Genomic DNA, 57,671 nt, shown 5'->3' on the forward strand with positions numbered 1-57,671 from the left:
GTCCCGCCCGCCGAGCTCGAGGCCAACCACTGGGCCGCAGTCAGGTCCGAGAACTACCCTCAGACACCCGTCCCGACCGGGGCTGGTTCCAAGTAACCGAGCCTCCACGAAACCCGGGGCGATTCAGTTGCTCATAGTGCGGCAGGGCAGGTCAGTGTCGTCAGCAATAGTGGCCGTTCCTTGACCTTCGACTACTACGCGTCGGGCCAGTTGCACACGATCACCGCCAACGACGGTGCGACCGTCACCTACGGGTATACCAACGGGCTGCTTACCTCGGTGACCGACCCCAACAACAAGACGACGACCTACGACTACTACGCCAGCAACCAGCTCCACGACGAACGCGACCCGCTCAATAAGACCGTGGTGCAGCTGGCGTATGACCCGACCAGCATGCGTGTCACGGACGAATGGGACGCGCGCAACAAGCACACGACCTTTGCCTGGAACTCGGTTGCGGAGAAGTCAACCGTGACGGCACCAAACGGCGGGAAGTGGATCGACGATTACGACGATGGCGTACTCGCCAGGCGCGTAGACCCCCTTCGCCGGGTCTGGTCCTACTCCTACGACGCCAAGCTGCAACTCCGCAGCGTGCGGGACCCCCGCGGCACCACGACTGAAATGGTCTACAGCCCAGACGGGGACATGATCGCGTCTACGGGCGTCAATGGCCGTGTCGAAACGGCCTACAACGCCGCGCACGACCCGGTCGAGACGACCGACGCCAACGGCGTGGTCACCGACTTCGGCTACGACACAGCGGGCAACCTGAAGACGCTTACCCGAACGCTGCCCGTCACCGGCAAGGTGCTCACCGAGACCTACGGTGTTGACGCTCGCGGCCTCCTGACGAGTTACAAGGACGGCAGAGGCAAACTCACGCTCTACGGGTACGACTCGTTCGGCGACTTGCGCAGCACCACGAGCCCCGAGGGCCGCATCAGCACGTACACCTACTTCCCGAACGGTGAGCTCAAGACCCAGGTGGACCCTGGCGGGAACGTAACCACCAGTCAGCTCGACAGCGACGCGACCAGCTACACGACGACCTACACCTACGATGCTGACGGCCGGCCGAAGGCGGTCTCCAACCCGATCATCGGTACCGCGAGCACCACGTACTACGACAACGGGTTGCTCCACGTTTACACCGACGCCAAGAACCGTGACACCACCTACGGCTACGACGACGCCGGTCACGTGACGTCGATCCAGGGCCCCGACTCGTCTCTGCCGGCAGCGACTGCAACCTACGACGATGACGGCAACCTGAAGACGACGACTGATACAGCCGGACGGACCATCACCTATGGCTATGACGTGGCCGACCAACCCACCACGGCTGTTGGCCCGACCGGGTCGTACGTCTACACCTACGACAAGGGCGGGAACCTCGCCACCGCGGCACTCTCCGGCACCAACCCGACCAAGTTCGACTACGACCCCCGTGGCGCTCTGAAATCGATCAATTACGACAGCGTTGGAACCGCGGACGTCACATACGCGTACGACATCCACGGGAATCGGAAGACGATGGTGGATGCCGCCGGGACGGTGAACTACGGATACACGCCGCTCGATCAACTCGCCTCGGTGAGTCGTGCCGGCGGGCCGACGTTCACCTACGGCTACGACGATGCCGGCAACCTGGCAACTGCAAACGGTCCGAACGGCAACCTCGGCTACACCTATACCGACGATGGACAGCTCGACACGGTCAGCACTACGCCGACGGGCGGTACCAAGAAGGTCTTGGCGGACTACGACTACAACCACGACCTTTCGACAACCACTGCAACGCTTGGCAACGGCGCAACCTGGAAGCGCGACTACGACGCGGCAGGCCGCCTGACAGGCATCATGCACATGCGCCCCGGCGGTCAGGTGATCCTGGACGAGGACTATGCGCTCGACGCGGCGGGCAACCCGTCCTCAATCACCCACGCCGAAGGCAGTACGGCAACGACCGACACGAACACCTACGACGTACTCGACCAGCTCACTGCTGTCTGTTACGGCGCCACTAGCTGCAGCACAGCGACCGACTACGTCAAGTGGACCTACGACGCCGGCGGAAACCGCAAGACCGAAACCAGGCCGGCAGGCACCACGACGTACACCTACAACCCGACAACGGCCCGACTGGACTCCTGGGCAGGGCCATCCGGGAGCGCGTCATACCTCTACGACGCGTACGGTCGCCCCAGGACGCAGACCAGCACGCCCACCGGCGGGTCCTCAACGACCACGACGTATGTCTACAACGAGGCCAACCAGCTTCAGAGTGCGACGACAGGTACCCCGGCGACCAGCTACGCCTACGACGGCGATGGCCGACGGTTGACCTCGACCAAGTCAGACGGAACGGTTACCTCGTTCGCCTGGGATCCCCTGAGCTACCAGCTCGCTGCGCAGACGACGACGCCGGCTGGTGGCGGTGCGGGCACGACGAAGAGCTATCAGTACGGTCTCGGCCTGATCGGCACCACGACCGACAACCCGGTGACGACGGCTGCGACCTACAAGTACGTCCACACCGATCCGCAGGGCAACATCCGAGCCGTCACCGACGCGTCGGGTGCGTTGGTCGGGCGCCGGAGCTGGGAACCGTTCGGCCTCTCGAGAGGGACCGATACCGATCCCGGAGGCACTGGATTCGGTTGGGGCGGCCAGGTCACAAACGGCGACGGCACGATGCACCTGCGTGCCCGGGCGTACGATCCAACGACCGGACGGTTCGCCATTCCTGACCCGGCGGCTTCCACCAGCGGTTCGTCGACCTACACCTACGCCGGCAACAACCCGATGGTCAACAGTGACCCGTACGGTCTCTTCGACCTCAACGGCTTCCTGGACACCGTCGGAAGCGTCGCGCCGACGGTCGCCACGGTCGCAGGCATCGGCGCCATGATCTTCCCGCCCGCTGCACCGATCCTCGGACCCATCGCGTTGGGCGCCGGGGCCCTAACAGCGGCATCGTCCGCATACAACGCCTACGAGGTCTGTACGAGCGACAAGGGCGGCTGCGGCGCAGCGATCGGCCAGGCGGCGTTTGACTTCGGATCGCTGCTGCCGCTCGGACGTCTCGCAGGTCCTCTCGAGCGATCGATGGGGCGAACAGGCGAAGAGCTTCTCGATGACGCAGCGCACGCGTGCTCGTTCGAGGGCGACACACTCGTTCTGATGGCCGACGGGTCGACGAAACCGATCAGCAAGATCAGAGTCGGCGACAAGGTACTTGCCACCGATCCGGGAACCGGCCAACAGCGGGCAGAACGAGTCGAGAAGGTCTTCGTCCACTGGGACACGATCACCGACCTCAAAATCGGCGGCGAAGTCATTAGCACAACCCGTGACCACCCATTCTGGTCGTCTACCGACGGCGAGTTTGAACGGGCGGACAATCTCTCTCGTGGCGAAACGGTTCTGGGGCTCGGTTTGGATCCGACGCCTGTGGTCGATGGATTCGACGGAACCAGCGCTAGGTGGAGTCTTGCATACAACCTGCAGGTCCACGGGATTCACACGTACCACGTGGGTGCCGCTGCCATTCTGGTGCACAACACGTGCGAACTTCCTGCACCGGGCAAGGGACCTGGGGCGGTGCCGCCCAGCGAACGCGACCCACGGCGTCTGTTCAGCCGACCGGAGGTGCAGGATCAGCTTGAGCAACAGGGCGGCACGTGCCTAAGTTGCGGAGACCCACTGGACCTTGCGGGAGCAAAGGGACACCACGGCGTTCGCCATGCTGACGGTGGCTCCACTACGTTGGACAACCTATTCGTCCTGTGTGGGCCCTGCCACACTCAGATTCACCGCTAAAGGGGGTGACCATGGCAGGCATTGAAGACAAAGTTCACGTGACCTACGTGAAACAAGGGCTAGTGCCGCAATACGCATACACCCACGACATTAGCGGATCCAGCCCGTTTGAGTTCGTGTGTGCTGGCGTGACAGGACTTGTTTACAGGCAGGTGGACGACCTTCTGCGGTACGCTTACGCGCAGACCCCAGATAATCTTGCATCGCTCGGTACGTTTGGAGACTTGGATCAACAGTTTACTTTGAATAGTGTCGACCAAAGCTGGCTGAGTGTGCTTGTTCCTCGAACGCGTCAAGGCGCGCATTACCTGCAGGTCGTTCCACGATGTGTCCCGAATACGGTGGATACTCCTGACTTGTCGCTGGCACGTGACCGATCTCGCGACGTTGCCTGGAGGTGGTTGGATGAGCCATGGGCGTACGACGTGCCGTCAGGAAGTTCTCTCGTCACCACTCTCGCGGTGATGAGTGGTACGCCTCCGATCAGTTTTTATCGCTGGGAGCCCGACCAGTGGGAGGCACTGGACAAGTCGGCAGCAGATGTGGTGCGCGAAGACGTCCGGGTCCTACCCATCGGCGTACTCCCATTGATCTCGCCTCATCACGACTCGATACGGGGGCTTCGCGTTGGAGCTGGGCTTAAACTGACCGGACAAGGTTTGGTGCCCGACTAGCTCTTCTTCGAGATTTCGGGCGGCACGGGCCACGTCTGCGCAGGCCCTGGGGCACTGGAGGGAGGTCGCGATGCTCGATCCGAGTTCGTTGACGACCTTCCAGAACGCCACTGCCAGCACCGTGTAGTCGGCTGAGACTTCTTGTAGTGTTCGACGATGTCCTCGCGGTCTGCTATCGAACTTCGATTTCAAACTCGTGTCGAACCTGTGGGCCAAACAATGGTGACCGGGATTGCGAGGCTCTTCGCGTAACCGACTACGTCGGCAGTTCCGCCTAAACCTCCAGCGGCCTGTCCGTTCCAAACCGCATACAACTGATCAGACTCTTCGACAACTGCTCTACCGGCCGCCCAGAAGGCCTCCTCGGACGCCTCGCTGAACTTCATATGGGTTACGCTGCTGGCCTGAGCCAGTAGAGACTGAAACTTGTCCCGATCGGCTTGAGTCGTAAACGTTTCAATGTAGTCATCACATGGAATGATGACGTGTAGCTTTCCGAGATGACTGAGAATCAGATCCGCGAAAATTTGATCCGCGCCTTCGGCAAGCGAACAGAAGCCCTCTGGAGCAGCAACATCTTGGCGTACCTTCAAGCGCCACGGTCGTCGCTAATCGGTCACTCTATGTACGCGGCCGGTTGACGCGCCGGATTCGCCGAAAAAAAGACACGGCATAGATTCAATCTCGCTCCGACATCTTCCAAGGGTCACTTGGAGCGTTGCTCCGCGAATCCCGACCAACCCGCACCGTCTCCGTGGCACTCATATCTCGTCAGTGCGATCGCGTCCGCCGCATAATATGCTCGGACCCCGCTCCCTTAGGGCGACGGCAGCACGGTGGTGATCAGATGAGTATCGAGGGAATTGTTCACCGCACTTATATTGATGGCGAATCCATCTGGACTGCAAAACCTGACCAGGTCGGGACTGCCCGGGCACGATGTGTATTCGTCAGTACGGATCTTAACGGCCATTCCGTTACTCTGGATTTGTCTATTGCTATTCGCCCAACTAAACACCGCTCCGCCGCTGTCGCCGTCGCCTAGAGCTGCATGCGCCTGCATACCATCCCGATTCCGATTCGAGAACCAGAACCCAGGTCCGACATTCGAGCCGTCATCGAGCGTGGTGAATTGGTCGACCGCCATTACCATCAGCGGGCCGTCACAGATCCGGCCTGAGAAAGCACCGTTTGAGCAGACCTCATCTCCCAGACCGGGGTCCGCCCCGGGCACAAGAGGATTGAAATCACTTGAGTTCCAGGCGCCCGTGAAGTCCTGCCACCCCACAATCTTTCCCTTGATGAACACTGAGTCGGTTGACACAACTCCGCCGCCCGCTGTGCCGACGTCGTTCCCGCCGAGGCCGTCATCGTAAGTTTCATATAGTTGATTCCTCCCGCAGTGGCGGGCTGCGATTAAACCCGTAGTCCCATCCGGTTTGCGCGCCGGCGCCAAGGTTGTACAGCTTCGTCCATCAGTCAAAGAAGTGACGGCGGCCCCGCCCCAAAAAGGCTCGGTGTCGTGACGTCGGTCGATGGAAGCCAACTTCGTCGTGTGCTCTTCGAATACGACAGTTACGGGTATGTCGCCAGCCGCGGCCTTGAGGGAATCTTCGATTGCGGCCCTGTTGCTAGACGCCGGGGAAGCGTTAACGACCGCTTTGATTCCGTCGCCGTCGCTATTCGGTCCGACCATGTAAAAATTGACGTCCTCGCTGCTCGTCAACTTCAGCATGACTTGTACCGCATCAAGGATCTCTTGACGGCTCCAAGGCACTTCAACGGGCCGGACGGTGACGCCACTCGTTTTAAGCTCGTCTAGGACCGGACCTAGAGCGCTAGGCAGCTGCCCTTTCCATCGCAGGTCCAGAGTATCCGGCCCTACGAACGCGATGCTGTTGAAGCCAGCTGTGACCGCAGGATTCTGCAGCACCCAGTTCTGCAGTCGACCGTTAGCATCAGCGAGCGCGCTCGAGCCCAGAGAGCCTTCTGGATGTGTCATCTGTCCTCCTTGAGCCTCGATGGCGGTGATTTTCTGAAGGTCCACCTGGTCGGGATCGGGAGCGGGTGAGCCCTCTGCTAGTCCAACTGTCGCAACGGTCAAGCAGCCGACTGCTCCAAGCGCAGCCGCTATCCTCTTCAACATCGCATGCCTCCCGAGATCAACGTTAGATTGGCACGGTAGGCACGACTTCCGCTTGAAAGCAACGATTTCTACATCCGGTAGTAGAGCCCTCGCACTGACGGCAAGTCGACTCACGGTGAGACACCCTGCGTTGCTCTCCGGCTTCGATCAAGACTTCGGCGCCGTGTGCGATCGATGAGGGCGTGCCGTGTGCCCGGAATCTGCTCAGGGGCAGTGGCGCTAGCCGATGGCAGGCCCGCAACCTTTTAGTCGGTTTCGGTGCAGATTGCCCTTCAGCGCAGCGCTCGTTAGGTCTGTCTGGCCAAGCCAGACCCTACGGCGGTGGCGAGGGCCCTACTGCTGGATGCCATCAAGGAGCCTCGGCCCAGGCCGATCATTCGGACTCCGCATCACTACCCCGCGCTTCTTGAGCTGGCGCCAGATCATGTTGTGGTCCCGCTGCAGTCGCTCCCCAACCTTCTTCAATGACAAGCCGCTCTCATACAGCTCCACAGCCTGGTCAATCTCGGCCGGCTTCATCCGCTTCGACCGTCGTTTGGGTACACCCTCCCGATGCAGCAGCTCCCCGATCGTTTGTCGACGCACGCCGTAGCGCTCAGCCAGGACTGCCATGGTGGTGCCAGCTCGGTAGGCCTCGAGCACTTCCTGTGTTTGCTCGGCACTGAACCGGAAGGCTCGAGCCGGTGCTGGTCGTGGCTCAGGTGGCGGAGCGACCGGAACAGATCCCAAGGTGTTGACGAGCGCCCACAAAGGTTTTGAAGTAGGTCCTGTTAGGACCACCAAACGTGCAGGTCAGCGGCAGACTCTGGAACCTCCTCTGAGGAGACAGAGTGAAAACTCGGCACAAACTCGGCACTTGGCCGATCGCTAGGGCCGTTCCTGGCAGCGTCTCGAAGGCTTCGCTCGCCACCTGGGAGCGTCTCGCGTACCTGTCCACCATGGACACCTCGCACGCACACCCGGACACTTTCGAGCCCGTCCTCTCCCTGTCAGAGCTCGCCGACCGGCTGCACGTCACCGTGCAGACCCTCTATGACCTGCGCAGCCGCGGGCGTGGACCGCGTGGGTTCCGGGTCGGCCGGGAGCTGCGGTTCCGCTCGAGCGAGATCGAGGCCTGGCTGACCCGGATGGAGGCCGACGACGCGGCCCGGCATCCTGACCGACCGTGACCGGCGGGCGACCCCGGACCGCGATCGGCACCTTCGGCACCATCCGCGTCGACCGACGCGGGGGCCGATGCGTCGCCGAGACCCGTTTCCGCGACCTCGACGGTCGGCTACGCAAGGTCACCGCCACGGCCAGCACTCCGGCAGCGGCGCGAAGCCTGGTCAAGGAACGGCTCCTGAACCGATCCGGCTACGGCAGCGGAGGGCAGTTGACACTGGCCAGCTCCTTCGGAGACCTGACCGCGCTCTGGCTGGCCGACCTCGATCTCCGAGACCTCACAGCCGGCACCAAGGAGAGCTACGGCGACATCGTGCGGCTGCATGTCCTGCCGGCCTTCGAGAGCTTCACGCTCGGCGAGATCACGACCGGTCGTGTCGAGTGGTTCCTGAAGTCCGAGGCCGCGGTATCGCACTCCCGTGCCATGCACGCACGCACCGTGCTCAATCTGATGTTCGGCTTCGCGCTGCGCCATGACGCGATCTCCCGCAACCCGGTCGAGGGGACCTCGCAGCGCCGCAAGCCGAAGCAGGTTCCGCAGGCGCTCACGCCGGACCAGATCACGGCGATCCGCCGCGCGGCCGCGAACTGGCGCACCGGCGACGGCCAGCCCGGCCCGAAGAGCGACGGCCAGGTGCGCGACCTGATCGAGGTGCTCCTCGGCACCGGGATGCGGCCCGGCGAGGCGCTCGCCCTGCGGCGCTGCGACATCACCGACGGACCAGGCGGCATGGTCGTCCGGGTCACCGGGACCGTCGTCCACCGCAAGAGCACCGGCCTCATCCGGCAACCCCACCCCAAGAGCGAGAGCTCGATCCGCAGCATCCCGGTCCCCGACTTCGCCGCCGCGGTGATCCGGCGTCGGCTGGCGGCCGTCAAGTCAGGCGACCCCGACCGGCTGATCTTCGCCAGTCGCAACGGCGGTCCACTAAACCCCTACAACGTGCGCCGCACCTTCCGCGACATGGTCATGGACGCAGGACTCGAAGACGCCGGTATCAGCCTGCGGTGGTACCGCCGTACGGCTGCGACCGTGATCGCACGGAGCATGGGCACCGATGCCGCAGCGACCTTCCTCGGCCACACCTCGACGGCCATCACCGAGGGTCACTACATCGAACCCGACCCCACCATCGACCACACGCCCGCGGCCTACCTGGAGCGAACGTTGAACCCGGGCGCCGAACAGGACCTACTGCTCTCAGCGCCGGCTAGCGCCGACGAGGAGGCCCAGCTCGCCGCTCTCATCGACGATGATGACGGCGATGGCGCCGTGCGCGCTGGCTCCGATTGAGCGGTTCTCTCGAACATCCTCGGAATCTGCTGAGCGATCTCGAGCCACCTCCAGGCGTGCCCGATGACCGATTGACACGCCACACCTGGCGGGCGCACGGTGGTGAGGTGACTCCTCGGATCGGATGTAACGAGTCGACGGCCGCGCAGCGGGCCCGGGAGGAGTTCGCGGTCGTGGGGACTCTCCGCTGCCTCGGAGACGGTTCCGGCGAGTCGCCGGGACCGCGGCTGCAGTCCTGGTGAGCCACCGGAACCGGAGGGAACGGTCCCGAGGACTCCGCGGCACCGTGGCCGCCAGGTAACGCCGGCCCGGTACCGAGTTCGGGACCGGCTCCGTACCGGGTACGGGGCCGGCGGCGCCGCCGGTCCCTCCCGGCTCGTGGCCCGCCGGCGGGTGACCGCACCTCCACCCTCGCCTCGACTCTCGCACGCTCCTTCAGCACCTTGTCACTCACTCCTCGGCCCTCCCCTTCCCGCCATGACCCCTCCGATCTGCGCTCCCTTGCTCCTTCCTGCGTTCCCCCCAACTTCTTTTCGTCACACGGTGTGCAGATCGAGGTGGACGGACCAGGCGGAGGGCTGGGAGCTCGGACGCACCTGACGAGCATGGAGCAGTCCGTCTCGACCTGTGCCCTCTGCGGCAACCCGTTGCCACCGAGCAAAGGCCGGGGCCGTCCGCGGATCTACTGCAGCGACCGGTGCCGGCAGCTCGCTCACGAGGAGCGAGTCGTGGAGAGGTTCCAGACCGAGCTCGAGGAGCCTCCGCCGCCGATGGCAGTTCCGGGCAGCCTGCTCGATCGGTGGGCTGTCGAGGGCGCGAAGTTCGACGAGATCGTCCAGGACCCGTACCTGCTCGGCCGATTCATGGATGACCTCATGTGCCGGATCGCCGTCGACCACATTCTCGAGGACCACCGCTACCAGCACGCCGTCAATCAGTTGATCGTGACCTTCTTCATGATCGGCCGGATGTCCGAGGGCAGTTATCAGCTGCCGGTGGTCCTGTCCTGACTGCGTCGGCAAACATCGCACGCCGTACGCGGCATGGCCGGGCGGAACCGCTGCGTCGGCATGGCAGCCTGCGGGAGTGAGCACCGATAGAGACCTAGTTGCGGCAGAAGGCGTTGCCCCGAACGGAGACAGCTGGGCGGTGCTCTATCGAGCCGAGACCTTCGGCGCGCGCCACTACGTAGCGCTTGTCGTGAACGGCGGTGTCCAAGAAGACGGGGCGGGTTGGGAGATAACGGGGAGGACCGAGATTGGGTTCGCTGGTGGGTTCACCCCAGGTGTGGGCAACCGCTACCTGTATGGCCTCGTCACCTCCCGCATCGCGACCGTGCGCGCCGAGTGTCGGAACGAGCGTGACCAGTCTGAGGTTGCGACGGAGCCCTTCCCCGCTGCCAAGGCAGACGACGGGAGGCCACTGCGGACGTTCGTATTGGTGCGACCGCCGATAGACGACGTGATTGCCCTCGTGGGATTGGACGGTGAGGGGCAGGTCGTGCAGCGAATCGCTCTCCCCGGAGTCCCGTAGAGCCACGACAGCGCCCGCCCGCTCTCGGCAGGAGCGAGTGACATCACGAAGCCGACCGGCCCAGATCGCGGCCAGGGGTCCCAGCCCCTTGCCGTGCATTCGACCTCGTGTGGCACACAGGATAGGACCGACCCAGCGCCACTCGCAGTCGCGGGCGGGCGGGCGCCACGGGAACCACCCCCGGATGAGCGTGGGGCGGGAACTTGTCGCGGCTGGGCACGGCTCCGGATGGCGACACCTGGACGCGTTACCGACCTGAGGACGAAATGGCCGTCAGTTCGAGGAGACTGGATGAGTCCGTCGGTCTGCGTTCAGCGACGCACGATCGAGCAGCCGAGGACGGCTGTGGCCAGTGCGACGGCCGCAGCACCAGTGAAGGCTGCCGTGAATCCGTTGCCGGCCGTCAAAGCGATCGCTGTGAACGCAGCGGTTCCGAGGGCGGCGCCGACCTGGGTCGCGGAACTCGCCAGACCGGACGCCAGGCCGGTGTGCGTCTCCGGGGCCACGGAGACGATGACCATGGTGGTGGGCGTGAAGCTCAGGGCAACCCCGGACGCGACCAGGAGTAGGCCGGGGAGGACCGCAACAGGGTAGCCGTGCGCCGTCGGCGCGTACGCGAGCCACAGGTGCCCTGCGGCGAGGATGAGGAGGCCCACGACCAGACTTCGTCGTGGACCGATGGCCCGCAGCGCTTTCGGGAGTAGCACCAGGTTGACGATGAACCCGGTGATCGAGGTCGGCACCATGGCCAGGCCGGCGTGCTCAGGTGACATGTTGAGCGCCTTCTGCAGGTACAGCGCGATCAGCACGAAGGTCGAGGCCCGGGCGGCTCCGCCGAGGGCCGCCAGGCCGACGCCGGTCGACAAGACTCTAGAGCGGAAGAGCTCGAGCGGGACGAGCGGATCGATGGTGTGGCGCTCGATCGCGATGAAGGCTCCCAGGAGCGCAGCAGAGGCAACGAGGGCGATGAGAACACTGGGTGAGCCCAGGCCGCGGTCGGCTGCGCCGAGGGCGCCGTCGACGAGCGCCAGAACGGCTGCGGTGATGGTGACCGCGCCGGGGGCATCGAAGCGGCGCCGGGCGCCGTGCGGGGTGTCGTCGAGGACGCGGCGGGCCAGCACGACGGCAGCAAGGGAGGCAGGCACGGTCACCAGGAACACCGAGGACCAGCCGAAGGTCCCGGTGAGCACACCACCGGCCAGGACACCGGTGGCCCCGCCGACAGCGGAGGCTGCGCCCCACAGGCTCATCGCTCGCGCTCGCCGATCGCCCGGAAAGTTGAGCATCAGCAGCGACATCGCGGCGGGACTGAGCGCGGCCGCGCCGGCGCCTTGGATGATGCGTCCGCCGACGAGCATCCACTCGTTGACCGCGGTCGCGGCCAGGAGCGTGCCGACGGTGAACAGCGCGGACCCGGCGATGAACATCCGGCGCCGCCCGAGGAGGTCGGCAACTCGACCGAACAGCAGCAGTAAGCCGCCGAAGGTCAGGACGTAGGCGTTGATGATCCAGCTCAGCCCGGCGGAGCTGAGGGCGAGGTCGGCCTGGATTGAGGGCAGAGCGACGTTCACGATCGAGGTGTCGAGCATGACGACGAACTGCGCGGAGACCAGCACACCGAGTCCGATCATGCGCCGACGGTGCTCACGGTTCGACGGAGCGGTCGTCGCCATGGCGGCCATTGGAATGGGGCGGGTGGTCTCGGGCTTGGTCGCGATGGTCATTGCTCCACCTAGGTCGTCGGGCTGGGAGTGCGAGGTGTGCTCACCGTCTCGCCGTGGGCTCCCGGCTCGCGCCGGGAAGATCGCCGGGTTTGTCCGCGGTTGCCTGGCCTACGCACGCGGGACGGCCGCCGCAGCGATGACACGCTCGGCCACCCACTTGGCGTCGTCCTTGACGAAACCGAGGAGCGCCGACCCGCGCGTGTGCTGCCACGGCAGCCCGATGAACGTCAGCCCCGGAACCGTGGTCATGCCGCGGTCGTGCTCGACCGTGTGGCGGCCTTCGTGGTCTGCAACGGATCCGGGGACGTCGATCCAGGAGTAGTCGGACCTGTACCCGGTTGCCCAGATGACCGTTGCTAGCTGGCAATGGGTCTGGTCGGCGAAGGTGAGCCCGTTGCGGTGCGCCGCGGTCAGACCGGGACGGATCTCGACTCCGGCGTTGCGAAGCTCGACCAGGGGGGTGCCGATGACTAGGTCACCCCGAGCGCGCATGCGACGCGCAACTCGGGAGTCGGCGGCCTTAGACAGGAGCCCGGACTTCGACAGCCACCAAAACAGGTCGCGGCCCAAGATGCGCTGCGGGAGCTGCATCGGCTCAGAGCCGACAGCGAGGATCACCTGGTGTGTCGCGGCAAGCTCGAGGGCGATCTGGCGTCCGGAGTTGCCGGCACCAACCACCACGACCGGACCGGCCCCAATCTGGGCCGGGTTTCGGTACTCAGCGCTGTGCAGCTGCCGGACGCCGTCGCCGAGGTCGGCGCTGATGGCCGGGACCACCGGGGTCTGGAACGGGCCGGTGGCGACGACGACCTGCCTGGCGTGCTGCGGGCCCTCACTGGTGTCGACGAGGTACCGGCCTCCGTCGCGGCGAAGGCGCGTGACACGCGTGTTGAGGACGATGGGCAGGTCGAACCGGAGGGCGTAGGCCTCCAAATAGTCGGCGACATCGGTGGCCGTCGGGTACGTGTCAGCGCGGGCGGGGAACGCCATGCCGGGCAGGGCGTCGTACTGCGCCGGGGTGAACAGCGTCAGGGAGTCCCACCGGCTCCGCCAGGCCGAACCGACCTCGGCGGCGCCGTCGACGACCAGGAACCGGAGACCGGCTTGGCGCAGGTGGTAAGCGACCGCGAGGCCGGCCTGACCGGCGCCGATGACGAGGACGTCGAGGGCATCGTCGCGGAGCGGGGCCGTCCGGATCGTGTCGGGGTGGGCGGTTTGAGTGGACATCGGCGTTGATCCTTCGGTTTGGGACGGATGGTGGGCGCGACGGGTGCTGCACTCGTGCCGCTCTGGTGCTGTTGAGAGTGCTGTCGGGCCGGTGAGGTGACGTTATGAATCGGGAGGGATGTTCGCGCCGGTGAATTCGCCGGGCCGTGCCTCCCGCGGCCCGGGCGGTCTGGGAGGAGCCGACCTGGCCCGATCCCTCGATGGGTGATCCCGCCTCCCTTTGTCAGCGCGGGCGTCGGAGTTCAGGCACGATGGGCGGGAGACTTGGCCAAGCGCCCGGAGGAATTCGTGGACGACCTGCGCTTCCGTCTGCTCGGGCCGATGGAGATTGCCCGTGGCGACGCGATGCTGCCGGTTCCGGGCGCCGCGGAACGAGCCCTGCTTGCGCAGCTGGTGCTGTCGCCTGGCCGAACGCTGCCGGCCTCCCTGCTGATCGATCGTCTCTGGGCGGAGTCGGACCTGCCGGTCGACCCGATGAACGCGTTGCAGATCCGGGTTTCGAAGCTCCGCCGGACCCTCAGGGCGCACGGCGCGCCCGACCTGGTCACGCGTGAGGGGGTCGGCTACCGCGCCGACATCGACGCCTCGGCGGTGGATGCCGTCGACTTCGCCGCCCGGGTCCGGGCGCTCCGCGCGGCGGCCGCCGAGTCGACCGGCGACCCGGATGCGCTCGAGAACCAGCTCGACGGTTATGACTCGGCGCTGGCGATGTGGCGGGGCGAACCGCTGGCCGACTTCGTGGGGGAGCCGTGGGCTAGCACCGAGGCCGCACGCCTCAACGAGCTGCGCCTGGCCGTATTGACCGAGCGAGCGCAGGCCGCCCTCGCTCTGGGCAGGCATCTGGAGGTCATTCAAGACCTCGAGCCGGTCGTCGCCCATGATCCGACCCTCGAGTCGCTCACGGGCCTGCTGATGGTTGCCCTGTACCGAGGCGGCCGCCAAGCAGATGCCTTGGATGCCTACGCCCGCACCCGGGCCCTCTTGGACGAGGAGCTCGGTCTCGAGCCGTCGGTGGTCCTGCGGTCGCTGCACGAGCGCGTGCTGCGACAAGACGAGGCCCTGGGCACCCAGCCGGAGGCGGCTGTCCATGTCCGGGCCCCGGTCCTGGGCCAAAGGCGCTCGCGGGAACGCGGAACCGCCGCACCCGCTGCCGCCAGTTCCGCGGCGCCCGTTGCCACGCCAACTGCCACTAGTGCTGCTGATGGTGCTCCCGCGCTCGGACCGACGAACTTGCCAACGGTCGTGCGGCCCCTCATCGGCCGCGACGAGACGCTGCAACAGCTCGGCGAGCTTCTCGGTGGCGTGCGGCTGCTGTCGCTGGTCGGGCCGGGAGGAGGCGGGAAGACGTCGCTTGCCCTGACCGTCGCCGTGTACGCGCGCTCGGAGTTCCCGGGTGGAGTCTTCGGCGTGCGGCTGGCGTCCGTCGAGACTGCCGACCAAGTGCCGGTCGCCGTTGCGGACGCTCTCGGAATGCCGATGGACGGCGCCGGCGCCGAACGCGACATCCGCGAGCGCCTGTACAGCTACCTCGCCAACCGCAACCTGCTGCTGGTGCTGGACAACTGCGAGCACGTCGTCGACCCCGTCGCCAGTCTCGTCGACGACATGTTGGGTCGGTGCGTCGGCGTGACCGTGCTGGCCACCAGCCGCGAGGCGCTCGCGGTGCCCGACGAGGTCCAGGTCAACATAGGCCCCCTCGAAACGCCGCCCGAGGACACTCATCCCGGCGACATCCTCAATTACCCGGCCGCCCAGCTGTTCGCCGAGCGCTGCCGAGCGGCGCGTCCCGGGACTGTGTTCGACGAGCCGAACCTGCTCGCCATCGGCCGCATCACCAGGGCACTGGACGGCATCCCGCTGGCCGTGGAGCTCGCGGCGGCCCGGGCAGAGGCGATGACGCCTGGCGAGATCGCCGACCGGATCTGCGACCGAGTCGACCACCGCTTCGTGCTGCTGACCTCCGGGTCGCGTACCGCTGAGGCGAGACAGCAGACCCTGCGCGCCACCGTCGACTGGAGCTACGCCCTGCTCAGCGAGGACGAGCAACAGCTGTTCAACCGGCTGTCGGTGTTCCAGGCGGGGTGGACCATGCCCGCGGCCGAAGCCATCGTCGCCGACGACTCCGCCGGCGCTGACCCAGCAGGTGGCGCCTCGGACGGGTTGGTCCTGGGAGTCGTCGCTCGTCTCGTGAAGCGCTCGATGGTCGTGGTCGAACCAGGCTCGCCGACGCGGTACCGGATGCTGGAGACCCTGAGGCAGTACGCCGCCGAACGGCTCCGCGAGGCCGGTAACCAGGCCACGGTGTCGGCCCGGCACGCGCGGTACTTCCGCGATCAGGTTGTCGCTGCTGAACTGGAACTGCGCGGCCACGGGCAACGTGAGGCGCTGAGGTGGTTGCGCCGCGAGCAGCCGAACGTGCGCGCTGCGCTCACCTGGCTCAGCGGCCCGCAGGGCGACCCGGACGACGCCCTGGAGATGGCGGGATCGCTGGCCCTGTTCTGGCACCTGGGTCGCCACATGGAGGGCCGCGATGTTCTGCAACGGGTCCTGGCGCTCGGCGGCAGCGACAACGCCCGCGCCCGCGCGCTCCAGGCGGTGTCCATCGTCGAGCGCCCCCGCGCCTGCCTTGTTCATCCCAGTCCGCTGTGCGCCGAGACAGCCGAGCAGAGCCTGAAGATCTTCAAGGCCCGGGAGGATCACCCTCGGGCCGCATTGTCGAAGGTGCTGCTGGCCGTCGAGGGCGTCACCGGCGCCGACCCGGACCGGTCGGAGGAGTTGCTCGCTGAAGCCGAGGAGCAGTTCCGCGGCGACGGGGACGAGTGGGGCCTGGGGGTGGTCGGCTTCGTCCGCATGGAGACCGCCCTGAAGACCGGGCATCTCGAGGATGCGGTCCGCGTCGGTCGCGCTGCCGCAGCGCGGTTCCGGCAACTCGAGGACTTCTGGGGCTTGTCGGCGATCTTGTACCACCTCGGGTGGGGGTTGCGGGAGTTCGGTCGCGACGAAGACGGGGCGCACGAGCTCGAGGAGGCGATCGACGTCGCCGCCGCGGCCGGTGTTTTCAACACCGTGCAGTGGGCGCTGGCCGACCTCGCGCTCGCTCACCTGAACCTCGGTCGACGCGAGACGGCTCGCGACCTTTTCGACCGCGCCGATGCCGCGTCCAGGCACGTTGGCGACGGGGCTGGCACGGTCCTGGCCGACTACGGCCACGGCCTGCTCGCCCTCGAGGGCGGCGACCTGGCTCAGGCCGAGCAGCGCCTGGTCCGCTGCCGCGACGGGTTCGCGGCCTTGCGGACCCCGGTCTGGGAGGGCTGGGCGCTGCTGGCCCATGGACGATGCGTCGAAGTCGGCGGTGACACCCCGGGCGCGCGCGAGCTCTACGAGGCCGCGCACGCCCTGGGCCGACTGTCCGGCGAACCGGGGCTCATCGCCTCCTCCCTCGAAGGGCTCGCACGCACCTGGAGCCACCACACCGACCGATCCCGGCAGCTCCAGCAGGAAGCCGACCAGGTCCGGGAGCGGCTGGGCCGCCCCCGTCCTCATCACCAGGACTCCTGGACGGTCGGCGGTATGGGTCAGGCACCCCTGTCGGCAAACTGACCCCGCCGATCCAGCAGGAGGCGCTGTAGCTCCTTCTGGGGTTGGGTGGAGCGAAACGCTGTCCGCGGATTCGCCTTCCCAGAGTTGCGGCTGCTGCACCTGGTCGCCGAACAGGTTCACCTGTGAGGGCATCGGGCTCTCCGTCCCGTGTGTGGCTGGTCAGTGCGTGGCGGTGGGTGTTCGCGGTGCCAGGTTCCGTCACCCGGCAACGGATTCGCCCGCGGTCTGGTCGGACGCCGCAGCCTGCGGGGTGCGCAGACACAGGACGGCGATAAGCGCGCCGACGGCGGCGATGCTTGCGGCACCGAGGAAGCCCGCGGAGAACCCGTCGGTGAGGCCGGACACCCCGGGTGCTCCCGCCGCGGCTGCGACTGCGGTCATCGCGGCCAGGCCGATGGCCGATCCGATCTGGTAGTTGGTGTTGACGATCCCTGCGGCCAGGCCCGCCTCCTGGGGAGGGACGGAGGAGAGCGCCAGCCCGAGAGAGGGGATGAACGCCATCGCCATACCGGCGGCCGTGACGAGCGTTGCCGGCAGGACGTCGACCCAGAACGTTCCGGTCGGGCGGAGGAACGAGAGCCAGACGAGGCCGCCGGCGAGCGTGGCCAGCCCGGCGACGGTCATGGTCTTGGGTCCGAACCGGGCGATGAGTCGGGGTGCGACCGAGACCATCCCGACCATGATCGTCAACGTCAGCGGCAGCAGCGCAGCACCGCTGGCGAACGCGCCCAGGCCGAGGACCTGCTGCAGGTACAGGTTGACGAAGAAGAACATCGGGATCCAGGCGGCGCCGAGGAAGAACTGTGCGGCGTTGGCGCCGGCCAGGTTCGGCGTCTTGAAGATGGCCAACCGCACCAGCGGCTGCTCCCGTCGCGCCTGGCCGGCCGCAAACAGACCGAGCAGGGCGATGCCGCCCAGGCCGGCGATCAGGGTGCCGGTTGAGGTCCAGCCTTGCTGTGGGGCGCGGACGATCGCGAAAACGATTGCGGCCAGTCCCGCGGTGACCGTGACGGCACCGGCTAGGTCGAGTGAGCCACGCCGGGTCGTGCCGGTCGGCATAACCGATGGGGTCACGGCGAGGACGACGGCGGCCAGCGGCAGGTTGATGAAGAACACCCACGGCCACGAGGCGTACTGAGTCAGTAGACCTCCGAGGAAGACGCCGGCGGTGCCGCCAGCGGGCGCCGCGGCGCCGTACAACGCGAGTGCCCTGGTGAGCTCCTTCGGGGTGCCCCCGAAGATGGTGAACAGCAGGGTGAGAGCGGCCGGAGCGATCAGCGCGGACCCGGCGCCCTGCAGCGCGCGGCCGACCAGCTCGACCGGCACGTTGTTCGCCAGTCCAGCAGCCAGTGAGCCAGCGGTCAAAATGGCCCAGCCGGTGGCGAAGATCCGTCGGGCGCCGAACAGGTCGGACAGCCGTCCACCGAGCAGCAGCAGGCCGCCGAAGGCGACGACGTAGGCGTTGAAGACCCAGCTCAGGCCTTCTGGGGTGAAGTCGAGGTCGTGCTGCATCTCGGGCAACGCGACGCCGATGATCGAGGTGTCCATGATGACCATGAACTGGGCTGCGGCGATGAGTCCGAGAGCCAGCCAACGTCGGCTGTCCCGACCCGTCACACCCGGTGAGGTGGAAGTCGTAGCGGAAGACATGGTGTGTGCCCTTCTGTGGTGACGCAGCCAGCCGGGCGGCTGCGCTGCGGGGTGGGCACGAGCGTCACCAGACGTCCTGTCCGGCCGCTGTCCCTCACCTGTTCTCCCGCGCGTTCTCGTTGGCGCTCTCGTGCACGAGCTCGGGGCGGTAGGTGGTCCCTTCGAGGGCGCGGGCCACGTCGAGGTAGGTCATCGTGCCGCTCAACCTGATCTGCGACGTGGCGGCGTCCGCGGCGACGGTCTGCACGCCGGGGACGTCGCGGAGCCGCGCGGTGACCTCTCGGACGCAGCGTCGGCAGGCCATGCCGGCGACGTAGAGGGTCAGCTCAAGCATCGGGTGCTCGCTCTCTGTCGGGTGCATCCGAGGACACGATCCGGTGGAGCGCTGTCCCGCCGCTGTCCGCGATCAAGAACTGCGCAGTGGCGGTGACACGGGCTGCGACCCTCCGTCGCCAGGTCTGGACAGCCCGCGGGACCGGACAGCGGGCCCGGACAGCGGGACAGCGCTGGACAGCCGGCGGACAGGCGCGGGCCAGTCCCCCGGTCGAGGCTCTCGCCATCAGACCAGCCGCCGAGGCTCTCGCCAGGCGAAACCAAGGGAAGTGATCCTCATGTCCGCCTCGCAGATCGTCATCGACGCAGAGTCCGGCACCTACACGGGTCGCTGGCATCACTCGCACAACGGCTACGCCGGGGACTTCTGGACCGAGTGGCCAACGCACAAGCCCGGCCATTCTGCCGTCGCAAGCAACGCCACACCCGACCACGCTCGGCAGTGACGACCACCCACCCCCGGCACAGCGAGAGCGAGACCCTCATGGACACCCACACCCAGACCAACGGCCTTCGGGGCGATCAGCAGGATGACACCGCCGAGCACGACCGAGCTCGAGCGTCGGGGCCGGTCGCGCGCCTCGTCGCCGCCTCCCTGGTGGCCGGACTGGTCGCGGCGGCTGTCCTCGTCCTGGTCGTGTTCCCGGGCGCCGCGGAGAGCACCATCACCGGGTCGTTCCTGGTCGCGTTCGGGTTCGGATGGGCGCTCCTGGGGTGGTTGACCGCCCGGTTCACCGATCGGTCGCTGCGGTGGACTGCCGTTCCGGCCGTGGCCATGGCGGCCACCGGCGCGGCGCTCCTCGCCTTCACGCCAGAGGACGCCGCGATGCGCGCGATGGGCTGGGTCTGGCCGGTCGCGACCGTGGCGCTCGCGGGCTACATCTGGGATCAGGCCCGCCGCACCGTGCCCCGACGTGGCCGTTGGATGCTCACTGGCGTCGCGGCGGTCCTCGCGGTCATCTCCATCGGTGGTGCCTACGAGGACGTCGCGGTGGTCCGCGAGCAGCCCGCATCCGTGGCGCCGGGCACGCTGTACGACGTCGACGGGCACCAGATGTACCTCGACTGCCGGGGACACGGCAGCCCAACCGTGGTGCTGTTCAACGGGCTCGGCGAGGTCACCGCGTCCTGGGTCCGCATCGTCGACCAGGTCGCATCCCACACCCGCGTCTGCGCCTACGACCGCGCCGGCCAGGGATGGAGCGAGAGCGCGAACCACCTGCAGGATGGCGTGGAGGTCGCTGCCGACCTGCACGCGCTGCTTCAAGCGGCCGGCGAGCACGGCCCGTACGTCCTGACCGGACACTCCACGGGCGGCACGTTCGCCCTCACGTACGCGGCGCAGTACCCCGACCAGGTCGCCGGGATGGTGCTGCTCGACAGCTCCAGTCCGCACCAGTTCGACCTGCCCGCCTACCCCGGCCAGTACGCGATGATGCGCCGAGGACTCGCGGTGCTCCCCACGCTGGACCGGTTTGGTCTCGGTCGCCTGCTCTGGGCGGCGTCGCCGGCCCGACTGCCCGACCCCGCAGCCGAAGAGGTTGCCGAGCTCAGCGCGAGCGCCCGCGCCGCCCGCAGTGGCCGGGACGAGATCTCGATGCTCCCCGAGGTGTTCGAGCAGGCCCAGGCGCTGACCACCCTGGGCGGCAGGCCGCTCGCCGTCCTGACCGCAAGCGAGAGCCAGGACGGGACCGACGGCTGGCCCGCGGCCCAGGACCAACTCGCCGCGCTCTCGACGAACTCCACCCACCGCACCGTCGACGCCTCCCATGCCGGGCTCCTCGAGGACGTGGGCCCGGCCCGCGAGTCCGCCGACGCGGTCACCGAGGTCGTTCGCGCCGCCCGGACGGCCAGCGCGACCGGTCGATGACGAGGGCGATGACCAGGGCGATGACCACTGTGATGGCAAGGATGTCCGGCGGCACGGAATGCCGATACCAGGCGGACCCCGGCGATCACCGGCCCGAAACCCGGCGATTTCGCCAGCGCGAGACACGCCCGATCGCGACGACGCTCGTGGACACCGCCGGCAACCCGTCCGCCGGCCCCACCCGCCCGAAGGAGAACCCGATGTCCACCGAGCTCCACCACACACCGCCCGCGCCCCCCGCCCACGACCCGGCTGGCAATACGGCGCCGCACCACGGTCAGGAGTCGAGCGCACCACGGCGGCCGTGGACCGTCCTGGCGTTGATGCTCGCGGCCCAGGTGATGGTCGTCCTCGACGTCAGCGTCGTGAACGTCGCCCTGCCCAGCATCGCCGCCGACCTGCAGCTGTCCTCCGGCGACTACCAGTGGACCGTCAGCGCGTACGTGCTGCTCAGCGGCGGGTTCCTGCTGCTCGGCGGCCGGATGGCCGACCTGTTCGACCGGCGCCGGATGTTCCTGACCGGACTGGCCGTGTTCACCCTCGGCTCGCTGTGCTCCGGACTCGCGGGCTCCGCGCTCATGCTGATCCTGTCTCGCGGCGCCCAGGGCGCCGGCGCCGCCATGCTCACCCCGGCGGCGATGTCGATCGTGATGACCAGCTACGCCGGCCGGCAGCGCGCGACCGCCCTGGCCATGTGGGGCACGGTCGCCAGCATGGGCATCGCCGCCGGTGTCCTCTTCGGCGGCATCCTGACCACCGTCTTCGACTGGCGCGCGGTCTTCTTCATCAACGTGCCCGTCGGCGCCGCGGTTCTCGCCGGCGTGCTGGCCAAGGTCCGCGCGATGCCCGGCACCACCACTCATGGCGCCCGCGGCGCCAAGCGTCTCGACGTGTCCGGCGCGCTGACCCTGGTCACCGGCCTCCTCGCCCTGGTGTACGCGGTCGGGTCGACCACCAGCCACGGCTGGACCGCCCCGCAGACACTCATCGCCGCCGCGGCCGCCGCCGTCCTGCTCGCCGCGTTCGTGGTCAACGAGCGCAAGGTCGCCGCCCCCATCGTCCCGCCGACCACCTGGCGGATCCGGTCCCTGGTCTCCGCCTCGATCGTGATGGCCGGGGTGACGGGTGCTGTGGTAGGTGCGATCTTCCTCAGCTCGCTGTACCTGCAGCAGGTCCTCGGCGCGTCCGCGCTCGTCGCTGGTCTGGAGTTCCTGCCGCTGGCCGCATTCATCACCGCCAGCGCCGCGATCGCTTCCAAGGCCCTGCCTCACCTCGGCGCGAAGAGGCTCATCCTCATCGGCCTGGTCATCGCCGCCGCCGGCGCCCTGGTGCTCGCCACCGTCGGCTCCGGCTCCAGCTACCTGACCGACGTGCTTCCCGGGTTCGCCCTCCTCGGCCTCGGCGTCGGGCCGATGTTCGTCGCCATCTCGGTCGCCGCGATGAGCGACGTACCGCAGGAGCAGTCCGGCATGGCGTCGGGCCTGCTGATGACCGGCCACGAGATCGGCGCGGCCCTGGGCGTCGCCGCCCTGACCGCGATCGCCGGCGACCTGACCACCCAGGCGGGCATCGTCCACGGAGCCCAGGACGCGTTCCTTGCCATCGCGATCGGCCTCGGAGCCCTCCTCCTGCCCACCTCCCTGCTACCCGCCCACGACCCCGGGGCCGCCGCGGCCGCCGGTCACGGCCACGGGCACGGGCACTGATCCCGGCGGTTTCCCCGGCGCGACCCGGCGCCGGGGAAACCGACTCTGGGTCCACCGCAACAACGCGCACCACCGCTCAACACCAACCGCACCTCTTCACCAACGAACAGGAGAACCCCATGTCCACCACCCCCGCCACCGCCGACAGCAGCCGGACCTACCGCGTCGTCGGCATGACCTGCGGCCACTGCGTCTCCGCCGTCGAGCGCGAGGTCGGCGCCATCGACGGCGTCACCAACGTGACCGTCGATCTGGCCAGCGGCGACGTCGTCGTCGCCAGCACCCGCACGGTCACCGACGACGAAATGACCGCCGCCATCGACGAGGCCGGCTACGAGCTCGCCTTCTGACCCCAATCCGACGAACCGACGCACCATCCCGGAGACCGAGATGACCACGACCACCCCCCAGACCCCGGCCCCGTCGCGCGGCCAGGACCAGCAGGACCAGACAGCCTCAGGCATCCACATCGACGACGTCGAGACCAGCTTCTCCATCGGAGGCATGACCTGCGCGTCCTGCGTCGGCCGGGTCACCAAGGCCCTGAACCGCGTCGACGGGGTGGTCGTGGCCTCGGTCAACCTCGCCACCGAGACGGCCACCGTCACCCACGACCCGTCGCTCGCCGCGGTCAGCGATCTGACCGCCGCCGTTGTCCGGGTCGGCTACACGGCCACCCCGAAGCCGACCCGGACGCCGGCACCCACCACCCCCGCCGGCCCCGGTGGCCCCGGTGGCCCCGTCGGCACGGCCCGGGCTGTCGACCGCCAGGCCGGTACGCCGGCCGACGATCTCGACGCCCGCCGCGACCACGAGATCGCCCGCCTGGCCCGCCGTTGGCGGATCGCCCTGGTGACCGGCCTCGCGCTCATGGGCGTCATGTACCTACCGCTGCACCTGGACACGATGGACTGGCTGATGCCGCTGCTGCTGGTCATCGCCACCGGTGTGCAGTTCTGGGCCGGCGGCGACATCTACCGGCACGCGTGGACCGCGACCCGCAACAAGGCCACCACCATGGACACCCTCGTCGCGCTTGGCACCGGCGTCGCGTACGGCTACAGCGCCTTCGTCACCCTGTGGCCAGGCCCGGCCCAGCGCTGGGGTCTGCCGCTGCACCTGTACTTCGAGACCGCGCTCATCGTGGTCGCGCTGGTCTTGATGGGCCGTTGGCTCGAGCTGAAGGCCAAGAAGCGCACTGCGGGCTCCATCAAGGCCCTCGTCGGGCTCGCACCAACCACCGCACGCGTCGTGCGCGGCGAGGTCGAGGTCGACGTCCCGGTCGACGAGGTCCGCGTCGACGACCTGGTGCGGGTCCGGCCCGGCGAGAAGCTGCCCGTCGACGGCGTCGTCGCCGACGGCACCTCGACCCTGGACGAGTCGATGCTGACCGGCGAGAGCGTCCCGGTCACCAAGACCACAGGCGACACCGTCATCGGTGCCACGATCAACCGCACCGGCACCCTCGTCATCAAGGTCACCGCCGCCGGCGCCGACAGCACCCTGGCCCAGATCATCCGCCTCGTCGAGGAGGCCCAGGGCGCCCAGGCGCCGATGCAGCGCCTCGCCGACCGGGTCTCGGCCTGGTTCGTGCCCGCCGTCCTGCTCACCGCGTTCGTGACCTTCCTCGGCTGGTACTTCTTCGGCCCAGACGACCAGGCACTTGTTCTGGCCATCGGCACCGCGGTCGCCGTGTTGATCATCGCCTGCCCCTGCGCGCTGGGCCTGGCCACCCCGACCGCGGTCATGGTCGGCACCGGCAAGGCCGCCGAGCTCGGCATCCTCATCGGCGACGGCCAGGCGCTGGAGACCGCCCGCCGGGTCACCGCCGTCATCCTCGACAAGACCGGCACCATGACCGCTGGCCGCCCGGACCTCGTCGGCGTCACGACGCTGCCCAGTCGGACGGAAGACGAACTCCTCGCCTTCGTCGCGGCCGCAGAGGTCGGCAGCGAGCACCCCGTCGGCGAAGCAATCGTCGCAGCCGCCCGCACCCGTGGCCTGACCTTGCCGTCCGCCACCGACTTCGAAGCCATCGCCGGGCACGGGATCAACGCCAAGGTCGGCGGGCGCTACCTCCTGGTCGGCAACGCAGCGCTGATGGCCCGCCACCGTGTCGACGTCAGCGCCCTGACCGACGCCGCCCGTCGGTCGGCCGAGCAGGCTCGCACGCCGATGTACGTCGCGGTCGACGGCACGGCCGCCGGGCTGGTAGAGGTCGCGGACCCGATCAAGCCCACGTCCGCCGACGCTATCGCGGCACTGCACGCCCTCGGCCTCGAGGTCTGGATGGTGACTGGCGACAACGCCGCCACCGCCCGCGCGGTCGCCGCGCAGGTCGGCGTCGACCACGTCCTGGCGGAGGTCCTGCCCGCAGACAAGGCCGACCGAGTCGCCGACCTCCAGGCCGCCGGCCACGTCGTCGCCATGGTGGGCGACGGAATCAACGACGCTCCGGCCCTGGCGCGTGCCGACCTGGGGGTCGCCATCGGCACCGGCACCGACGTCGCCATCGCCGCTTCCGACATCACCCTGGTCGGCGGTGACCTGCGCGGCATTGTCACCGCGATCGCCCTGTCCCGCGAGACCGTGACCACCATCAAACAGGGTTTGACGTGGGCGTTCGGCTACAACGTCCTGCTGATCCCGGTCGCCGCCGGGGTCCTGTACTGGTGGGACGGGCTTCTCCTGGACCCCGTGCTGGCCAGCGCCGCGATGGCGATGAGCTCAGTCAGCGTCGTCACCAACGCGCTGCGGCTGCGCCGCTTCGATCCCGCCAAGGCGGGGTCCCGTCCGACCCTGCTCGATCAGGTCGGCCGCTGGTCCTACCTGGCCGCGATCGCGGTGGTCGCCCTGTCGCTCGGTGCGGGGTTCACCTGGCTGTCGCGGACCGACCAGGCCGAGCGCGGCATGAACGGGGCCTTGGCGTGGTCCGAGGGCATGGGCATGCCCATGCGCCCGCTGATGAGCACTATGGAGGAGACCGACGTGCCGCCGGTCAGCCCGCACGACGCCGACCTGAACGTGGCGCTGCAGGTGCCTGCCGACATCGAGCCCGGCGAGCCCACCATGCTCACCGTCACCGTCCGCGACGCCGAAACGGGCGCGCTGGTCGACGACCTGGTCCGCACCCACCAGGTGTGGATGCACATGATCATCACCCGCACCGACCTCGGCACGTTCGCCCACGTCCACCCTGAACCGACCGAGGTTCCCGGCACCTACGCGGTCACCGCGAGCTTCCCGACCTCCGGGACGTACGCCGTGCACACCGAATTCCGCCGCCAGGGCCAGATGGCCGACGTTCTGGACGCCCACGAGGTCACGGTGGCCGGCACGGCCCCGCAGCCGGCGCCGATCCCCTCGACCGACGCGCGCACCTGGACCGGCGACGGCATACGCATCGTCCTGGACGGCGACGCCCACGTCGGTGAGACCAGCGACTTCGCGCTGCGGTTCACCGACACCACCGGCCGCCCGGTCGAAGATCTCCAGCCGTACCTCGGCGCCGCCGGGCACGTGGTCGTCATGCGGGCCGACGGGTCGAGCTTCGCCCACCAGCACGCCGAGACCTTCGACGACCAGGGTCGCCCGGTGTTCGCGCTGCCCGGGACGACGTTCGGGCCCGACCTGGACCTGCACGTCCGCTTCGACCGGCCCGGCAGCTACCGACTCTGGGCACAGTTCCAGCTCGGCGACGGCACCGTGGTCACCGCCCCGTTCGTCGTCCACGCCAGCGGCCGGCCGCCCCTTCAGCCTGCTGAGGTTGTCGCACGATGAATCCCTCGTCCGCCTGCGGCCTGCTCGCTCGTCACGTAGAAGGAGTGTGGTCATGACTGACGCCTTACGACTGCGACCGCTGACCCTCGGCGACCTGCCGGCCCTCCAGGACCTGCTCAAGGCCGACCGCCGCTACGCCCTACGCGTGACCGGCGCGCCGCCAGAACCCGGCGGCGCAGCCGATCTTCTTTCCGGCCGGCCCCCGGGCCTGAACCCCGACCAGAAGGTCGTGCTTGGAGCGTTCGACCAAGGCGGTCTGGCCGCAGTCATCGACGTCCTGCGCGGCTGGCCCGACCGTGCGACCGCCCACATCGGCCTGCTCCAGGTCCACCCGTCTCGCCAGCGGCAAGGCGTCGGCCGGCGTGCCCACGACCTGCTGCTCGCGGAGCTAGCTGGGTGGTCCGAGGTAACGACCCTGCGCGCCGCAATCGTCGGCACCAACGCCGCCGAGGCGGAGCCGTTCTGGACCGCACTCGGCTACCGACCGGCCGAGCCGCCCAGGCCGTACCGCGCTGGCTCCACGGACACCCACGTGACGGCGTGGACCCGACCCATACTCACCGCGGGTCCAGGCGACTCCCCGCACACCACTCCTCAGCCCCCTCGGAGACCTCGATGATGCGGAGCACCCCACGAACGTTCGTCGGCTCGGTCGTGTTCTCCCTCAACGGGCCGGTCTGCGCCCACATCACCGACGCGGTCCATGCCGAGGTCGGGCAGCTCCCGGGCGTCAGCCGCTGCGTCCTCGATCCCGCCGCCCGGACGTTGCTGGTGAGCGCACGGGAGCCGGTCGACCGGGCGGACGTGGTCGCTGTCCTCGACAGGGTCGGCTGCCCCGTCCATACCTGAGGCCGCTGGACTGCGCTCTAGTCGAGACGTGGGTCCCACCCGGCTCGCCAGCCATCCAACCGACCAGCCGGTCTGGCTGCTCTCGCCAATCTGGTGACCGTGCCGGTGATCAGCCCTCACGTGCCGCGACCCGTGGCTACCCTGTCGAGGGTGTTGCGGGGTAGGGGCCTGGAACAGGCGAAGTTGCGCGAGCTCCTTGACCGCGCCCGAGCCGGGCACGGTGCCGCGCTGCTGGTGCGAGGCCAGCCCGGGGTCGGCAAGTCCGTGCTCCTCGAGGACGCGGTGACGGCGACCGACGACCTGATCGTGCTGCGCACGCGCGGTGTGGAGTCCGAGGCGCCGCTGCCGTTCGCTGCCCTGCACCGGCTCCTACGCCCCGTGCTCGACCATCTCGACCGGCTTCCTGACCCGCAAGCGCGCTCGCTGCGGGCGGCGTTCGGTGAGTCCACCGACGATGTCAGCGACCGGCATCTGGTGTTCCTCGCCACGTTGAACCTGCTCTCCGAGGTTGCGGGTGAGCGGCCGGTGGTCGCGGTTGTCGACGATGCGCACTGGCTCGACGACGCATCGTCCGCGGCGCTGCTGTTCGCCGCTCGGCGCCTCGAGGGCGAGGCCGTGGCGCTGCTGTTTGCGGTCCGCGACGACGAGGTCGGAGCGTTCGACTCCCGCGACCTGTCCATGCTGACCGTGTCCGGCGTTGACGCGGACGCTGCCGAGGCGCTCATTGCCGACCAGCTGGGCGCCGCCGTCGCACCTGCGGTCCGCGCCGAGTTGCTCGACGTCACCGCCGGCAACCCGCTCGGCCTGCTGGAGCTGACGCGGGCCCTGAGCGCCGAGCAGCTGTCTGGTCGCGCACGGCTTCCGGACCGGCTTCCGCTGACCGAGGGCGTCGAGCGCACGTTCCTCGACCGGTACCGCCGCCTTCCGGCGCCCGCGCAGACACTGCTGCTGGTCGCGGCTGCCGACGACTCCGGCCGTGTCTCGACCATCGCGCGCGCCGCGCAGAGCCTGGGCGCAGGGGCCGACGCGATGGACGCAGCGGAGGAGTCGGGTCTGCTCACCGAGGTCGACGGCGTCCTAGCGCTGCGGCACCCGCTGGTGCGGTCCGCGATCTACGGTGCCGCCACCAGCTCCAAGCGGCGTCAAGCGCACCGCGCGCTAGCGGACGCGCTGGTCGGCACCCCGCAGGAGGACCGCCGCGCATGGCACTTGGCCGCGTCGGTCGACGGGCCCGACGAGGAGGTCGTCGCCGCTCTCGATGACGCCGCCGAACGCGCTCGCCGCCGCGGTGGGCACGAGGCCGCCGCCGCTGCGTGGACGCGCGCCGCAGAGCTCACCCTCGACGCGCACGCGCGCGCCCAGCGGCTGTTTGCCGCCGCGGGATCGAACATGGCCGCAGGCCACCCGGCCGAAAGCGACCGCCTCGCCCGCGCCGCGCTCCTCGATGCCACCGACCCGCTGCTGCGGGCCGACCTCATCGCGCTGCAGGGGCAGGTCGAGTGGAACACCGGGTCGCTCGACGACGGCTACCGGCTGGTGTGCGAGGCCGCGACGACCGCTGCCCCCCATGATCCGGCCCGTGCTCGCGTCTTGGCCATGCTTGCCGCTGCGCTCGCCTCGTTCGGCGCCCGGTCGGTCGGCGCACCCGATCCGACCACCGTTGCCCCACCACCCGGTCCTGACGCCCCGAATGAGGAGCTGGTCGCCGGATGGCTGCTCGACGGGTTCGCGGCCGTCCGCCGCAACGACTGGGCTGAGGCCGCCATCTCGCTGCGCCGCGCCTGGGAGACCCCTATCGCTCCTGACGCATCGCCGATGCTGCACCACAACCTTGCGATCGCGACGATGCATCTGGGCGACGACACCCGCGCCGCCCAGCTTCACGACCTTCAGCTTCAACACGCCCGCGAAGCCAGCGCCGTCAACATGGTCGAGCACGCGCTGACTCGCGGCGTCGTCTTCCGAATCGCGACCGGCGCATGGGCCCAGGCCACGTCGTACGCCGAGGAGGCCATGCTCCTGGACCGAAACCTCGGTCTGGACGAGCTCGTGACGTTCCCACTCGCCGAGCTGGCCGTCATTGCTGCGCTGCGTGGTGATCCGCAGGCACGGGCCCGCCTTCAGGAGCTGGAGCGCGCCATGGAGCAGCACCCGCCTCGGGGCACAATTTCCGGCTTGGTCGCAGGGTTCGCGCAATGGGCCGCAGCCCGGCAGCTCGACATCACGCCTGCGACCGCGCTGCACCACCTCGAGCAGATCGAGCTGCCCATCGCTCGGGGACTGACGGCGCTGGACCGGATCGAGACCGCCGTGCGTGCGGACCGGCGCGACCTGGCTCAGGCATGGCTCGACGAGATACGGGCGTTCGCCGAGGGCACCGACATGAGCTGGGCGTGGGCCACGGTCCACCATGGCCGGGCCATCCTCGGCGAGGGTGACGCCGAGGAGAACTTTCGCACGGCGCTTGAATGGCACGCGAAGTCTTCGCGGCTCCCCGCTCGAGCCCGCACTCAGCTCGCGCTCGGCGAGTTCTTGCGTCGGAATCGGCGACGCACCGACGCGCGCGTCCCACTACGGGAGGCGCTGGAGACCTTCGAGACGCTCGGCGCGAGTTTCTGGGCCGAACGCGCCAGCCAGGAGCTGCGAGCCTCCGGCGAGACAGCGCGCCGTGGTGCGGACCTCGTGGCGACCGAGCTGACCGCCCAGGAGTCCCAGGTCGCCGGACTGGTCCGACAAGGGCTGTCGAACAAAGACGTCGCCGGACGCCTGTTCATCAGCCCCCGCACCGTCGACTTCCACCTGCGCAACGTGTTCACCAAGCTAGGCATCAGCTCGCGCACGGAGCTCGCCGCGCTCGCTCTCGACCCTGCGTGAGCCAAACCCCGCCGCCCGCGCCCGCGGAAACCCGGCGATAACCCGGCGGAACCCCGGTGAAATCGCCGGCGCGACCCCATCTGGGGAGACCGACGATGGCACTCCAACGCACACCACGAACCCTCACGGAGATTCACCATGAACACCGCCTACCCCGCGCACGCTGACATCGTCCGCCTCCACATCGACCATCGGCTTCGCGAGGCCGACGACGCGCGCCGACGCCGGCTCGCCCGCTCCAGCGCGGCACCCAGCGCCCCGCTTCGTCACCTGTCCTGGCGTTGACCGCCGAGGACCCCATGTCGACCGGCCTGTCCCGCCGTCGTGCTACATCCCCGGCTACGAGATCCGCCCTATCGATCGACGATGCCCCGCGCTCCGCGGCGTAGGCCATCGACCGTAAGCACCTGGCCCCCGGGACGGCCGGAGTTCCTCGTTGAGGCCAAGCACGCAACGCCGTGGAAGCGAAGGTGACCAATGCCGAGGACGGCCAGCACAGCAGGACCCGTGGGTCATCTGGCGGGGCGACGACGTTGCCGGCAGGGTCAACCTGGCCAGTATGGCCTGCAGCGTGTTCCGGGACGCGTCCCCTGGGCTACTGGGCCAACCACCCGGACACCGGTTTCCAGCTGGGACCGCCGCCATCCAGTTCGCGGTCCAGCGCGCCGGCGACATCGAGCTGCACCGGATCGAGGCTCCGATCAGCCGCCTGGGCTGACGGCCCCGGCGATCGACCCGGCAATCCCGGCGATCGACCCGGCGATTTGCCTGGTCCGACCAGGTGCCCCTCCGCGGGAACGTGGCCGCATCACCCCAACCACCGCAGCAGCCAAGCGGACCAGGACCAGGAGATGAGCCAGATGTCGCACATCATCGAAGAAGAGACCGGCACCTACACCGGGACCCGCCACCACCCGCACAACGGCTACTACGCCGGCGACTTCAGCCGGACGCCGATCGCGAGCCGCGAGCAGCTCGCCGCCATCACGCGGATGTGGATGCCGACCTTTCGGAATTCGCGCTCGTGAGCGGCCTCCTCGCGTCGAGCAACCCTGTGACCTCGATCCCGAGCGCCACCCCAATCGACAACACGTCAGCAACAAGCCAGCAAGGAGAGCCCGCGATGACAACTGACACGACCTCCACCCGCGGAACGGTTGCGCAAACCTCGCTCCGTCTCGCGGCGACTCTGCTCCTGGCCGGCCAGGTGCTCTTCATCCTCATCACCCAGTTCCACACCGGCGGGGACGCCAACGACCACCATTCGATCTTCGCCGCGTACGCCCACAGCCGCGACTGGAAGGGCGTCCACGCCCTCCAATTCGCGACCGTCGCGGTCATCGTCGCCGGGCTCGTGATGCTGCACTCCGCCCTCGAGGCATTCACGGCCGGCCGGGCCTGGGCAGCGCGGGTCGGCGCGGCCCTCGCGGTGGTCTCTCTCGCTCTGTATGGGGTGCTGCAGGCCGTCGACGGCATCGGCAACAAGCAGGTCGACCACGCGTGGGCGACCGCATCCGGGGCGGACAAGTCCGCACGGTTCGCTAGCGCGGAGTCGATGCGCTGGCTGGAGTGGGGCATGAGCAGCTACCACGCGTACGCGATGGGTCTGGCGCTAGTCGCGTTCGCGGTGGCGATGGTGGCAGCAGGATCCGTTGTGCCACGGGCGCTTGCCTGCCTGGTCGCCCTGTCCGGACTCGCGTACCTCGCCGAGGGTTGGGTCGCTGGGGAACAGGGGTTCAACGCGACGCACTCGGTCCTCATCATCGCGTCGTGGGTGTTCAGCCTGGCTTGGATGACCTGGCTGGTCGTGGACAGCGGCCGAACCAGCGACCAGCGTTCGGTCCGCGCGGCGAGCCGGTAGCCCGGCTCGGCATGTCGGGGCACGATGACCACCGAAGCCAGGTGGTCACGATGAAGGCGCTCCTGCAGAAGCAGTAGGGCGGTCTGGAGGCCTCTCCTTCGGCGAGATCCCCATACCCGCCCCGGCAACGGCGCGGTGCTGGTCCGGGTGCGGACGGCCAGCATCGACCCCGCCACGCGTCACCTGATGACCGGCGTGTCGCTGGTCATGCGTCCTCGGCACCGCACTCCGCGGCCCCCGACAGCCGGTCCCTGGCAAGGTGTTCGCACGCTGGTCGAGACGGTAGGCGACAACGTCCCCCGGTTCGCTCGCGGCGACGAGGTCTACGGCACAGCCGCCGGCAGCCTCGCCGAGTCCGCACTGCTCGCTCCTCGGCGGGCGGTTCGGCCCGCCCCGAACGCGGCGAACTGGCGCCCCTTCATGTGCGGCGCTGCAGCGGGCACCGGGCCTCGTTCAACCGCGAGAGTGACTGGAAGAGCCGCCGCAGTGTGTCGGGCGCGAATCCTGCGCATCGCGCTGCTGCCGGGTCGGCGGTCAACCCTGCTATGTCGGCATAAACTCGGCACTTCAGCCTCTCCGAGGCCATGCGAGACCGATCGACGTTCGGGGCCGATGTCGCGTACTGTTGAACGCGGAAACCCCCATCAGTTCTGGGGTCTGACGCCAGCCGGCCGTTGTGAAGGCTAGTTTCGGCGAGTTGGTCCGAGGTCGAAATTCGGGTCCTACTCGTCGAGAAGGTCAGGGGTTCGAATCCCCTCAGCTCCACCGCTCAGGAAGCCGCTCTACGCAGCGGCTTCCTTTTGTTTCTGTAGCCAACCCATCGCGGGGAGGCGACCACGGGCCCGCGGGTGGCGTCTCGCCAGGCAGACTTGCCGAAATGGGATGCGCCGGGCCGCCGGATGCGGTCGGGTGGTCCCATGAGCGGTGTCCACGAACCCGGCCTGCCGACGCTGTACGAGTGGGCCGGCGGCACCGAGCCGCTGCGCCGGATGATCGATGCCTTCTACGACCGCGTCGAGGCCGACGAGGCACTGTCGGTCTTCTTCCCCGGGGGCGTGTCCGAGCGCCATCGGGCGCATGTGACCGACTGGTGGGCGGAGGTGCTCGGCGGACCGGTGACCTACACCGAGCGGCACGGCGGCTACGAGGCGATGCTCGGCCACCACCGCGACCTCGCGATCACGCCGGCCCAGCGGCACCGCTTCGCCGCGTTCATGAGCTTGGCCGCCGACGACGCGGAGCTGCCGGCGGACCCGGAGTTCCGGGCGGCGATCATCGGCTACCTCGAATGGGGGACGCGCCTGGCGGCCGAGAATTCACAGGTCGGCGCCACCCCCGTCGAGCACGCGCCCGTCCCGCGGTGGGGTTGGGGCGTCGCCCCTCCCTACCGGGGCTGACGCCGGTCACCGCAGCAGCGGCGCGACGGTTGCGATGCCTTCCTCGACGGCGCGCACGCCGGTGTTGCCGAAGCCGAAGACCAGGCGCGGCGGCGTCCCGGCGAGGGTCGAGCGGTAGCGCCCCATCCCGTAGAGCCGCACCCGCAGCTCGAGCGCCCGCTCGACCACGTCCTCCTCCTCCACACCGGCCGGAAGGTCGGTGACCGCGTGGAAGCCGGCGGCGAGGCCGGTGATCGTCCGGTCGGGCGCGTGCTCGGCGAGCGCGGCGACGAGCGCCTCCCGGCGCTGGGAGTACGTCGACCGCATCCGGCGCAGGTGCCGGTCGTAGCGGCCCGACTCGATCAAGGCCCCCAACGCCAGCTGGTCCAGCGTCGGGACCCCACGGTCCACGACCTGCTTGATCGCGGCGACCGGTCCGACCAGGGACTCGGGGACCAGCGTCCAGCCGAGCCGCAGCGCCGGAGCGAGCGACTTGCTGACCGTGCCGATCGACACGACCCGGTCGGGAGCGAGCCCCTGCAGCGACCCGATCGGCTCGCGGTCGTAGCGGAACTCGGCGTCGTAGTCGTCCTCGACGACGAGCGCGTCGCGTGCCCGAGCCCACGCGAGCAGCCGGTGCCGGCGTTCCGGCGACAGCACGACGCCCGTCGGCCACTGGTGAGCGGGGGCGACGACCGCGACCCGCGCGCCGCTCCGGTCCAGGGCGTCGACGTCGATCCCCTGCTCGTCGACCGGCACCGGCACGCCGTCCCCGCCGGCCGCCCGCGCGGCGGCGGTGACGGTCCCGATCGACCCGGGGTCCTCGACCGCGACGAGCGAGCGGCCCTCGGCGGCGAGCGCGCGCAGCACGATCGACAGCCCCTGCTGGTAGCCCGCGCACACCACGACCCGCGACGCGACGGCGTCGGCTGCCCGCACGCGGCGCAGGTAGGCCGCCAGCACCTCGCGCAGACCCGGGTCGCCGCACGGGTCGCCGTAGTCGAACGCCGTGTTCGGCGCGGTGCGGCAGGCGGTCCGCACCGCCCACGCCCAGTCCTCCCGCGGCGCGAGACCGAGGTCGGGCACCCCGGGGACGAAGTCGGCGACCAGCGGCGGGGCGGGAGCAGCCGACGGCCGCGGCGGCTCGTCCGCAGCCGGGGCGTGCACCGGCGCCACCCTCGTGCCCGAGCCGCGCCGGCTGACCAGGTAGCCCTCGGCGACGAGCTGCTCGTAGCACTCCTGGACCAGCCCCCGCGACAGCCCGAGGTCGGCGGCCAGGGTGCGCGAGGACGGGAGTCGCTCGTCGGTCGCGAGCCGCCCGCGCCGTACGGCGTCGCGCAGCTGGTCCTCGAGCTGGGCACGCAGCGGCGCCGCACTCTCGCGGTCCAGCGTGAGCAGCAGCTCCGGCGCGAAAGTGGACCACTCGGCGGCCATGCAAATGGACCTTAGCAGCAGTCCGCGTGCGGCCTAGCGTTCTCGGCATGACACCGCTGCTGACCCGGGCCCTCGTCCTCCGCCTCGTCTCCGTCGTCGCCGGCGCGATCGGCTTCTACCTGCCGCTCGCGGCCCTCCCGATGCTCGCCGCGGACCACGGGACGGCGGCGGCCGCGGGCCTGGCCAACGGCGCCCTGCTGGTCTTCACCGTCGCCGGCGAGCTGGTGACGCCTCGGCTGCTCGCGCGGCTCGGCTGCCGCTGGGTGCTCGCCGTCGGGCTGGTGCTGCTCGGCCTCCCCGCCCTGGTCCTGCTCACGCCCGCGGGCTCGTACGTCGTCGCGATCGTCGCGGTCAACGCGGTGCGGGGGATCGGCTTCGCGCTGTCGGTGGTGGCGGGCGGCGCCCTGACCGCGGCGCTCCTCCCGGCCGACCGCCGCGGCGAGGGGCTGGCGCTGGTCGGCCTGGTCGGCGGCGTGCCGACGCTGCTCGCCCTGCCGTTCGGGACCTGGGCCGCGGCGCACTGGGGCTACGGCGTGGTGCTGGTGCTCACCGCGGTGGTCCCGCTGGTGGCCGTCGCGACCGTGCCCGCCCTGCCGGCCCGCGACGGCGGCTCCGAGCCGTCGCACGGCCTGGTCGCCGGGCTGCGGAACGCGGCGCTGGTGCGGCCGGCCGCGATCTTCGCCAGCACCGCCGCCGCCGCCGGGGTCGTGGTGACCTACCTGCCGCTCGCGGTCGGCGACCACGCCGCCTGGGTGGCGCCCGCCGCGCTGCTGGCACAGCCGGCCACATCGACGGCCGGTCGCTGGTGCTCCGGGCGTCTGGGCGACCGCCGCGGCCAGACCAGGCTGCTGGTGCCCGGCGTGCTGATGTCCCTGGTCGGGATGGCGGCGATGGCTCTCACGGCCTCCGGACCTGTCGTCGTCGGCGGCGCCCTGCTGTTCGGCGCCGGGTTCGGCGTGCTGCAGAACGCGACGCTCGCGCTCATGTACGCCCGGGTCCCCGCGGCCGAGTACGGCACGGTGAGCGCGATCTGGAACGGCGCCTACGACCTCGGCATGGGCGCCGGCGCGCTCGCGGTCGGCGTGCTGGTCACCGCGACGGGCTTCAGCGCGGCCTTCCTCGTCGTGGCCGCCGCGATGCTGCCGGCGCTGGGCATGGCCCGCGGCGAGAGCGGACGGCGTTCCGCGGCCCGCGCCCAGCGGTCGCCGCAGCCCGCCTATGTCGTCAGCTCGTAGTCGAACCAGATGCGGTGGGTGCCGTCGTCCTCGACCACCAGGCCACCCGAGCCGGTGATCCCGCTCAGGTCGCCGGTCCCGCTCGCCGGCACGATCGTGAAGAACGGGTCGATCCGGTCGGATCCGGTCGTGGTCGCGGAGTGCGCGAAGTTGAAGGCGCCGGCCCGCCCGTCGAGCGCGCCCTCGAAGGACTCCATCGCCAGGTAGGTGCCGACGCCGGTGGCCTGGTCGAAAGCGGCGGTGAACAAGGTCGCGGCCCGCCCGGTGACGCCGCCGTCGAAGCGCTTCTCCATCCTGGCGAGGCCGACGGGCAGGCCGGTCGCGATCGCCGGCTCGGGCGCCACGTCGGTGGCAACGAACGAGGTGACCGTGAACGTGCCTTCGCTGTGCATGGCTCGGAGGCTAGGCGTCGCCTCCGACATGCACCATCGGCACCACGTCCGCGATGGAGTTGACCACCATGGTCGGCCGGTAGGGGAACCGCTCGACGTGGTCGGGATGGGTCGAGCCCGTCGAGACGAGGATCGTCCGCATGCCGGCCTCCAGACCGCTGATGATGTCGGTCTCCATCCGGTCGCCGATCATCACCGTGGTCTCCGAGTGCGCCTCGAGCCGGTTCAGCGCGCTGCGCATCATCAGCGGGTTCGGCTTGCCGATGAAGTACGGCGAGCGCCCGGTCGCCGTACTGATCAGGGCGGCGACGGAGCCGGTGGCCGGCAGCATGCCCTGCGGGCTGGGGCCGCTGGGGTCCGGGTTGGTGGCGATGAAGCGGGCGCCGTCGTTGATCAGCCTGATCGCCCGGGTGATCGACTCGAACGAGTAGGTCCGGGTCTCGCCGAGGACGACGTAGTCCGGGGCGTGCTCGGTCATCACGTACCCGACGTCGTGCAGCGCGGTGGTCAGCCCCGCCTCGCCGACGACGTACGCCGACCCGCCCGGACGCTGGTCGGAGAGGAACTGGGCGGTCGCGAGCGCCGAGGTCCAGATCGACTCCTCCGGCACGTCGATGCCGCTGCGCAGCAGTCGCACCCGCAGGTCCCGCGGCGTGTAGATCGAGTTGTTGGTCAGCACCAGGAACGGCACCGCCGCCTCCTGCAGCGCGGCGATGAACTCCGTCGCGCCGGCGATCGGGTCCTCCTCGCGCACCAGGACCCCGTCCATGTCGGTCAGCCAGGTCCGGATCGGTCGCACGTCGCTCACGTCGCCATTGTGGTGCAGGGACAGAGTCAGGCGCCGCCGTGCGGGAGGGAAGGCGCACCGAGGCCACGGCGACCGAGAGCCGTCACTGCCGCAGCCTCGGTGCGGGCGCGATTCATGACGAGGCCCGAGAGGTCTCGCCATCCTCCACCCTCGGTGGGGTAGCGATCCCCGGTGGCGTGTATGCCGTTGTCGCCGACCCGGAGACGCTCGAGGGGAACCGCGCCAGGTCGCAGGTCGGGGTGGATCGGGCGCCTCACCACAGCTCTGCTCCCTGGCATTCGGTGTGCAAGGCGAAGCGTCAGGTGCAGCGGGGAACGTCGGTGGACGGGCGAGATCCGAGAAGAAGAGAGCCCCGCCATGTCACCTGCGTCGCCAGCTGGCTTCGCCGAGTGCGACGGTCAGGGTCCGGGGCCGTCCGGCGTCCGATCGACGCCAGGGTCAGTGTGCGCTCTCGGGGCGGAAGAAGCAACACGCGGGCCCTCGTCGGTCAACCGCGGTAGTGCTCCACCGTGTCGACCGATCGGACCTCGGCCTCCGACGCGGGCCGGTCGAACTCGCGCTTGGCCCGGCGCTGGCGCAGCAGGTCCCAGCACTGGTCGAGCTGCTCCTCGACCTGACGCAGCCGGTCGAGGTCGGTCGCCTCTCCGTCGCGGAGCCGGTGCTCCTCTTCGATGAGGCCGTGGATCCGCGCGAAGATGTCGTCGTCGACCATGCCGTCACTCTGGCACGCAGGTGCACGATGCGCCACGGGCAGCCAGCATTCGTCGGGCCAGACGACTTGGTGCGGGCGGACTTGTCGTGAGCGACGAACACGGTGGTGCGGCCCACACCTAGCGTCGGGGGCGTGGGCACTCTCACCGACACCCAGAACCGGCTCCGGGCAGAGCTCCCGGCACTCCTCGAGAAGTACGACGTCCCCGCTGCGGCGTGGGCGGTCCTCAAGGACGGCGAGGTGGTCGAGGGGGCCGCCGGCGTGCTCCACCGGGGCACCGGCGTGGAGGCGACGACCGACTCCGTCTTCCAGATCGGGTCGATCACCAAGCTCTGGACCGCGACGCTGGTGATGCAGCTGGTCGACGAGGGCGAGGTCGACCTCGACGTCCCGTTCCGCACCTACCTGCCGGACTTTCGGATCGGTGACGAGGACGCAGCCGCCCGGATCACCACCCGGATGCTGCTCACCCACACCGCGGGGTTCGAGGGCGACATCTTCACCGACACCGGCGTGGGGGACGACTGCATCGAGAAGTTCGTCGGCGTCCTTCATGACGTGCCGCAGCTGTTCCTTCCCGGCGAGCTGTGGTCCTACAACAACGCCGGCTACAGCCTGCTCGGCCGGATGGTCGAGGTGCTGCGCGGCAAGTCCTACGACGAGTGCCTCCGCGACCACATCTTCACCCCGCTCGCGCTGACCCACGCGGCTCCGACGCCGTACGAGGCGATCATGTTCCGCGCCGCGATGGGACACGTCCAGCACGAGCCCGGCGGCCGCTACGAGCCCGCGCCCATCTGGGGGATGGTCCGGTCGAACGCGCCCGCAGGATCGCTGCTGTCGATGACCGCACGCGACCTCATCACGTTCGCGCGGATGCACCTCGAGGACGGCAAGGCCCAGGACGGTACCCAGGTGCTCGCGCCCGGCACCGCCGCGCGGATGCTCGAGGCGCAGGTCGAGCTGCCCTACCTCGGGGTGCTGGGAACCTCCTGGGGGCTGGGCTTCGAGCGCTACGACCTCGAGGAGGGTGTGCTCGCCGGCCACGACGGCAACACGATCGGGCAGAACGCCTACCTGCGGTTCGTGCCGGGCACCGGCGTCGCGGTGGCCCTGCTCACCAACGGCGGCGACGCGATCGAGCTCTACCACGACGTGGCCGGCAGCGTGCTCGCCGAGCTCACCGACGTCCGCATGCCGGCCCTGCCGGCGCCGCCCGCCGAGCCCGAGCGGATCGACGCGAGCCGGTTCGAGGGGACCTACTCCACGCAGAACGTCGACCTCACGGTCAGCCAGGACGAGGACGGCCGGATCTGGGCCGACCAGGTCCCGAAGAGCGAGCTCGCCGAGGAGCTCGGCGCCGAGGCGGAGCGGCGCGAGCTCGTCCACTTCGAGGGCGACAGCCTGATCAACCTGGAGCCCATCCAGGGCATGCACATCCCGCACGTGTTCCTCGGCGACGACGGCGACGGGCACGCGCAGTACCTCCACATCGGTCGCGCGGTCCGCCGCGTCTGACCCGCGCCACAGCTCCCCCGAAGCCTCGAGACAGGAATCGCATGAAGCAGCTCACGACGATCACGCTGGGACTCTGCGTCGCCGCGGCCGCCCTCGCCGGGTGCGGCGGCGGCAACGGCTCGAGCAGCGGCGACAAGGGGGAGGTCGTCGACGGCGGCACATTCACGATGGCCTTCACCGCCGACCCGGGCAACCTCGACCCGCAGATGTCGGTGTCGACGGCGCTCTTCAGCATCAGCCAGCTGTCCTACGACCACCTGCTCAACATGGACGCGGACGACGGCTCGATCCAGTCCGGGCTCGCCACCGACTGGAAGGTCGACGGCAAGACGGCCTCGTTCACGCTGGCGGACGGCATCACCTGCTCCGACGGCTCGGCGCTGACCGCCACCGACGTGGCCGACAACATCAACTTCGTCGCCGACCCCAAGAACAAGAGCCCCTTCCTGGGCGCCTTCCTGCCGCCGGGAGCGAAGGCCGAGGCCGACGACGACGCCGGGACGCTCACCATCACGCTCGCCGCGCCCGCGCCGTTCGTGCTGCAGGGTCTCGCCAACCTGCCGATCGTGTGCGCGAAGGGCCTGGCCGACCGGGACACGCTCGCCGACGGCACGGACGGCACCGGCCCCTACGAGCTCACCGACCTCGCGCCGGACGACCAGTACACCTATCAGATCCGCGACGGCTACACCTGGGGCCCCGACGGGGCATCGACCGACACCAAGGGCCTGCCCGACACCATCGTGGTGAAGATCGTCCAGAACGAGTCCACCGCCGCCAACCTGCTCCTGTCGGGCGACCTCAACGCCGCCATCGTCGATGGGCCCGACCGCAAGCGCCTCGACGCCGCCGGGCTGGACGCCTACGACATCACGGCCCTGATGGGCGAGCAGTGGTACAACCAGAACGAGGGGCACGCGACCAGCGACCCCGAGATCCGCAAGGCCCTCACCCAGGCCCTCGACCTGGAGCAGCTGCAGAAGGTCCTCACCTCCGGCAACGGTGGGCCCGCCACGACCCTGTCCGCCATCGACCCCGTGGCCTGTCCCGGGGACTCGGTCTCCGGTGCGCTGCCCGAGAGCGACCCCGCCGCCGCGAAGAGCGTCCTCGAGGCGGCCGACCTGCCCGACCTCACCCTGCTCTACAGCGCCGCCTCGAGCGCAGGCGCGACCGCCGCGGCCGAGCTCGCGGTCCAGGAATGGGCCGACGCAGGCGTCACGGTGAAGGCGACGTCACAGAGCGCCGCCTCCGTCCAGCAGGCCCTGTTCGGCAGCGGTGACTGGGACATCGCCTGGGTCGCGCTCAACGTCAACAGCCCCGACCAGCTGGTGCCGTTCCTTTCCGGACCCGGGGTCGCCGACGGAGGCACCAACTTCGCGGGCATCGACAACGACGCCTACAACAGCGGCGTCGCGCAGGCGACGGAGATGACCGGTCAGGACGGCTGCGACACCTGGCTCGACGCCGAGTCGAACCTGTTCAACGACGCCGACGTCGTGCCGTTCGCGAACAACGCCAGCAAGGTCTACGAGAAGGGCGCGTCGTTCGACTACCCCGGCCAGATGGCGCCGATGAGCATCCGGATGCTCGCCCAGTAGTCGTGACCGCGGCGACTCCAGCGGTCCCCGTCCCGGTCCGGGAGGGGCGGCGGCCGCACCCCTGGGTGCGCTTCGGCGTACGACGCCTCGGACGGCTGCTGGTCTCGATGTGGGTCCTCCTCACCGCGTCCTTCCTGATGCTGCACGCGATCCCGGGAGACCCGGTGCGCGCGGCGCTGGGGCCGACGGCACCGGCCGACCTGGTGGCGGCCAAGCGCGAGTCGCTGGGCCTCGACGACCCGCTGTGGCAGCAGTACCTCCACTTCGTCCACGGCTTCCTCACCGGCGATCTCGGGGAGTCGCTGCTGTCCCGGCTCCCGGTCTCGGACGTGATCGCGCAACGGCTGCCCGCCACCCTGTGGCTGGCGGTCCTCGGCTTCCTCTTCGCGGTCGCGATCGCGGTCCCGCTCGGCACGGCAGCCGGCGTCCTCACCCGCCGCGGCCACGGTCGCCGTACCGAGCTGGCGTTCACCACCAGCAGCGTCGTCCTCGGCACCGTCCCGGACTTCATGATCGGCGTCGGCCTGGTCTACGTCTTCGGCATCCGGCTCGCGTGGCTGCCCGTCGCCGGCAACGACACGCCCTCGGCCTACGTCCTCCCTGTCATCGCGCTCGGGATCGGGCCGGGCGTGATCCTCGCCCGGATCATCCGGGTCGAGCTGGTCTCGGTGCTGCAGGCCGACTTCGTCCGCACCGCGCGCGCCAAGCGGCTGCCGCGCCGGACCGTCTACCTCGGCCACGCCCTGCCGAACGCCCTCACCGCGGCCCTGACGCTGGGCGGCCTGCTGCTCGGCGCGATGGTCGCCGGCACCGTCCTCGTCGAGAACGTGTTCGCCTGGCCGGGCCTGGGCAGCACGATCGTGGGCTCGATCCTCAACAAGGACTACCCGGTCGTCCAGGGCATCGTGCTCGTGTACGGCGTCGCCGTGCTCGTGACGAACACCCTCGTCGACGTGGCGCTGGCCCTCCTCGACCCGCGCTCGCTGATCCGGGAGGACTAGGACGTGTCTTCCCTCTCGAGGATCTGGCGCAGCCCGCTGGGCGCGACCACCGCCGCGCTCTCCCTGGGCGTGTTGGTGCTCGCCGTGGTCGCGCCCGTGCTGTGGTCGGACCGGGCCTCGGCGATCGACACCGACCACCTGCTCGCCGGGCCCTCGGCCGACCACTGGGCGGGCACCGACAGCCTCGGCCGCGACATCGTCTTCCGGACGCTGGTCGCGACCCGGCTGTCGGTCGAGCTGGCGCTGCTGTCCACGGCGATCGGCGTGGTCGTCGGCCTCGTCCTGGGCACGGCGCCGCTCCTGCTCGGCAAGCACCTCGGCCGGCTGGTCTCGGCCGCGGTCAACATCGCGGTCGCCTTCCCGGGCCTGCTGCTCGCCCTGTTCTTCGCGGTGGTCTTCGGCGTGGGAGCGACCGGCGCCGTGCTGGCGATCGGCCTGGCGGGGGCACCGACCTTCGCGCGGCTCGCGCAGACCCTGGTCGCCGGGGTGGCCTCGCGTGAGTACGTCGCGGCGGCACGCATCGCCGGCGTCGGCAGGGTCCGGGTCCTGCTGCGGCACGTCCTCCCCAACATCGCCGAGCCGCTGGTGGTCAACGCGACCATCGGTGCGGGCGGCGCGCTGCTCGCGTTCGCCGGCCTGTCCTTCCTCGGGCTGGGCGTCCAGGCTCCTGCCTACGACTGGGGCCGGCTGCTCTACGAGGGCGTCGGCTCGCTCTACGTCAACGCCGGCGCGGCGCTCGCGCCCGGCGCCGCCGTTCTGCTGGCCGGCCTCGCGTTCAACCTGTTCGGCGAGTCGGTCGCGAAGCTGGTCGGGGTGAGCACCGTCGTCCGCCAGGTGCCGGTCGCCGTCGCGCGCCCGGGCGGAGCGGTCGACGTACCCGACACCGAGGAGGGGGACGGTGACGCGGCGCCGAGCGACGTCGTCCTCGACGTCCGTGAGCTCGAGGTCGCGTTCCCCGGCCCCGACGGCCGGCCGGTGCGCCCGGTGCGGGGAGTCAGCTTCGCGGTCGCGCGCGGGGAGGCGGTCGGCATCGTCGGCGAGTCCGGCTCCGGCAAGTCGCTCACCGCCCTCGCGGTCTCGCGGCTGGTGGACGACCCCGGCCGGGTGACGGCGGAGCGGATCGAGCTGCTCGGCGCCGACCTGCAGGCCCGGGACACCCGCGCGCAGCGGCAGCTGCTCGGCACCTCGCTCGCCATGGTCTTCCAGGACCCGATGAGCTCGTTCAACCCCACCCGGCGGATCGGCGGCCAGGTGGCCGAGGGTGCCCGGCACCACCAAGGCCTGGACCGCCGGGCCGCACGGGAGCGGGCGGTCGACCGGCTGCGCGCCGTACGGATCCCGGAGCCCGAGGAGCGGTCGCGCCAGTACCCCCACGAGTTCTCCGGCGGCATGCGCCAGCGGGCGATGATAGCGATGGGCCTGATGGGCTCCCCGGCCCTGATCGTCGCGGACGAGCCCACGACCGCGCTGGACGTGACCGTCCAGCAGCAGGTCCTCGACCTGCTGGCCGCCATCCGGGCGGCCGACGACGTCGCGCTCGTGCTGATCAGCCACGACGTCAGCGTGGTGCGCGACGTCTGCGACCGGGTCCTGGTGATGTACGCCGGCCGGATCGTCGAGGACCTGCCCGTCGCCCGGATCGACGAGGCGCTGCACCCCTACGCCCGGGCGCTGATCGCGGCGGTGCCCGACATGGACACCGACCTCGAGCAGCCGCTCGCCGTCATCCCCGGCCGGCCCGTCGCGCCGGCCGACGTCCCGCCGGGCTGCGCGTACGCCGACCGCTGCCCGCTCGCGTCGGCCCGCTGCCGCGCGGAGGACCCGCCGCTCCTCGCCGACGCCACCGGCCACCGGGTCGCCTGCTGGCACGCCGGCGAGCCGTCGAGCCGGCAGGAACTTGCTGAGATCGCGCCGAGTCGGCTCAAGCTTGAGCCGACTCGGCGAGAAGAGGACCAAGTTAGCGCCGACTCGACGGGCTCGACGGGGGGACGTCGATGACGGGCGGGATGCAGAGCGAGCTGCGGTTCGAGGACGTGACCGTCCGCTATGGCCACCACCTCGCCGTCGACGGCGTCAGCCTCGTGGTCCCGCCCGGTGAGGTCGTCGGCCTGGTGGGCGAGTCCGGCTCCGGCAAGTCGACGCTGGCGCGGGCCGCGGTCGGGCTGGTGGCCGTCGACGGCGGCCGGATCATGCTGGGTGAGGAGCCCGTGCCGGTACGCGGCCGACGGCGCCCGGTGCAGATGGTCTTCCAGGACCCCTACTCCTCGCTGGACCCCAGGATGAGCATCGGCGCGAGCATCGCCGAGGCCCTGCCGCGCGGGACGAGCCGCGCCGAGCGCCGCAGCGAGGTCGCGCGGCTCCTCGAGCTGGTGCACCTCGACGCCTCCCGGGCCGGGACCCGGCCGGCGGACCTCTCGGGCGGGCAGCGGCAACGAGTCGCTCTCGCGCGGGCCCTGGCGGCGCGACCGGCGGTCGTCGTCGCCGACGAGATCACCTCGGCCCTCGACGTCTCCATCCAGGGCGCGGTGCTGAACCTCGTGCGCGAGCTGCAGTCCGAGCTCGGCCTGTCCTTCCTCTTCATCTCCCACAACCTCGCGGTGGTGCGCTACGTCGCCTCGCACGTCGCCGTCATGCACCGCGGCCGGATCGTCGAGCAGGGCCCCACGGCCCGGGTCCTCGCCGAGCCGGCCGACGACTACACCCGCACCCTCCTGGCGGCCGTGCCCGGCCGCCGTACCGATCCGAGGAGCCCTCGATGACGCGACCCCTGACCCTGACCGACCTCCCGCGGCTCGCGGTCCCGTCGCAGCCCGCGCTGTCGCCCGACGGCACCCGCGTCGTCTACACGCTGCGCACCGTCGACGCCGACGCGGACGGGTACGTCGACCGGCTCTGGACCGTGTCGTCGGCCGGTGGCGACGCGCGCCCGCTGACCGAGGGCATCGCCGACACCGCGCCCGCGTGGTCCCCGGACGGCACCAGCGTCGCGTTCCTGCGCGACGGGCAGGTCCACGTGCTGCCGGCCGACGGGGGTGAGCCCCGACGGCTCACCGACCTGCCGCTCGGCGCGGGCGAGCCCGTCTGGAGCCCTGACGGCACCCGGATCGCCTTCTCGGCCCCCGTCGACCCCACCGGAGGCGGTGGGCCGCTGGTCGCGACCCGGGTCGACTACCAGGTCGACGGCGCCGGGATGTTCGGCGCGGTGCGCAACCAGGTCCATCTCCTCGACCTGGCGACGGGGGACTGCGACCAGCTGACCGACGGTGACGAGCACGCGGGCCGCCCGGCGTGGTCGCCGGACGGCAGCACCCTCGCCTTCACCCGTCGGGTGGGGGAGGACAGCGACCTCGACCTGCGCAGTGCGGTGCACCTGCTCGACGCAACCGACCGCAAGGCCGCACCCCGCGTGGTCGGACCGAGGACCGGGATCGTCTGGACCGTCTCGTTCACCCGCGACGGCGACGGCCTCCTCGCCGTCGCCCACCCGGGCGGGCTCCGCGGCCATCAGCACCTCCTCCGGGTGCCTCTCGACGGCGGGGAGCCGGTCGACCTCAGCGCCCACCTCGACCGCAACGTCATGCCGGGCGCGGTCGCCTACCCCGGCGGTCTGCCGCAGCAGGACGCCGACGGAAGGGTCCTGTTCTGCATCCGCGACCGCGGCTGCACCCACCTCTGGTCCGCCGACGACACCGAAGGGGGCGACACCCGGCCGGTGCTCGACGGCGCCGGCCGCGTCGTGTCCGGGCTCTCGGTCGTCGGCGGATCGGCGGTGGTGGCGCTCGCGACGTCCACCTCCTTCGGGGAGCTCGTCGCCGTGGACCTCACCGCCGGTGCCGAGAAGGTGCTCACCGACCACGGCTCCTCCTGCTCCGAGCTGAGCCTCTACACGCGGGAGGAGCGCACGTTCACCATCTCCGACGGCACCGAGGTGCAGGCGTGGTTGGTGCGCGACCCGGAGCGGAGCGGACCGCGACCCCTCCTGGTCGACGTGCACGGAGGTCCGCACAACGCCTGGAACGCGGCCGCCGACGAGATGCACCTCTACCACCAGGACCTGGTGTCGCGTGGCTGGGCGGTGCTGCTGGTCAACCCGCGCGGCAGCGACGGCTACGGCGAGGAGCTCTTCGACGGGGTCAACGGCGGGTGGGGTGTCGCCGACGCCGCCGACTTCCTCGAGCCGCTCGACGTGCTGGTCGCCGAGGGTGTCGCCGATCCCGACCGGCTGGCCGTCACCGGCTACAGCTACGGCGGCTTCATGACCTGCTGGCTCACCGCGCACGACGACCGGTTCCGCGCCGGCGTGGCCGGTGGCGTGGTCTGCGACCTGGTCTCGATGTGGGGCAGCTCCGACGACGGCGCCTTCATGGGCGACGTCGAGCTCGGCGGCACCCCCTGGGACGAGCCCGGGCGGTACGCCGCGATGTCGCCGATCACGAACGTGCACCGGGTCACCACTCCCACCCTGGTGCTGCACGGCAGGGACGACCTCACCTGCCCCGTCGGCCAGGCGCAGCAGTGGCACACGTCCCTGCGCAAGCTCGGCGTCCCCACCGAGCTCGTCCTCTACCCCGAGGCCTCGCACGGCTTCGTGCTCCTCGGGCCGCCGTCCCAGCGGACCGACTACGGCCGCCGGGTCGTCGACTGGGTCGAGCGCCACGCCCGGCAGCAGCACCGGCCGCGGATCGACCTCGGCCACTGGGAGCACCGGCTCGCGCGGCTCGCCGAGAAGCACGGGATCCCCGGCGCCCAGCTCGGGATCCTGCGGTACGACCCCGACGAGACCGACGGGACCGACGAGACCGATGGCGCCGACGAGCTCGTCGTGGCGACGTACGGCGTCCTCAACCGGGAGACCGCCGCGCCCGTCACCCCCGACTCGATCTTCCAGATCGGCTCCATCACGAAGGTCTGGACGGCCACCGTGGTGATGCAGCTGGTCGACGAGGGCCTCGTCGAGCTCGACGCACCGGTGATCGAGGTGCTGCCCGAGCTGCGGCTCGCCGACCCCGACGTGACCAAGCACGTCACGCTGCGGCACCTGCTCAACCACACCAGCGGCATCGACGGCGACGTGTTCACCGACACCGGCCGGGGCGACGACTGCCTGGAGAAGTACGTCGAGCTGCTGGCCGAGCAGACCCAGAACCACCCGCTCGGCGCGACCTGGTCCTACTGCAACGCCGGGTTCTCGGTCCTCGGCCGGATCATCGAGAAGCTCACCGGTACGACCTGGGACGAGGCGCTGCGCGAGCGGCTGTTCACCCCGCTCGGGCTGGACCGGACGATCACCCTCCCGGAGGAGGCGCTGCTGCACGCCGCCGCCGTCGGCCACGTCAGCCAGGACGGGCAGAAGCAGCTCGCCCCGGTGTGGCAGCTGCCGCGCTCGCTCGGCCCCGCCGGCCTGGTCACTGCGAACGCGGCGGACGTGCTCGCGTTCGCGCGGCTCCACCTCGCCGGCGGTGTCGCTCCCGACGGCACCCGCGTGCTCGGCGAGGAGTCGGCCGCGGCGATGGCCGCCCACCAGGCGGACCTGCCCGACAAGTACTCCCTCGGCGACTCCTGGGGCCTGGGGTGGATCCGGTTCGGCTGGGCCGGCCACCGCCTCTACGGCCACGACGGCAACACGATCGGCCAGGCTGCGTTCCTGCGGGTCCTGCCCGACGCCGGGCTCGCGGTCACCCTGCTGACCAACAACGACGGCAGCCGGGACCTCTACGAGGACCTCTACCGCGAGGTCTTCGCCGAGCTGGCCGGCATCGACATGCCGCGTCCGCTCACGCCGCCGGACCCGCCGCTGGAGGACGCGGAAGCCGCCGTCGCGCCGTACGTCGGTCGTTATGAGCGCGCCGGCGTCGAGATGGACGTCTACGTCGAGGAGGGCCGTCCGCGGCTGCGCACGACGATCGTCGGACCCATCGCGGAGATGGTCCCGGACCCCGTCGACGAGCACGACCTGGTGCCCTATGGCCCGGCGCTGTTCCTCACCAAGCCGGAGGAGGCCGAGACCTGGTTCCCGGTGACGTTCTTCGAGCTGCCGACCGGTGAGCGCTACCTGCACTTCGGCGCCCGTGCGACGCCCCGGGTGGACTGATGGACCTCACCGAGATCCTGCGCGACGCCACCGAGATGATCGGCTGCGAGTCGCCGTCGGCCGACCTCGCGGCCGTCGCGCGCTCGGCGGACGTGGTCGCCGCCGTCGGCGCCCGGCGGCTCGGCTCCGAGCCCGAGCGGATCGTCCTGGACGGGCGCACCCACCTGCGCTGGCGGGTCGGCGCCGGCCCCTCCCGGGTGCTGCTGCTCGGTCACCACGACACCGTGTGGCCGCTCGGGTCGCTGACGACGCATCCGTGCACGGTCGAGGGAGGCGTGCTCCGGGGGCCCGGGTGCTTCGACATGAAGGCCGGCCTGGCGATGGCCTTCCACGCGGCGGCGGGCCTCGACGGGGTCACCGTCCTCGTCACCGGCGACGAGGAGCTGGGCTCGCCGAGCTCGCGAGCGCTGATCGAGGACGAGGCTCGGGCAGCCGAGGCCGCGCTGGTCCTCGAGGCGTCCGCCGCCGGCGGCGCGCTCAAGACCGAGCGGAAGGGCGTCTCCCTCTACGAGGTCGCCGTCAAGGGCCGTGCCGCCCACGCGGGCCTCGAGCCCGAGCGCGGCGTCAACGCCACCCTCGAGCTGGCGCACCAGGCGCTCGTCGTCGCGCGCCTGGGGGACCCGGCCGCGGGCACGACCGTCACGCCGACGGCGGCGCGCGCCGGAACGACGTCCAACACCGTGCCGGCCGAGGGGGCGTGCGCGGTCGACGTGCGGGTTCGCACGGCCGCCGAGCAGGCGCGGGTCGACCGGGCGATGCGGGGGCTGGCGCCCGTCCTGGACGGCGCGCTGGTCGAGGTCACCGGCGGCCCGAACCGGCCACCGCTCGACGCCGCGTCCTCGGCCGACCTGTTCGCGCGGCTGTGCCGTTCGGCCGACCGGCTCGACCTGCCCGAGCCCACGTCGGCAGCGGTCGGCGGCGCATCGGACGGCAACTTCACCGCTGGTGTCGGCACGCCGACCCTCGACGGGCTCGGCGCGGTCGGCGGGGGCGCCCACGCCGACGACGAGCACGTCCTGGTCGAGGAGCTGCCGGACCGGACGGCACTGCTGCGCGCGCTCGTCGTCGACCTGCTGGCCGGACCGGGGGGACGACCATGACCGAGAACCTCAGCCGGATCGGCACACCCGCGGACGCGGACGTCGAGCGCGCCGCTCGCGTCGCCGCGACAGCCGCAGCGGCCGCGGGGGTGGAGATCCGCGAGCTGGCCACCCTCGCCGAGCTGCAGCTGGTGGTCGAGCTCTTCGCCACCGTGTGGGGCCGCACCGGCAACCCACCGGTGAGCCTCGAGCTGCTCCGGGCGTTCGGCAAGGCGGGCAACTACGTGGGCGGCGCGTTCGACGGCGAGAGCCTCGTGGGCGGCTGCGTCGGCTTCTTCCACGCGCCGGCCGACGACGCGCTGCACAGCCACATCGCCGGGGTGGTGCCCGGAACGGCCGGACGGCACGTCGGGTTCGCCCTCAAGCTGCACCAGCGTGCCTGGGCCCTGAAGCGGGGCGTCGCCGACATCGTCTGGACCTTCGACCCGCTCGTGAGCCGCAACGCCTACTTCAACCTGACCAAGCTGGGTGCGCTCGCCGTCGAGTACCTCCCCAACTTCTACGGCCCGATGGCCGACGCCTTCAACGACGGCGACGACTCCGACCGGCTGCTCGTCCGCTGGCGGCTGCGGGACCCGGCGGTCGTCCGGGCCTGCGAGGGGTCAGCGCCGCGCCCGACCTCCGGTGCCCCGGCCGTCGTCTCCCTCGGCGTCGGCGACGACGGATCGCCGGTCCGCGGTCCGCTCGACGGCGCGGTCTCGCTGGTGTCGGTGCCGAGCGACATCGCGGCGCTGCGGTTGAGCGATCCCCGGCTCGCCCAGCAGTGGCGGACCGCCGTCCGGGACGCGCTCACCGCGCTCGTCGCCGCCGGCGGCGAGATCACCGGCTTCGACCGAGCCGGCTTCTACGTCGTCAGGAGGAACCGATGAAGCTCCAGGGAGTCGAGCTCCGGCAGGTGTCGATGCCGCTGGTCGCGCCGTTCCGCACGTCGTTCGGGACGCAGACCACGAGAGACCTGCTCCTGCTCCGGGTCGTCACCGACCAGGCCGAGGGCTGGGGCGAGTGCGTCACCATGGCCGACCCGCTCTACTCCTCGGAGTACGTCGCCGGCGCGGTCGACGTGCTGCGGCGGTTCCTCGTCCCGACGCTCGCCGCGGCCGGTCCGCTCGATGCCGCGCGGGTGGCGCCGGCACTCGCTCCGATCAAGGGGCACCGGATGGCGAAGGGGGCGCTGGAGATGGCGGTCCTCGACGCCGAGCTGCGGACGCAGGGCCGGACCTTCGCGCGCGAGCTCGGCGCCGTCCACGACCGGGTGCCGTGCGGCGTCTCGGTGGGGATCATGGACAGCGTGCCGGCCCTGCTCGACGCGGTGGCCGGCTACCTCGACGAGGGCTACGTGCGGATCAAGCTCAAGATCGAGCCCGGCTGGGACGTCGAGCCGGTCCGTGCGGTCCGCGAGCGGTTCGGCGACGCGGTGCTGCTGCAGGTCGACGCCAACACCGCCTACACGCTCGCCGACGCGCGCCACCTGGCCCGGCTCGACCCGTTCGACCTGCTGCTGATGGAGCAGCCGCTGGAGGAGGAGGACGTCCTCGGGCACGCGGAGCTCGCCCGGCTGGTGAGCACCCCGATCTGCCTCGACGAGTCGATCACCTCCGCCCAGGCGGCGGCCGCGGCGATCCGGCTGGGCGCCTGCAGCGTCGTGAACATCAAGGCCGGCCGGGTCGGCGGCTATCTCGAGGCGCGGCGGATCCACGACGTGTGCGCCGCGAACGGCGTACCGGTGTGGTGCGGCGGCATGCTCGAGACCGGCCTCGGCCGGGCGGCCAACGTCGCACTGGCGGCGCTTCCGGGCTTCACGCTGCCCGGTGACACCTCGGCGTCGGGCCGCTACTACCTGGAGGACGTCACCGAGCCGTTCGTGCTCGACGACGGCCACCTCGCGGTGCCCGACGGCCCGGGTCTCGGCGTCGAGCCGCTGCCCGACCGGCTGGCCGCCGTCACGACGAGCACGGAGTGGGTGGCGGCCTGAGACCTGTCCGCCGCGACAAGATCTGGCCCGTGGCTTGGTCGGCTCCTACGACGTAGGCTGACGTCCCCGCGCCTACCGTCGAAGGGTGCCGCTCGCGATGAGTGCGATGAGTGCGATGAGCCAGGCTGCTCGGCCCCGCGCCAGCCTGGCGCGAGTGCTGGACGACCTGGGTGCGACGCTCCTGGACCTGGTCCACGGCGACGCGACCCGGGACGACGACATCGGCGGGGTCGTGATCCACGACCCGATGGACGAGCCGGTCCTGCCGGCGAACGCCCTCGTCCTCGGCGTCGGGGTCGACGACCCGGCCGCCGTCGTCTCGTTGCTCGCCGAGCTCGGTCGGCACCGCGCCGTCGGCCTGGTGCTGCGGGCGCCGGTGCCGGCGACCCCGGAGGTCCGGGCGGCCGCCGACGCCGCCCGCGTCGCCCTCCTCGGGCTGAGCCGCGGCGCCCCCTGGGCCCACCTCGCGGCGATGCTGCGCTCGGTCCTCGCCGAGGGCGATGTCGGCGGGGCTCCTGCGGAGTCCCTCGGCGGGCTGCCGTCGGGCGACCTGTTCGCCGTCGCGAACGCCATCGGGTCGTTGCTGGACGCGCCGATCACGATCGAGGACAACAGCTCGCGGGTGCTCGCGTTCTCCGGGCGCCAGGACGAGGCCGACCCTTCACGGGTGGAGACCATCCTCGGTCGTCAGGTGCCCGAGAAGTACGCGCGGATCCTCAGCGACCGCGGGGTGTTCCGCGAGCTGCACCGGTCCGACCGTCCGGTCTACATCGAGCCGGTGCCGGACGGCAACGATGCCTTCACGATGCCGCGGGTGGCGGTCGGCGTACGCGCGGGGGACGAGATCCTCGGCTCGATCTGGGCCGCCGTGCCCGGTCCGCTGAGCGAGGAGCGCTCCGAGGCGCTCCGCGACGCGGCGAAGCTGGTCGCCCTGCACCTGTTGCGGGTGCGGGCCGGCGCCGACGTCCAGCGACGGGTGCGCACCGACCTCGTCGACGCCGTCCTCGCCGGCGGTGCCGGTGCCCGGGAGGCGCTCGAGCGGCTCGGTCTCGCGGACGTTCCGCTGCTGGTCGTGGCCTTCACGCTCGCCGACACGGACCCGGGCGCCGACGAGCCGTCGGGGCCGTCGTCCACCCACGAGCGGGAACGGCTCGGCGACGCCTTCGCGATGCACCTCGGCGCCGTCGTCCCGCGGTCCGCGTCGGCGCTCGTCGGCGGCGTCGTCTACGGCCTGCTCGCGTTGGAGCCCGGCGCCGACGCCGAGGCCAGGGCCGCCCGCATCGCCACCGACTTCGTCGGTCGGTTGAGCGGACGGCTGCGACCGGTGGTCGCGATCGGGCCGGTCTCCACGAGCCTGGCCGAGATCGTGCAGGCCCGCGCCACGACCGATCGCGTCCTGCGCGTGCTCCGCGAGCGGGCCGGCGCGACGCCCGTGGCCGGGCTCGCGGATGTCCAGGCCGAGTCCCTGCTGATGGAGCTGCGGGACCTCACCCTCGCCCGGGGCGAGCAGGCGACGGGGGCGCTCGCGCGGCTGGTCGACTACGACGCTCGCCACCACGGCGACCTGGTCGCCACCCTGACGGCGTGGCTGCAGGCGTTCGGGGACGTGGTGCGGGCCGCGGAGTCGCAGTACGTCCACCCCAACACGTTCCGCTACCGGTTGCGCCGCGTCCGGGAGGTCGGGGCGGTGGATCTGGCCGATCCCGGCCAGCGGTTCGCGCTGATGCTGCAGCTCAGCCTGTGGCCGCCGCCACCACGTGAGTGCTGAGATGGCGCCATGTCCGACCGCATCGTCAGCTCCTCGCGTGAGATCGCTGCCCCGGCCCTGGCGATCTTCGACCTCATCGCCGACCCCGCCCGCCAGCCCGAGTGGGACGGCAACGACAACCTGTCACGGGCCGACGACGACCAGCGGGTGAACGGCGTGGGCGACACGTTCCTGATGCACAACACCAGCGGCCGGGTCCGGGAGAACCACGTCGTCGAGTTCCAGGAGGCCAGGGTGATCGCCTGGAAGCCGTCGGAGGAGGGCAAGCCCCCGCCGGGACACCTGTGGCGGTGGGAGCTCGAGCCGATCGACGACGGCCACACCCGGGTGACCCACACCTATGACTGGACCGACCTCGAGGACGAGAACCGCCTGGCCCGGGCGAGGGCGACGACGAGCGACAAGCTCGCGGCCTCGGTCGACCGCCTCGCCGCCCTCGCCGAGTCAGGTGGTCAGTGAGCGTTCGACGCGTGGTCTGACGCCGGCTGAGCGCGGTGGCTGCCCTGGCTGCTGGACTGTGCCGTGAGCGGCTCGGCGATGTCCTCCAGCGACCGGTTCTCGGCCTTGACGCCGAGGAACGCGGCCACGATGCCGCCGGCCACCATCAGCACAGCCCCGATGTAGTAGCCGATCGCGATCGCCGAGATGCCCTGGCCGCCGCTGACCGCGCTGTCGATCAGCTTGCCGAACAGCAGCGGTCCGGCGATGCCGCCCGCGGCCGTGCCGATCGCGTAGAAGAACGCGATGCACAGTGCGCGGGTCTCCATCGGGAAGACCTCGCTGGCGGTCAGGTACGCCGCGCTCGCGCCCGCCGACGCGACGAAGAAGATGATGCAGCCCATCAGGGTGAGCGTCGCAGCGCTGTAGCTGTCGAGGGTCAGCCCGGTGTAGCCGAGCAGCAGACCGGAGACGACGTACGTCGCCGTCAGCATCTTGACCCGCCCGATCCGGTCGAAGAGCGGCCCGAGAGCAAGGGCGCCGACGAAGTTGCTGACTGCGAAGACCGCGATGTAGTAGCCGGTCTGCGTCACGCCCAGGAAGGACGTGAGCGTGTCGCCGTAGGTGAAGAAGAAGGCGTTGTAGAGGAACGCCTGGCCGACGAACAGCGAGAAGCACAGGATCGTCCGCCGCGGGTACATCGTGAACACGGTCTTCGCGATCAGCGGCAGCGGGATCGTCTTGCGCTGGCGGATCGTGATCGTCTCGTGGACGTCGGCCAGCTCCTCGTTGTTCTCGCGCGCCACGCGGGTCTCGATGTCCTTGACGATCCGGTCGCCCTCCTCGTCGCGGCCGTGGATGAACAGCCAGCGCGGGCTCTCCGGGACGTTGCGACGGACGATCAGGATGCCGACGGCGAGGATCGCGCCCAGGCCGAACGCGAGCCGCCAGCCCCACGCCTGGTCGACGGTGTTCGGGTCGAGCAGCGGGATGGTCAGCAGCGCACCACCGGCGGCGCCGACCCAGAAGCTGCCGTTGATCGCGACATCGATCCGGCCGCGGTAGCGGGCCGGGATCAGCTCGTCGATGGCGGAGTTGATCGCGGCGTACTCACCGCCGATACCGGCGCCGGTGAAGAACCGGGCAGCGAAGTACCACAGCGGCGACATCGAGAATGCCGTCATCACCGTGGCCACCGTGTAGACGCCGAGCGTGACGAGGAAGAGCTTCTTCCGGCCGAAGCGGTCGGTCAGCTGTCCGAAGAACAGCGCACCGAGGCACGCGCCGGCGACGTACACCGCACCCGCGAGGCCGACGTCGAAGCTGCTCATGCCGAGCCCGGTCTTGGCGTCCTTGAGCGCATCCGACATCGATCCGACGATCGTCACCTCGAGCCCGTCGAGGATCCACACCGTTCCGAGGCCGATCACCACCAGCCAGTGCCACCTGCTCCAGTGGAGCCGGTCGAGCCGTGCCGGGATGTCGGTCGTGATCTGACCTGTCTCTACTCCGTTTGACATCGTTGTCGCCCTTCGCCGTTCTGCTGCCGGCTACCGGGTTGCCGACCGACAGGCGCAAGACCGCTCGCGCAGGAGTCCCGGTACCCCGAGGGGGGATCGGGCAGACGCCGGGTCGCGTACGCGGTTCGGGGTACTGGAAGGATCGGTCGGTCAGCACCGACCTTGTCGGCCGGTGCGCGTCACAGCAGACTGGCCGGCACACCCATCAGTCCAGGAGGAGACATGACCGAAGAGTCGCTCAGCGACGACGACATGACCACCACGCCCGCGGGCGACCCGGCACCTGGAGTCGGCGGGGACGCCGACGGGACCGACGGCGGCGACGCCGACGGCACCGACGGTGACGCGAACGACGGCGACGGCACGGACGGCGACGGCACCGACGGCGACGCCGGTGACAGCGACGGCACCGACGGCGGGGACGCCGACGGGACCGACGGCGGGGACGCCGACGGTACCGACGGGGACAGCACCGACAGCACCGACGGTGACGCGTCCTGAGTGAGCGCTCTCGACCTGCTCAGCGGTGACGCCCAGACCTTCCTCACGAAGGTCTGGGCGTCCCGCACGCACCTGCACCGCACCGACCCGGACCGGCTGGTCGGGCTGCTCTCGCTCGCCGACGCCGACCACCTGATCACCGGCTCCGCGATCCGCACACCCGCGGTCCGGCTGGCCAAGGACGGCAGCGTGCTGCCGGAGTCGTCCTACACGCGCAAGGGCGCGACGCTCGCCGGCAAGCCGCTGACCGGGCTGGTCGACCCGCGCCGCACGCTCGCCCTGTTCGAGGCCGGCGCGACCGTCGTGCTCCAGGGTCTGCACCGCTACCACCCGCCGCTGACGGACCTGGTCGCCGACCTCGAGCTCGAGCTCGGCCATCCCGTGCAGGCGAACGCCTACCTGACGCCCCCGGGCGCCCAGGGGTTCGCCGTGCACACCGACAGCCACGACGTGTTCGTCTTCCAGACCGCCGGCTCGAAGCGCTGGGAGGTCCACGGCACCGACGGCCCGGAGGAGATCCTGCTCGAGCCGGGCTGCTCCCTCTACCTCCCCGCCGGCACGCCCCACGCCGCGCGCACCGAGGACACCGTCTCGCTGCACGTCACCATCGGCATCAACCAGCTGACCTGGCGGGGCCTGGTCCGGCGCAGCGTCGAGCAGCTCCTCGAGCAGGTCCCCGACCGTCACCTGCCCGCGGGCTACCTCGACGACCCGGCCGAGCTGGTCGACGGCCTGGCCGACCAGTTGGCCGCGCTCGCGGACGACGTACGCCGGATCGACCCGGCCGCCGCTGCCGAGACCGAGATCCGCCGGTTCCTCTCGTCCCGCCCGACCCGGGTCGCCGGTGGCCTCGCCGACGCGCTGGCGGTCGCGAGCATCGCCGAGGACACCCGCCTGTCTCGCCGGCCGGGCCACCCGTTCGTGCTGCTGGACCGCGGCGACCAGGTCGTCGTGCTCCTCGGCGACCGCGAGCTGACCGTTCCCGGACGGGTCCGGCCCGCGCTCGAGGAGGTCCGCGTCCGCGGCTCCCTGACCCCCTCCGACCTCGCCGAGCACCTCGACCCCGCCGGCAGGCTGGTCCTCTGCCGCCGCCTCGTGCGCGAGGGCCTGCTCGCGGTCGAGGCCTGAGCCGGTGCCGACACCGACCGAGCGGTACCGCTGTGCCGTCGCGAGCCTCGAGCGCACCGAGCCGGTCGCCGGCTCCGCCACCCACGTCCGCACCTGGCTGCTGCTGGAGCACTCCGGTCCGTGGGGCAGCGACGCGCTGCTCGACGCACGACTGCCCGACGGGCTCGGCCCGCGGCTGAAGCAGGTGGCGAAGGACCACCGCGCCAAGGTGCTGCTGGCCCGGCGGGCGCGCGCGGCCCGCGACCCCGAGCGGCTCAACGTGTTCGCGGCCTACGCCGACCCGGCCCGGCCGCGTGTCGAGCACGGCACCGTCGGCGACCTGCGCGAGGTGCTCGACCTGGACCTCGCCGGCTTCCGGTCCGGCGGCACGACCGGGCTGCAGCCCCACGACGGGGCGCTCTTCGGCGTGTGCACCAACGGCCGTCACGACGCCTGCTGCGCCGAGTTCGGCAGGCCGGTGGCGATGGCGCTCTACGAGTCGCACCCCGAGCAGACCTGGGAGGTCTCGCACGTCGGCGGCGACCGGTTCGCGGCCAACATGGTGGTGCTGCCGGAAGGCCTCTACTACGGCCGCCTCGATCCCGTGGCGGCCCGCGGCGTCGCGGACGCTCACCTCGCGGGCCGGCTCGACCTCGACCACCTGCGCGGCCGGTCGTCGTACCCCATGGCTGCACAGGCTGCGGAGATCCGGCTCCGGCGTGATCTCGACGCGCTCGGCGTCGCCGACCTCGAGCTGCTCGGCACGCGGCGTGACGGCGACGTCCTCGTGTCGCGCTGGCGCGCGGCGGAGGCGAGCTATGCGGTCGCCGTGCGCACGGTCACCGACCGTGCGGCGACCGCCCGGCTGACCTGCAAGGCGCACCGGGACAACCCGGTCCCTCGCCACGAGGTCCTGGAGGTCAGCGAGATCGGCTGACCCTGTCGGCGACGGCGCCGCCGGCGACGGTGAGCACCGGGATCCAGACC

General features: G+C 70.5%; 44 protein-coding genes. 32 read left to right on the forward strand and 12 right to left on the reverse strand.

The annotated features are described in order from the left end of the window. Nucleotides 1-180: 180 nt before the first annotated feature. Both ABD709_RS00005 and ABD709_RS00010 read left to right on the forward strand, forming a co-directional pair. Entirely contained in the window at nucleotides 181-3,828 is a 3,648-nt protein-coding gene (locus ABD709_RS00005) for an RHS repeat-associated core domain-containing protein (protein WP_344771702.1), read from the forward strand. A gap of 11 nt (nucleotides 3,829-3,839) precedes the next feature. Further along, a complete protein-coding gene (locus ABD709_RS00010; protein WP_344771703.1) occupies nucleotides 3,840-4,502 on the forward strand; it encodes a hypothetical protein in 663 nt (220 codons plus the stop codon). A gap of 188 nt (nucleotides 4,503-4,690) precedes the next feature. Here the strand turns inward: ABD709_RS00010 and ABD709_RS00015 are convergent, their stop codons facing one another. Together ABD709_RS00015 and ABD709_RS00020 are read right to left on the reverse strand one after the other, a co-directional pair. Further along, entirely contained in the window at nucleotides 4,691-5,095 is a 405-nt protein-coding gene (locus ABD709_RS00015) for a hypothetical protein (RefSeq protein WP_344771704.1), read from the reverse strand. A 224-nt stretch (nucleotides 5,096-5,319) separates the two neighbouring features. After that, entirely contained in the window at nucleotides 5,320-6,606 is a 1,287-nt protein-coding gene (locus ABD709_RS00020) for a chymotrypsin family serine protease (RefSeq protein ID WP_344771705.1), read from the reverse strand. A gap of 980 nt (nucleotides 6,607-7,586) precedes the next feature. On the opposite strand from ABD709_RS00020, the gene ABD709_RS00025 reads away from it, so the two are divergent. The 4 genes from ABD709_RS00025 (at nucleotide 7,587) to ABD709_RS00040 (ending at nucleotide 10,639) form a co-directional block, all read left to right on the forward strand. Further along, nucleotides 7,587-7,817, forward strand: coding sequence for a helix-turn-helix transcriptional regulator (locus tag ABD709_RS00025; RefSeq protein ID WP_344771706.1), 231 nt, complete (start codon nucleotides 7,587-7,589; stop codon nucleotides 7,815-7,817). Nucleotides 7,818-8,023: 206 nt separating this feature from the next. Continuing rightward, complete coding sequence (locus ABD709_RS00030; protein ID WP_344771707.1) at nucleotides 8,024-9,106, forward strand: tyrosine-type recombinase/integrase; 1,083 nt, start codon at nucleotides 8,024-8,026, stop codon at nucleotides 9,104-9,106. Between the two features lie 728 nt (nucleotides 9,107-9,834). Then, complete coding sequence (locus ABD709_RS00035) at nucleotides 9,835-10,116, forward strand: hypothetical protein (protein ID WP_344771708.1); 282 nt, start codon at nucleotides 9,835-9,837, stop codon at nucleotides 10,114-10,116. 76 nt (nucleotides 10,117-10,192) lie between these two features. After that, nucleotides 10,193-10,639 (forward strand): hypothetical protein, encoded by a 447-nt coding sequence (locus ABD709_RS00040; protein WP_344771709.1) that lies wholly within the window; start codon nucleotides 10,193-10,195, stop codon nucleotides 10,637-10,639. A 311-nt stretch (nucleotides 10,640-10,950) separates the two neighbouring features. Here ABD709_RS00040 and ABD709_RS00045 read toward each other — a convergent pair whose 3' ends face one another. Together ABD709_RS00045 and ABD709_RS00050 are read right to left on the reverse strand one after the other, a co-directional pair. Next, nucleotides 10,951-12,270 carry an MFS transporter gene (locus ABD709_RS00045; protein WP_344771710.1) on the reverse strand — a complete coding sequence of 440 codons (1,320 nt, stop codon included), beginning with the start codon at nucleotides 12,268-12,270 and terminating at the stop codon, nucleotides 10,951-10,953. 201 nt (nucleotides 12,271-12,471) lie between these two features. Then, complete coding sequence (locus ABD709_RS00050) at nucleotides 12,472-13,590, reverse strand: flavin-containing monooxygenase (protein WP_344771711.1); 1,119 nt, start codon at nucleotides 13,588-13,590, stop codon at nucleotides 12,472-12,474. A gap of 288 nt (nucleotides 13,591-13,878) precedes the next feature. On the opposite strand from ABD709_RS00050, the gene ABD709_RS00055 reads away from it, so the two are divergent. Next, nucleotides 13,879-17,190, forward strand: coding sequence for an AfsR/SARP family transcriptional regulator (locus ABD709_RS00055; RefSeq protein WP_344771712.1), 3,312 nt, complete (start codon nucleotides 13,879-13,881; stop codon nucleotides 17,188-17,190). A 198-nt stretch (nucleotides 17,191-17,388) separates the two neighbouring features. Here ABD709_RS00055 and ABD709_RS00060 read toward each other — a convergent pair whose 3' ends face one another. Beyond that, nucleotides 17,389-18,840 carry an MFS transporter gene (locus ABD709_RS00060; RefSeq protein ID WP_344771713.1) on the reverse strand — a complete coding sequence of 484 codons (1,452 nt, stop codon included), beginning with the start codon at nucleotides 18,838-18,840 and terminating at the stop codon, nucleotides 17,389-17,391. A gap of 94 nt (nucleotides 18,841-18,934) precedes the next feature. Then, entirely contained in the window at nucleotides 18,935-19,174 is a 240-nt protein-coding gene (locus ABD709_RS00065) for a heavy-metal-associated domain-containing protein (protein WP_344771714.1), read from the reverse strand. A 441-nt stretch (nucleotides 19,175-19,615) separates the two neighbouring features. Between ABD709_RS00065 and ABD709_RS00070 the strand changes: the two genes are divergently transcribed. The 4 genes from ABD709_RS00070 (at nucleotide 19,616) to ABD709_RS00085 (ending at nucleotide 26,529) form a co-directional block, all read left to right on the forward strand. Beyond that, entirely contained in the window at nucleotides 19,616-21,043 is a 1,428-nt protein-coding gene (locus ABD709_RS00070) for an alpha/beta fold hydrolase (protein ID WP_344771715.1), read from the forward strand. Between the two features lie 200 nt (nucleotides 21,044-21,243). Continuing rightward, a complete protein-coding gene (locus ABD709_RS00075) occupies nucleotides 21,244-22,749 on the forward strand; it encodes an MFS transporter (RefSeq protein WP_344771716.1) in 1,506 nt (501 codons plus the stop codon). Nucleotides 22,750-22,868: 119 nt separating this feature from the next. Beyond that, entirely contained in the window at nucleotides 22,869-23,099 is a 231-nt protein-coding gene (locus ABD709_RS00080) for a copper ion binding protein (RefSeq protein WP_344771717.1), read from the forward strand. Between the two features lie 40 nt (nucleotides 23,100-23,139). Then, nucleotides 23,140-26,529 carry a heavy metal translocating P-type ATPase gene (locus ABD709_RS00085; protein WP_344771718.1) on the forward strand — a complete coding sequence of 1,130 codons (3,390 nt, stop codon included), beginning with the start codon at nucleotides 23,140-23,142 and terminating at the stop codon, nucleotides 26,527-26,529. Between the two features lie 139 nt (nucleotides 26,530-26,668). Here the strand turns inward: ABD709_RS00085 and ABD709_RS00090 are convergent, their stop codons facing one another. Beyond that, the gene (locus ABD709_RS00090) at nucleotides 26,669-26,899 is read right to left on the reverse strand and encodes a hypothetical protein (RefSeq protein ID WP_344771719.1); all 231 of its coding nucleotides are present in this window, start codon (nucleotides 26,897-26,899) and stop codon (nucleotides 26,669-26,671) included. Between ABD709_RS00090 and ABD709_RS21410 the strand changes: the two genes are divergently transcribed. The 6 genes from ABD709_RS21410 to ABD709_RS00115 all read left to right on the forward strand — a co-directional run bounded on the left by ABD709_RS21410 (nucleotide 26,798) and on the right by ABD709_RS00115 (nucleotide 33,510). Beyond that, nucleotides 26,798-27,148 carry a GNAT family N-acetyltransferase gene (locus tag ABD709_RS21410; protein WP_425575009.1) on the forward strand — a complete coding sequence of 117 codons (351 nt, stop codon included), beginning with the start codon at nucleotides 26,798-26,800 and terminating at the stop codon, nucleotides 27,146-27,148. The two genes, ABD709_RS00090 and ABD709_RS21410, sit on opposite strands and share 102 nt — an antisense overlap. Continuing rightward, nucleotides 27,145-27,378, forward strand: coding sequence for a hypothetical protein (locus ABD709_RS00095; RefSeq protein ID WP_344771720.1), 234 nt, complete (start codon nucleotides 27,145-27,147; stop codon nucleotides 27,376-27,378). Before ABD709_RS21410 ends, ABD709_RS00095 begins: the two co-directional genes overlap by 4 nt. 99 nt (nucleotides 27,379-27,477) lie before the next feature. Beyond that, nucleotides 27,478-30,252, forward strand: coding sequence for a helix-turn-helix transcriptional regulator (locus ABD709_RS00100; RefSeq protein WP_344771721.1), 2,775 nt, complete (start codon nucleotides 27,478-27,480; stop codon nucleotides 30,250-30,252). An 851-nt stretch (nucleotides 30,253-31,103) separates the two neighbouring features. Then, nucleotides 31,104-31,280 carry a hypothetical protein gene (locus ABD709_RS00105; RefSeq protein WP_344771722.1) on the forward strand — a complete coding sequence of 59 codons (177 nt, stop codon included), beginning with the start codon at nucleotides 31,104-31,106 and terminating at the stop codon, nucleotides 31,278-31,280. 95 nt (nucleotides 31,281-31,375) lie between these two features. Further along, the gene (locus ABD709_RS00110) at nucleotides 31,376-32,113 is read left to right on the forward strand and encodes a hypothetical protein (protein ID WP_344771723.1); all 738 of its coding nucleotides are present in this window, start codon (nucleotides 31,376-31,378) and stop codon (nucleotides 32,111-32,113) included. Nucleotides 32,114-33,030: 917 nt separating this feature from the next. Next, nucleotides 33,031-33,510 carry a group II truncated hemoglobin gene (locus ABD709_RS00115; RefSeq protein ID WP_344771724.1) on the forward strand — a complete coding sequence of 160 codons (480 nt, stop codon included), beginning with the start codon at nucleotides 33,031-33,033 and terminating at the stop codon, nucleotides 33,508-33,510. Between the two features lie 6 nt (nucleotides 33,511-33,516). Here ABD709_RS00115 and pdxR read toward each other — a convergent pair whose 3' ends face one another. After that, nucleotides 33,517-34,923 (reverse strand): MocR-like pyridoxine biosynthesis transcription factor PdxR, encoded by a 1,407-nt coding sequence (pdxR, locus tag ABD709_RS00120; protein WP_344771725.1) that lies wholly within the window; start codon nucleotides 34,921-34,923, stop codon nucleotides 33,517-33,519. 47 nt (nucleotides 34,924-34,970) lie between these two features. Here pdxR and ABD709_RS00125 point away from each other — a divergent pair, with 47 nt between their 5' ends. Continuing rightward, entirely contained in the window at nucleotides 34,971-36,158 is a 1,188-nt protein-coding gene (locus tag ABD709_RS00125; protein WP_344771726.1) for an MFS transporter, read from the forward strand. On the opposite strand, the gene ABD709_RS00130 is transcribed toward ABD709_RS00125, so the two are convergent. The 3 genes from ABD709_RS00130 to ABD709_RS00140 all read right to left on the reverse strand — a co-directional run bounded on the left by ABD709_RS00130 (nucleotide 36,140) and on the right by ABD709_RS00140 (nucleotide 38,070). After that, nucleotides 36,140-36,550, reverse strand: coding sequence for a DUF3224 domain-containing protein (locus tag ABD709_RS00130; RefSeq protein ID WP_344771727.1), 411 nt, complete (start codon nucleotides 36,548-36,550; stop codon nucleotides 36,140-36,142). The two genes, ABD709_RS00125 and ABD709_RS00130, sit on opposite strands and share 19 nt — an antisense overlap. Nucleotides 36,551-36,560: 10 nt before the next feature. Beyond that, entirely contained in the window at nucleotides 36,561-37,358 is a 798-nt protein-coding gene (locus ABD709_RS00135; protein ID WP_344771728.1) for an HAD-IIA family hydrolase, read from the reverse strand. A gap of 487 nt (nucleotides 37,359-37,845) precedes the next feature. Next, nucleotides 37,846-38,070 (reverse strand): DUF2630 family protein, encoded by a 225-nt coding sequence (locus tag ABD709_RS00140; RefSeq protein ID WP_344771729.1) that lies wholly within the window; start codon nucleotides 38,068-38,070, stop codon nucleotides 37,846-37,848. Nucleotides 38,071-38,202: 132 nt separating this feature from the next. Between ABD709_RS00140 and ABD709_RS00145 the strand changes: the two genes are divergently transcribed. The 11 genes from ABD709_RS00145 (at nucleotide 38,203) to ABD709_RS00195 (ending at nucleotide 53,577) form a co-directional block, all read left to right on the forward strand. Beyond that, nucleotides 38,203-39,588, forward strand: coding sequence for a serine hydrolase domain-containing protein (locus ABD709_RS00145; RefSeq protein WP_344771730.1), 1,386 nt, complete (start codon nucleotides 38,203-38,205; stop codon nucleotides 39,586-39,588). A 41-nt stretch (nucleotides 39,589-39,629) separates the two neighbouring features. Next, nucleotides 39,630-41,186, forward strand: a complete 1,557-nt coding sequence (locus ABD709_RS00150) for an ABC transporter substrate-binding protein (RefSeq protein ID WP_344771731.1) — start codon at nucleotides 39,630-39,632, stop codon at nucleotides 41,184-41,186. A gap of 2 nt (nucleotides 41,187-41,188) precedes the next feature. After that, complete coding sequence (locus tag ABD709_RS00155) at nucleotides 41,189-42,187, forward strand: ABC transporter permease (RefSeq protein WP_344771732.1); 999 nt, start codon at nucleotides 41,189-41,191, stop codon at nucleotides 42,185-42,187. 3 nt (nucleotides 42,188-42,190) lie between these two features. Beyond that, entirely contained in the window at nucleotides 42,191-44,185 is a 1,995-nt protein-coding gene (locus ABD709_RS00160; RefSeq protein ID WP_344771733.1) for a dipeptide/oligopeptide/nickel ABC transporter permease/ATP-binding protein, read from the forward strand. Then, nucleotides 44,182-44,946 (forward strand): ABC transporter ATP-binding protein, encoded by a 765-nt coding sequence (locus ABD709_RS00165; protein WP_344771735.1) that lies wholly within the window; start codon nucleotides 44,182-44,184, stop codon nucleotides 44,944-44,946. The genes ABD709_RS00160 and ABD709_RS00165 overlap by 4 nt, the downstream gene beginning before the upstream one ends. Then, entirely contained in the window at nucleotides 44,943-48,278 is a 3,336-nt protein-coding gene (locus ABD709_RS00170; protein WP_344771736.1) for a serine hydrolase, read from the forward strand. The genes ABD709_RS00165 and ABD709_RS00170 overlap by 4 nt, the downstream gene beginning before the upstream one ends. Next, on the forward strand, nucleotides 48,278-49,378 hold the full coding sequence (locus ABD709_RS00175; protein ID WP_344771737.1) for a M20/M25/M40 family metallo-hydrolase: 1,101 nt from the start codon (nucleotides 48,278-48,280) through the stop codon (nucleotides 49,376-49,378). The genes ABD709_RS00170 and ABD709_RS00175 overlap by 1 nt, the downstream gene beginning before the upstream one ends. Further along, nucleotides 49,375-50,247, forward strand: coding sequence for a GNAT family N-acetyltransferase (locus ABD709_RS00180; RefSeq protein WP_344771738.1), 873 nt, complete (start codon nucleotides 49,375-49,377; stop codon nucleotides 50,245-50,247). Before ABD709_RS00175 ends, ABD709_RS00180 begins: the two co-directional genes overlap by 4 nt. Beyond that, nucleotides 50,244-51,350 carry an o-succinylbenzoate synthase gene (gene menC / locus ABD709_RS00185; protein WP_344771739.1) on the forward strand — a complete coding sequence of 369 codons (1,107 nt, stop codon included), beginning with the start codon at nucleotides 50,244-50,246 and terminating at the stop codon, nucleotides 51,348-51,350. The genes ABD709_RS00180 and menC overlap by 4 nt, the downstream gene beginning before the upstream one ends. A 115-nt stretch (nucleotides 51,351-51,465) precedes the next feature. Continuing rightward, a complete protein-coding gene (locus tag ABD709_RS00190) occupies nucleotides 51,466-53,118 on the forward strand; it encodes a PucR family transcriptional regulator (protein ID WP_344771740.1) in 1,653 nt (550 codons plus the stop codon). 9 nt (nucleotides 53,119-53,127) lie between these two features. Then, nucleotides 53,128-53,577 (forward strand): SRPBCC family protein, encoded by a 450-nt coding sequence (locus tag ABD709_RS00195; protein ID WP_344771741.1) that lies wholly within the window; start codon nucleotides 53,128-53,130, stop codon nucleotides 53,575-53,577. Here the strand turns inward: ABD709_RS00195 and ABD709_RS00200 are convergent. Continuing rightward, complete coding sequence (locus tag ABD709_RS00200) at nucleotides 53,571-55,076, reverse strand: MFS transporter (RefSeq protein ID WP_344771742.1); 1,506 nt, start codon at nucleotides 55,074-55,076, stop codon at nucleotides 53,571-53,573. The two genes, ABD709_RS00195 and ABD709_RS00200, sit on opposite strands and share 7 nt — an antisense overlap. Nucleotides 55,077-55,298: 222 nt before the next feature. Between ABD709_RS00200 and ABD709_RS00205 the strand changes: the two genes are divergently transcribed. Genes ABD709_RS00205 through ABD709_RS00215 form a run of 3 tightly spaced genes read left to right on the forward strand, consistent with a single transcriptional unit; the run spans nucleotide 55,299 to nucleotide 57,621 of the window. Next, on the forward strand, nucleotides 55,299-55,577 hold the full coding sequence (locus ABD709_RS00205) for a hypothetical protein (protein ID WP_344771743.1): 279 nt from the start codon (nucleotides 55,299-55,301) through the stop codon (nucleotides 55,575-55,577). Beyond that, nucleotides 55,578-56,705, forward strand: coding sequence for a cupin domain-containing protein (locus ABD709_RS00210; RefSeq protein ID WP_344771744.1), 1,128 nt, complete (start codon nucleotides 55,578-55,580; stop codon nucleotides 56,703-56,705). 4 nt (nucleotides 56,706-56,709) lie between these two features. Continuing rightward, on the forward strand, nucleotides 56,710-57,621 hold the full coding sequence (locus ABD709_RS00215) for a ferredoxin family protein (protein ID WP_344771745.1): 912 nt from the start codon (nucleotides 56,710-56,712) through the stop codon (nucleotides 57,619-57,621). Nucleotides 57,622-57,671 lie beyond the last annotated feature (50 nt).

It is taken from the genome of Nocardioides panacisoli (assembly GCF_039537325.1).
GTDB lineage: Bacteria > Actinomycetota > Actinomycetes > Propionibacteriales > Nocardioidaceae > Nocardioides > Nocardioides panacisoli.

Excerpts from the sequence above, each read along its gene's own strand:
- ABD709_RS00010 (WP_344771703.1), top strand. The coding sequence starts at position 3,840 with ATGGCAGGCATTGAAGACAAAGTTCACGTGACCTACGTGAAACAAGGG.
- ABD709_RS00025 (WP_344771706.1), top strand. The coding sequence starts at position 7,587 with ATGGACACCTCGCACGCACACCCGGACACTTTCGAGCCCGTCCTCTCC.
- ABD709_RS00045 (WP_344771710.1), bottom strand. The coding sequence starts at position 12,270 with ATGATCGGACTCGGTGTGCTGGTCTCCGCGCAGTTCGTCGTCATGCTC.
- ABD709_RS00050 (WP_344771711.1), bottom strand. The coding sequence starts at position 13,590 with ATGTCCACTCAAACCGCCCACCCCGACACGATCCGGACGGCCCCGCTC.
- ABD709_RS00060 (WP_344771713.1), bottom strand. The coding sequence starts at position 18,840 with ATGTCTTCCGCTACGACTTCCACCTCACCGGGTGTGACGGGTCGGGAC.
- ABD709_RS00065 (WP_344771714.1), bottom strand. The coding sequence starts at position 19,174 with ATGCTTGAGCTGACCCTCTACGTCGCCGGCATGGCCTGCCGACGCTGC.
- ABD709_RS00075 (WP_344771716.1), top strand. The coding sequence starts at position 21,244 with ATGTCCACCGAGCTCCACCACACACCGCCCGCGCCCCCCGCCCACGAC.
- ABD709_RS00080 (WP_344771717.1), top strand. The coding sequence starts at position 22,869 with ATGTCCACCACCCCCGCCACCGCCGACAGCAGCCGGACCTACCGCGTC.
- ABD709_RS00085 (WP_344771718.1), top strand. The coding sequence starts at position 23,140 with ATGACCACGACCACCCCCCAGACCCCGGCCCCGTCGCGCGGCCAGGAC.
- ABD709_RS00095 (WP_344771720.1), top strand. The coding sequence starts at position 27,145 with ATGATGCGGAGCACCCCACGAACGTTCGTCGGCTCGGTCGTGTTCTCC.
- ABD709_RS00105 (WP_344771722.1), top strand. The coding sequence starts at position 31,104 with ATGAGCCAGATGTCGCACATCATCGAAGAAGAGACCGGCACCTACACC.
- ABD709_RS00110 (WP_344771723.1), top strand. The coding sequence starts at position 31,376 with ATGACAACTGACACGACCTCCACCCGCGGAACGGTTGCGCAAACCTCG.
- ABD709_RS00115 (WP_344771724.1), top strand. The coding sequence starts at position 33,031 with ATGAGCGGTGTCCACGAACCCGGCCTGCCGACGCTGTACGAGTGGGCC.
- pdxR (WP_344771725.1), bottom strand. The coding sequence starts at position 34,923 with ATGGCCGCCGAGTGGTCCACTTTCGCGCCGGAGCTGCTGCTCACGCTG.
- ABD709_RS00125 (WP_344771726.1), top strand. The coding sequence starts at position 34,971 with ATGACACCGCTGCTGACCCGGGCCCTCGTCCTCCGCCTCGTCTCCGTC.
- ABD709_RS00130 (WP_344771727.1), bottom strand. The coding sequence starts at position 36,550 with ATGCACAGCGAAGGCACGTTCACGGTCACCTCGTTCGTTGCCACCGAC.
- ABD709_RS00140 (WP_344771729.1), bottom strand. The coding sequence starts at position 38,070 with ATGGTCGACGACGACATCTTCGCGCGGATCCACGGCCTCATCGAAGAG.
- ABD709_RS00150 (WP_344771731.1), top strand. The coding sequence starts at position 39,630 with ATGAAGCAGCTCACGACGATCACGCTGGGACTCTGCGTCGCCGCGGCC.
- ABD709_RS00165 (WP_344771735.1), top strand. The coding sequence starts at position 44,182 with ATGACGGGCGGGATGCAGAGCGAGCTGCGGTTCGAGGACGTGACCGTC.
- ABD709_RS00170 (WP_344771736.1), top strand. The coding sequence starts at position 44,943 with ATGACGCGACCCCTGACCCTGACCGACCTCCCGCGGCTCGCGGTCCCG.
- ABD709_RS00175 (WP_344771737.1), top strand. The coding sequence starts at position 48,278 with ATGGACCTCACCGAGATCCTGCGCGACGCCACCGAGATGATCGGCTGC.
- ABD709_RS00180 (WP_344771738.1), top strand. The coding sequence starts at position 49,375 with ATGACCGAGAACCTCAGCCGGATCGGCACACCCGCGGACGCGGACGTC.
- menC (WP_344771739.1), top strand. The coding sequence starts at position 50,244 with ATGAAGCTCCAGGGAGTCGAGCTCCGGCAGGTGTCGATGCCGCTGGTC.
- ABD709_RS00190 (WP_344771740.1), top strand. The coding sequence starts at position 51,466 with ATGAGCCAGGCTGCTCGGCCCCGCGCCAGCCTGGCGCGAGTGCTGGAC.
- ABD709_RS00195 (WP_344771741.1), top strand. The coding sequence starts at position 53,128 with ATGTCCGACCGCATCGTCAGCTCCTCGCGTGAGATCGCTGCCCCGGCC.
- ABD709_RS00200 (WP_344771742.1), bottom strand. The coding sequence starts at position 55,076 with ATGTCAAACGGAGTAGAGACAGGTCAGATCACGACCGACATCCCGGCA.
- ABD709_RS00205 (WP_344771743.1), top strand. The coding sequence starts at position 55,299 with ATGACCGAAGAGTCGCTCAGCGACGACGACATGACCACCACGCCCGCG.